Below are 57,671 nucleotides of genomic sequence, written 5' to 3' on the forward strand. Positions count from 1 at the left end.
CAATTTTCAACACCGCAAAGGCAAGGTTTGTTTCCATAAATAGAATTTGGCCTCGAGGGGTGGTCGATCTGAATACAATCGCTTTCCGATTGCCCATAACCTAAAAAGCCGGCGTAAGGATGTGTTGGCCCCCAAATGGATACAACAGGTACGCCTGCAAGTGATGCCATGTGCATGCCTGATGAATCCATGCTCAACATTACATCTAAGTTAGAGATAATGGCAAGCTCTTCTGTTAAGTTAAAATTGCCGATTAAATTATGGGTGTTTTTATGCTTTTCAGCCCATTTTTCAGCTATTTCCTGTTCTTCTTTACCACCTCCAAAAACCAGTATTTTGTAGCCAAGATCACTTAACGCAGCAATTACTTCTTCCATTTTTTCTAAAGCATATACTTTATAAATATGCTGTGCGAAAGGAGAGATGCCGATTTTTTTTGTGGTTTTATCACTAAATAAAGCCTCGGCTTTTTTAGGTAGCGTCTGTGCTGATTTATTAATTTGGTGACTGAGTTTAATATTAAAACCTAATTCGCGGAAAACATCAGCATAACGTTCTACTGTCTGACGCAGAGGCTTAAAAACTTTATTGTGCAGGCGAGTCAACGCTTTTTTCTCCGCCCTTCCTTTATTTATCCGCTTAATTTTTGTTCCGGTTAAACGAAAAAAGGTAGAAATTGCCCTGCTTCTTAAATTGTCATGTAAATCGGCTATAGCAGTTGGTTTATAGCTCCGAAGCTCCTGATAGAGTTTATACAGGCCGTCAATTCCCTTGTGAATGGTTTTAGGCTGGATAGGGTGGAAGATTAGCTTTGGGATGCCCTCAAAAAATGGTTTAAAAGCAGGTCTGCTTACCATGATGATTTCTGCAGATGGGTTTTGCTCTGAAAATTCTCGTAAAACGGTGGCTACCATGGCCACATCGCCCATTGCTGAAAAACGTAAAATGATAATTTTTATGGTTGATGACATGCTTTCCGCTTTCAGCTTTGGTCTTTCTGCTTTTTTATGCCTTATTATACAATACCGGGTTTAAACTCGGATCGTTATACATTTTCATTTGTTTGTACACTTTCATGTATTTTTTGCCTGCCTCAATATCTGCCAATAATTCATCAATACTGGTTGAAAGATCCTCGCGTTGTGATAACAATACATTTAATTTAGTCTGGCATTGTGCACGGTGCTCAGCCGATGCACTTTCGCGTTCAGCCTCTTCACGCATGTGGTAAATTTTCAAGGCCAGGATTGAAAGCCTGTCAATTGCCCATGCCGGACTTTCTGTATTGATTTTTGCTTCTGGTAAAGCTGGAATTCCCTGATAAAGATTTAAGAAGTAACCATCAATAAACTCCACCATATCGGTACGCACCTGGTTTTGTGCATCAATGCGTCTTTTCCAGCTCAAGCCTTCAACGGGATCAATCTGTGGATTACGTACCACATCTTCCATGTGCCATTGTGCCGTATCGATCCAGTTTTTAACGTAAAAGAGATGCTCTAAACTTTCGGCATCATACGGGTTTTCAACCGGATGGTCAATATCATCAAACTTGTGGTAGTCTGTAATTACCTGATTAAATATGCGGTTGGCAATTTCACTTATCATGGGGCAAAGATATTAAAAGATTGAATAGATTGATTTTTTTCCTGACGGGATGATTACACAGATTATAAGATTACACAGATTTATCTTGTAAAATTTAAACAGGTTAATTTATAGTATGTTTTCCGCTAACCGCTAACCCTTCTTGCCATCAAAATACGCCATTATCTCTTCCAAAGAAAAAGCATTTAAACACTTATCGGCACTTAGGCCACCTTTGCGGGCCACTAAAATACCGTAATGCATATCATGGAAACCTTCGGTGCGGTGGGCATCGGGATTAACAGAAAGTAACACGCCTTTTTCTAAAGCATAACGGTGCCAGCGCCAGTCTAAATCTAAACGTAAAGGGTTGGCATTGATTTCGATCACCACTTTGTTTGCGGCACAGGCGTCAATAATCTTTTTATAATCTATCGGGTATCCGGCCCTGCTCAACAATAAACGGCCAGTTGGATGTCCTAAAATGGTGGTGTATGGATTTTCAATAGCTTTTAATAAACGTGCCGTTGCTTTTGCTTCGTCCATGCGGAGGTTACTGTGTACCGAGGCGACAACAAAATCGAAGGTTTTTAGAATATCATCTGAATAATCTAGCGAACCATCACTCAAAATATCACTCTCAATACCTTTGAAAATTTTGAAAGGGGCGAGTTTTTTATTCAGTTCATCAATTTCCTGGTGCTGGCCGAAAACACGCTGTTCATTCAATCCTTTGGCATAAACAGCGGTTTTAGAGTGATCGCAAATCCCTAAATATTGAAGATTTAAGTGCTCTTTGCAATATACGGCCATCTGCTCTAAAGTGTGTACGCCATCGCTCCAGGTAGAGTGGTTGTGTAAACTACCTTTTAAATCTTCGTATTGGATTAAGGTAGGGAGTTTATTTGCTTTAGCCAGTTCAATTTCATCAAAATCTTCGCGTAGTTCAGGTTCGATAAAAGCTAATCCGGACTTGCTGTAAATTTCTTCTTCATTTGCGAAAGGTCCATCGCCGGCTAAAGCCAACACTTTTTCAACATGTTCGGTATTTCCTGTGAGTTTGAACCATTGCAAATAAAAATCAGCTTTTTCTACTTGGTAAATCTTGATTCTAAAACCTGCTTCGGTAGTGCAGATGAAAGCATTTTCAGCTTCGATAAGCGAAAGTGGAGCGAAAGCAGGTAAGTTTTGTTTAAGGGTATCAATTTGCACTGTACCAACTACGATTTCTAATTCATCGATAATCTCACATGCGCGGCGGTATTGACCAGCAAACCCCAAAAGTGCACCGTTGTCAATTTTTCCAGTCCAGTCAGCAAGCTGTGTAAATAAAGTTTTGGCAAAACCTTCTACCTGCGCATATAAGAACCTGCCATTGGCAGCCAGTTTAAATTCGATCGCATTCTTAATTTCTTCCTGCGTTTTTAAACCGAAACCTTTGGCTTCAATTAAGCGGTTTTCGTTGCAGGCATAATACAGTTCACCTATACTTTCTATACCTAAGGTACGCCAGATAATGAATATCTTTTTCGGTCCGATGCCCTTTATGGCCAGCATTTCCACTACACCTTCGGGTGTTTTCTCCAGAATTTCGTTAAGTTCTTTTAATTCTCCTGTTTGGAGAAGTTCTATGATTTTGGAAGCCAGCCCTTTGCCTATACCATCAATTTTATCCAGTTCATCTAAAGGTTTGTCTTTTAATGCAAAAGGCAGTTTATCTACTTTAAAATAGGCATTTGCAACTGATTTAATCTTGAAAGGATTTTCTTCATGCAGTTCCATAAGCTGCGATAAGAGGCGTAAGGTGCGGGCGATGGTCTTATTTTCCATAAGGGGTAAAATTAGGAAATAATGCCTCAAATCCTTAAGGGCTCACAAATTAAAACACAATTTTTATTAATTGTTGTTTTACACTCATGAAAAATATAAAATTTGCCTTTTTAGGATTAACTATAAGTTTGGCAGCATGCCAATCTGCCAATAAAAATGATCAGCACGAAACGGATTCGGTAAGTAACCTAAAATCGGCCACAACACAAGCTATGGATGAACGGTTCCTAATTGTAGCCGGTAAATCCATTGGCGAAATTTCTTTAGGAGAAAATATGGAAGAGGTAGGAGAAAAACTTGGAAGACCTGATGCTGGCGATGCCGCAATGGGAAAAGCCTGGGGGATTTGGTACAGTAACGATTCGACTGGAAAGCATCCTAACGAAATTGCGGTATATTCTTCTTATCGTGATACCAGTATGCTTGTAAAAGATGTAAAACAGATCAGGATTACCGCTAATAAGTTTAAAACAAAAGATGGTTTGGCAACAGGTACTACCCTTGAAGACACAAAACAGAAATTTCCTGCTATTGAAAAACTATCTTCTTATTTAAATGAAGATAAAGATACGGTTACGGTTTATGATGCCAAAAAAGAGGGGATTGGCTTTGAATTTTTAAAAGGGAAAAGTATTTCCATAACGGTTCATCCTGTAAATACTTCGGTTAACGCTACTTACCTTACTTTGCACCCCGAGTGGAAGTTGATTAATTAGGGGGAGATGTAAGAGGTAAGATGTAAAATGGATAATGGGCTTTTTAGCTCATGGTTTGATGGTTCATGGTTAATTGTTTGGTATGTTATACCTACTTGGCTATTAACTATTTAACTATGAACCATCAACCCTTTTATACGAATTCTAGCCTTCCATCATCCATTTTCCATTATTTCCTATTTAATAACTGCTTCGAACGGCATGCGGGCCTGAATTCCAGAGCTTGCAATTACCTTTTTCATTTGTTGGTAAAGCATATAATTATCTCCAAGTTCCTGTTTGGTATAATAAGTTTTAATCCTGTCTGTACCTTCATCCATTAGCGATTTCCATGGGTCAATTACATCCGGATATTCTACAACCTTATAATTCTTTATTTTAGCTTTTTTAGCGGCTGCTTTAATGGCATCATTAAAACTTCCAATTCTATCAGCCAGGCCAATTTGAACGGCATCAGTTCCAATCCAAACATGGCCACCGCCAATGCTATCAATATAGGCTTTACTTTTCTTTCTGCCATCGGCCACACGGCTTACAAAACCGCTATAAATTCTGTTTAATTCATTCTGGATGATGAATCTTTCACCTGCAGTCATAGGGCGGTTGGTAGCCATGATATCGGCATATTTACCGGTTTTAACACCGTCAAATGTAATTCCGAGTTTGTTGGTCATTAAATTTTGGAAGTTCGGAATGATACCAAATACACCAATAGAACCGGTAATGGTATTCGGTTGTACAAAAATACTGTCGGCAGCACAACCAATATAATAACCGCCTGATGCGGCCACATCACCAAAGGATGCGATAACAGGTTTTTCCTTTCTGGTAAGCACAACCTCTCTCCAGATCACATCGGAAGCTAAAGCGCTACCTCCGGGAGAGTTTACACGGAGTACAACCGCTTTAATATCGTCATCTAAACGGGCCTTTCTGATCGCTCTGGAAATGCGCTCTGAACCGATCTGGTTATCAGAACCTTCTCCTCCGTTAATTTCTCCATTGGCATAAATTACGGCAACTTTATCTTTTCCTTCGCCTGTATCGCTATTGTTTTTGGCATAATCGTTAATCGAAACTGCACGAATATTCTCTCCTCTGGTTCTGCCAGACAATCCTTTTAATTCCTCTAAAATCTGATCTTTGTACTTTAAAGCATCAATCATTTTAAAGTTTACTGCATCTTGTGGCTGCTGCACTTTGTAATTATCGGCAATGTTATACAGACTATCTTTTTGGATATTTCTGCTTTGCGCAATATCGGTTAAGAAAGTATTGTATAAACCACCAACATAAGCGGTAACCTGTTTACGGTTATAATCGCTCATTTTATCCAGGATAAATGGCTCGACTGCACTTTTGTAATTTCCTACACGGATAACCTGCATTTCTACACCAACTTTTTCTAATGTTCCTTTAAAGAAAGTTAATTCAGAGCTGAATCCTTTGAATTCTAATGCTCCTTCAGGATTTAAATATACTTTATCAGCAACAGAAGCCAAATAATAAGCACCCTGGGTATATACTTCGCTATAGGCGATAATTTTTTTATGCGATTTTTTAAAATCAATCAGTGCATTTCTCACCTCACGCAAAGTTGCATATCCAGCATTCGGACTGCTCACATTCAGGTAAATACATTTAATGTTATCATCTGTTTTGGCTTTTTGCAATGCTTTTAAGAAGTCATTTAAGCCTATGGCTTCTTTTTCTTCACCTCCAACAATTGGCAAGTTTCCGAATGGATTTTTAGGTGTACGCTCGGTAATGGCTTGATCTAAATTTAGAAATAGTACCGAATTGTTAGATACCACAACTGTTTTGTCGCTATCAATTGAAGATATTAAACCCACTACAACTACGAAGCAGATAATAAATACAATTACTATCGATAAGAAAAAGCCCAACATAGAGGCAAATAAATACTTAAAGAATTCTCTCATTTAAATGTTTTAATTTTGTGCTGTAAAGATATAAAAATACATGATGCTTAATCAAGCTTTAGAGTACAGTACGGCTTATTTGTTACTGGGTGGAAATTTAGGTAACAGGGAGGCAAATTTGAAAAAGGCCATCGAACTATTGAACGATAAAATTGGTAAGGTAATAACTAGCTCTTCTCTTTACGAAACCGCAGCATGGGGCAAAACTGACCAGCCCGCATTTTTAAACCAGGCAATAGCTTTACAAACTAATTTAAGTGCTTTGGAAGTTTTAGATCTTGCATTAGGTATTGAGCAGGAACTGGGCAGGGTGAGGAAAGATAAATGGGGGGAGCGCTTAATTGATATCGATCTGATTCTGTTTGGAGATCAAATCATCAATATTCCGGATAAACTTCAGGTACCTCATCCGCATATGCAGGATAGAAAATTTGTAATGGAGCCATTGGCTGAGATTGCACCAGAAGTGATACATCCTGTGCTGGGAGAAACGATTTTATCAATCAGTCGCAATATTGACGATCCGCTTGAGGTTAAAAAACTGTAGCGCATTAACTTTTAATTCTTGCAGAGAAGGAACACAGTTTTTAAAGGATTAATCTAGTGCGCAGTGATCTGCGATTTTAATCTTCTTAATCTGCGGGAAAAACTTAGTTATATTTTGTGATTAGCCGTAGAATCCTTAAAATGCAGAAAAGACAAAGCAATATACAATACCAATACAAAAGGAATAGCTGCAAATTTTAGAAAGGCAATTAATACTGCCGATAGGATGAGGAAAATAAATTTAATTTTGTTTTTCTTCCAGCTTAAATCGCTGAATTTTAAAGAGAATATTTTTATTTCGCTCACCAATAAAAAGCTTGTTATTGCCGTAACAGCAATCAGCAACATACTGGAAGCAATAATCTGTGGATAATCGTTGGCAATAAAAGGTAAAGAGCAGATAAACAAAGTATTCATCGGGGTGTTTAAACCAATAAAATCTTCTGTTTGCCTTGTATCGTTATTGAATTTTGCCAGCCGAAGTGCCGAGAAAACAGTAATAATAAAACCAAGATAGGGCAGGTATTCAGATGAATAGTCGCTTGCCTTTAAAAGGTGAAACATAATTACCCCGGGTAAAAACCCGAAACTTACCATATCAGCTAAAGAATCCAGATCTTTTCCGATTGCCGATTTTACATTTAATAAACGGGCAACCATGCCGTCAAAAAAATCGAATATTCCAGATAAAATAACGAAATAAGCTGCGGTTTCTAAATTGCCTTTAAATGCAAAAACGATTCCGATACAACCAGACAAAAGGTTTGCACAGGTAATCGCATTAGGGATATTTTTTTTTAGCATGGGGTTAGGTGTTAAGCGCATGGGGTTTGAACGCAATACGCCAAACCCCAAACGCCAAACTTATTCTAGCTGTTCATCGAAATTAAGAACTCTTCGTTACTTTTTGTTCCTTTTATTTGAGATTGAACAAATTCCATTGCTTCCTGGCTATTCATATCAGCAAGGTGGTTACGTAAAATCCATACACGCTGCAAAATATCCCTGTCTAACAATAAATCGTCGCGACGGGTACTTGAAGCCGTAATATCAATTGCAGGGAAGATCCGTTTGTTAGATAATTTACGGTCTAACTGAAGCTCCATATTACCTGTTCCTTTAAATTCTTCGAAGATTACCTCGTCCATTTTAGAACCTGTATCGGTTAGTGCAGTAGCTAGAATAGTTAGTGAACCACCATTTTCGATGTTACGTGCCGCACCGAAGAAACGTTTTGGTTTGTGTAAAGCGTTGGCGTCAACACCACCCGATAATATTTTACCAGATGCCGGTGCTGTAGTATTATACGCCCTGGCTAAACGGGTAATCGAATCTAAAAGGATTACTACATCATGTCCGCTTTCTACCAAACGTTTTGCTTTCTCTAAAACAATGTTAGCAATTTTAACGTGGCGCTCAGCCGGTTCATCAAAAGTTGAGGCAATAACCTCAGCCCTTACACTACGTGCCATATCGGTAACCTCTTCAGGGCGCTCATCAATTAATAAGATAATTAAATAAACTTCAGGGTGGTTTTTAGCAATTGCATTGGCAACCTCCTTCAATAAATTGGTTTTACCCGTTTTAGGTTGTGCTACAATTAAACCACGCTGACCTTTACCAATTGGCGTAAATAAATCCATAATACGGGTAGAGTAATTACTGTTATCCGTAAATAAATTTAATTTTTCTGTTGGGAAAAGCGGTGTTAAATAATCGAAAGGAACACGGTCGCGAACCTCGGCAGGGATTCTGCCGTTAATGGTTTCTACACGAACCAAAGGGAAATATTTTTCGCCTTCTTTTGGTGGACGGATGCTACCTTTTACCGTATCACCAGTTTTTAATCCGAAAAGTTTTATTTGAGATTGAGATACGTAAATATCATCAGGAGAAGTTAAGTAGTTATAATCTGCCGAACGCAAGAAACCATAACCATCAGGCATAATTTCCAAAACACCTTCATTTGTAATTACATTATCGAAATCTAAGTTAGAGTAACTGTTTTCGTTTTTGTGGTGATTGCCACCGCTTGGTTGTTTTTGCTGGCGGTTTTCGTCACGCTGCGGTTTTTCTTGCTTTTCTTTAGGCTCTTGTTTTTGTTTTGGAGCCACCGGAAGCACTTCTGCACTTTCTTCTATTAAAGCTGAGATTGGCTTTACACTTTCTTCACCTTCAACAATCCTGTCAGGCTGTCTTTCCGGCTGTTGTTGGTGTTGAGGCTCGTCAAATAATGTTACCGCATCTCTTCTTCTTTCAACTGGTGCTGCAGGCTCATCTTTCGTTAACCTAGCTCTTTTTTTAACAGGCTTGTCAGCTGTAGTAGCTGCAGGCTTATCAGCTACCACCGTAGAAGCGGCGGCTGCCGCCGCAGCAGCAACTTTTGGTGCTTTTGCAGCTTTGGTTTTAGGCGCAGGAGTAGCTGCAACAGGTTCGGTTTCGCTATACGGGTCTGCACCAGCTTTAGCGGCATTTATAATTTCTTGCTGGTGTAAAAGTACCTCAACAAGGTCGATTTTTCTTAGGGAGTCGGCACCTTCAATGCCATAGCTTTTTGCTAGCTCACGTAATTCTGTTGTGAGCTTATCATTTAATTCTGTTTTACTAAACATTCTAAATATATATGTTTCAAGAAATTTTTCATTTGTTTATAACGGATGTTTTCTGTTATAAATTTGCACAGGCTTAAAAAATATTTGTATTAACGTAAGCCCGGCTTTTCATTGTGCATAAGTTCTTAAGGCTATAAAACTAAATGAGTTGGTTATTGGATGTACTCAAATGTTTCATATATTGTTTATAAGCTGAATACAAAGCGACAATCGCTTTCAAAAAATGGTACAAAAAAACAAGTCTTGATAAATTTTTCTGGGATATTCAGATAAACGGTTGAGAAATTATGGTGCAATTGTATGTATTTGAAACGTAATCTGCAAGCAAAAGTTTAAAATGTTTATAAAAATAATTATTGTGCACATTATTTTGTCGCTCAGAAAACTTAAAAATCTTCATATTTGCAGCAAATAAGCCAATATATGACTAAGCAACAACTTTTCGAGCAGATACAAAAAAAACGTTCATTTTTATGTGTCGGATTAGATTCTTCGTTAGATAAGATACCACAACACCTGTTGAAATACGAAAATCCGATTCTGGAATTCAATAAACAGATTATTGATGCCACAAAAGATTTGTGTGTAGCTTATAAACCCAATACTGCTTTTTATGAATGTTATGGCAAAAAAGGTTGGGAAACCTTAATTGAAACCTGGAAGTATATTCCACAGGATATTTTTTCTATTGCTGATGCTAAACGCGGCGACATTGGAAATACTTCTGCCATGTATGCCGAAACATTTTTTAACGCTGCATCGTCTGAGATGAGTTTCGATTCGGTTACCGTTGCACCTTATATGGGTAGCGATTCGGTAACACCGTTTTTAACTTTTAAAGATAAATGGGTAATTCTGTTGGCTTTAACCTCGAATGCGGGGCATGCCGATTTTCAATTGCAGGAAATTGGAGCAGACAGGCTGTTCGAAAAAGTGATTAAAACCTCGCAAACCTGGGCAACAGCTGAGCAGATGATGTATGTAGTTGGGGCTACACGCGGTGCGGCATTTGGCGATGTACGTAAACTGGCGCCAGATCACTTTCTTTTAGTACCAGGGGTTGGTGCGCAGGGTGGAGATTTAAGTGAAGTATGTAAATATGGGTTAAACTCACAATGCGGATTATTGATCAATTCATCAAGGGGGATTATCTATGCCAGCCAGGGAGAAGACTTTGCCGAAAAGGCCAGGGAAGAAGCTTTAAAACTACAACAGGAAATGGAGCAGATTTTGATTAAAGCAGAACTAATTTAATAAAACCAAACTTCGTTTCAAAACGTCATGATGAACTTGTTTTATTGACAGTTAAGAAGCGGGTCGAAGTGCTCAAGATATGTATATCTCCGATTTTAGAAAATTGTCCTTCGTACAGTCAATGCTTTTGTAAAAATGCTTCTTTCCATTCCATGGTCTCTATCTTTTCAGTTAATTGGCAGGTGAGCGACTGGTTTCCCTTTCATATTTTCCGCAACGAGGAAGGCAATAAATTTTGAGAAAATACTGATATCACCAGTGACGCTGGCAGTTTCCAGGGATTTCATATACTCATCCCTTTTTTCAACCGGTATCACCGTCCATGGATATCCTCCTGAGGCAAGCATGGTATTCATTAAAAACCTGCCTATTCTTCCGTTGCCGTCCATATAAGGATGGATAAAAACAAAGATATAATGACCCAGAACAGCCCTCACTGCGGCATGTTGTTCTTTCTGTAAGAGTTCAAATAATTCAGGCATGGCATCGCGCATGGCGTCAACACTTAGTGGTACATGCTTTGATGAACTGATATAGACTTGGTGACTCCGGTAGCCGGCCAGATCCGAAGCTTTTAATATTCCAGCCTGAGCACTCGGATCAAAAAGTTCCCGGTACCATTTCTGATGGTCTTTATCTGCCTGCAATCCGGCATTCTCTCCCTGCAGGATTTTTTCCAATGTTTTTTTTACTTCCTGAAAGGCCTGGAAATAACCCCTTGCAGCCATGGCATCTTTTTGTTGGCGGTACTGTTCGGAGCTATCTTTGTCCCATTCGCCACTGCTAACTTTAGCAATAAGTTCAGGGGTAACTTTATAACGTTCGATGGAAAGCGAATGGTAAGCATCTGTTAGATACACTTCATCTACTATTTTAATGTATGCTTCCTGGTCAGCTGGTACACCGGGAGCTTTTGGGAAATCTTTCATAATGACTTCACTCATCTGCTGCCACATCAATCGTATGCGATTGACAAAGGGGGATCGGTCACGTGGGCTGATCGCTATTTGTAATTTTTCCTGAAAGGGGTCATCTTCCCTGATATCATACCCCGCTTTCTTCATCGTATCAATGATTTGGTCAGCAATCCTTTCCCTTCCAATGTTCCGGAACGCACCGGCCAATCTCCCGCCAATCGTAGAATGGCCATTGTCCAGTAAAATAGGTAAAATTTCTGAGGCATCACTGATACTGGCGAGGGCGATGCGGCAATCCAGTGGGTTTGCCCGGTACATCCCTTCTGTGCTATAGACCAATGCCGCCCGTAGGTTGTATACCTGGATATTCTTGATGGTATCCATCAGTTCCTTTGCAGGAAGTTCCGCCCTGTAGTTGAACAGAGAGGTTTGATGGGGTAAGGAAATGGGGCTGTTGTTTGCTTTTGGTGAGCGCAGATGCAGTTGTGTCGGTACTGTCCAATTGCCTGCATGTAACATGAGCGACTGATCTGCAGAAAGGCACCAGTTTTCTTTATACTTGTGCCGAATGAATTTGGCACAGAAATCCCAATAACAACTGTACCAGGATGTTGTATCCCCAGGAGCTTCTGAAGGGTTGGATGAGATATACCAGCCTTTAGAGACTTCTTTTATAAAGCCATTATTTAACAGAATCTCCCGTTGGGAACGGCTTGGGATTTCATCTGTATGGATTCCTTCAGCGCCTTCTTCTTGAAGTTTTTTTAGTGTTAGTAATGCTTCTGCAAATTTTTCCTTTGGTGTCGCCATTGCCTTTTAATTTGTCCTGTTAGTGTTCTGATCAGTTTATTAATGCCTGATGCATTAACATCTCCTGCTTTAGAATCCTTTTTTTGCTTCGTTTCTAATAGATGTAATAACAGCTATTAGATTTTGCTATTGTTGCGCTATTTCTATTGTTTGTTGTTGTGCTATTTATATTGTTTGTTGTTGTGTTATTTCTATTGTTTGTTGTTGTGTTGTTTCTATTGTTTGTTGCAAATGTATGGTTATTATCTGTTTATCTCTCTTTTAATAAACTTGTAATTGAAATTAACCAACTAATTCAGGGCGACATCTTGCCTAATTAAAAGTTAAAAATTTTAAACTACAACTCTTAGGAATAAATTCATTATCTTCAAGGATGAATTTTCCGGAAGATTTTCTTCATTACGTTTGGCAGTTCAGGTCGTTCGATTTTAACGATCTGCAAACCACACGTGGCGAAAATCTGAAAATCATAAACCCGGGCTTGCTTAATAAAAACTCTGGTCCCGATTTTTTCCATGCAAAAATCGAAATTGGTAATACCACCTGGGCGGGGAATGTAGAAATTCATTTAAAATCTTCTGATTGGCTAAAACATAATCACCAGGTTAATCCTGCATATGAAAATGTAATCCTGCATGTTGTTTACCAGCATGATGCCGAAATAACCAGGATGGATGGAACTATTTTGCCGGTTTTAGAACTGAAAAGTCGGATTTCAAAGGATCTGATCAGCAAGTACGAAAACCTGTTTCTCACCCTAACTGATTTCCCTTGCATTGCCCAGATAGGAAGGGTAGATGAGTTAATCGTAGATTCTTTTTTATCAAGAACGTTGGTTGAGCGTTTTGAGCAGAAAACAAATGCTGTTACAGAAACCTTAAACGAATTAAACGGGAATTGGGATGAAACTTTCTATCGTTTTATGGCACGTAATTTCGGATTCAAAATAAACGCTCTGCCTTTTGAGTTATTTGCCAAGGCAGTTCCACAGCATATTTATGCCAGGCATAAAAACAATCAACACCAGATAGAAGCACTGGTTTTTGGTGCTGCAGGCTTTTTAAACGATCATTTTGAAGAAGAATACCCCCGAAAGTTAAAAGCAGAATTTCAGTTTCTCCAAAAGAAATATAACCTTACACCCATTGATGTTTCTCTGTGGAAATTTATGCGCATGCGTCCACAAAATTTCCCAACCATTCGTTTGGCACAATTTGCAGCATTAATAACCAAAGCCAATCATCTTTTTTCTAAAATTATGGAAATAACGGATGTGGCTGAACTGCGAACCTTATTTGAAGATTTGCCTGTAAACGATTACTGGAAAACACATTATCATTTTAAAAAGGTAGCTTCTTCCGTAAATATCCAGATCGGAAAAACATCAGTAGACAATATCCTTTTAAATACCGTGGCGCTGTTTTTATTTGCTTATGGAAAACATACGGCAACACAATATTTTATCAGTAGGGCAATAAAACTGTTAGAAAGTTTGCCTGCTGAGCAAAATGCAATTACCGATAAATTTACTGAAGCGGGAGTGAAGATGACGAACGCATTTGCCTCTCAAGGAATTTTGCAGCTAAAAAAGCAATATTGCGATGAGAAAAAATGCTTATCTTGTGGTATTGGAATTAAAATTTTAAAACAGGCCTAAGCTTTTCTGCTTTCCGGTAAAACTTTATACCCTATAATCTGTTTCCATATTATGGAATTTCCACACGAGCTAAAAGAACTATACCCTGGTCAAATTATTGAGGTTAGGGGTAATGCCGATGCCTTAACTGTTATTTTAAACAGAGATGTCGATATCCATCAATTTAAGGCAGAATTGATCGAAAAGTTTTCGGGATTGGAAGAACAACAAACGCTTTTTATAAAACATGAAGATAAACAGGATTTCGAAAAATTAATTTTGGAATAAATGCGTTTTGGTTTGCCATTAAAATTTAACCAATTAATTTTCCTAAATTAGATTCTGAAATCAAATGATGGTTTCGGTTTTGGATAGTTTTTATTTTGTGCAGTGCGATTAAGATTTTTAAAATAAGCTTAAAATGTTCCAGAGAATTATCACTTATTTTGAACAGCAGAGTTTTGGTGTTTCTACTTATTTGGCCAATAAGCTGAATATGAGTACTGCTAAAGTGCGACTGTTTTTTATTTATTCGTCATTTTTGGCGGTAGGTTTTCCTATACTATTCTATTTTTTAGCTGCTGTCGTGCTCGATATCAGGACGTATATGAAAAGGATGCGACTGCGGATCTGGGAATGATTTCAGTTGGCAGTTTTCAATTGGCAGTTTTCAGTTAAATCAACTGAAAATTGTAAACTACAAACAGTGAACTGAACTAATCATCATCTCTTAAAATCGCTGCAATTTCATTAAAGCCCTTTTCTGCGGCTAAATCTGCAGGGAGTTTTCCGCCTTCCATGCGTAAAGAAACTTCTGCGCCGTGTTCTAACAATAAAATAATCAATTCAATATTTCCGAGTTGCGCGGCAGTGTGTAAAGGGGCTAAACCTGCTTTCTGACAAACATTCGGGTATGCACCCGCATCTAACAGCATTTTAGTAATATTAAAATTATTGGCTGCAACTGCCGAGTGGATTGGGAATACATTGAAGCCATTTTTTGATGCCAGGTTAACTTCAGCACCTTTTAAGACTAGAAAGCGGGCCAATTCTTCATGTCCGAAATAGCAGGCTAAACCAAGTGGTGTAAAACCATCTTCAGAAAATTCATTGATACTGGCAGGGTTTTGAAAAATCAGTAGCGTAGCCGCATCGAATTTACCAACGGCACAGGCCTCAAACAGGGTTAATTGATCTAAAAACTCAGCAATCAGATCAGCTATTTCTTGTTTTTTGTAATAACAAGCCAATAATAGCGGCGAAATGTGATGGGAAGTATCAACATTTGCCAATTTTGGATTTTCAATTAAAATTTCTTTTACTGCTTGTAAATTTCCAGCCTCAATTTGTTGTTCGAGTTGCGTTATACCCATCATATTGTTTTAAAAATCGCTTTAAATTAACGAAAATTAAGGAATTGTAAACTTTAATGTCTAAATATATATAGTGTGCAGCAAATTAGCAAAGGTTAGACCTCGCAGGTTTTAAAAAAGGCCATCTGCCAAAAAATCAATAACTAACTGATTTGGGCGTTAACTTTCTATAGACCTCGCAGGTTTTAAAAACCTGCGAGGTCTTGATCATGAGTCTAAAGCCCTAAGAACAACAGACTCAGGTTAAATAAACCTGATAGAACGAAAAGCCCGGAACGAGGTACGAGTGAGGACTTGAAGTGATAGCAGGACAGTCACAACCGAAGTGCACAGAACCCTGCATTTCAAAATAATATAATTATCTAAGTCAGCTAATATCCGAGACCTTCCAGGTTTTTAAAAGGCTTCAGCCCTCAACGAAACCTTTAAAATTAAATTAAACGACGAGTTAAACCTGTAAGATCTGTAAATAAAAAAATCCCGTTTAACCTCTCCAGGTAAAACGGGATAAAACCTAAAACAAAATCCGCTTCATTTGATAAAAACGTCACAACTTTTGTGTTGTTAAAATAATAGACAATAATTTCTGTTTAAGGTTTAATGCCTGATGAATATTTTTATTTAATTTAAGGCAGATTAAACATAAGATATAAGGATATATTTACTTTGGTTTAATTGCGTTGTTTTAAAAAGAAGAGCATGGCAGAAAGCTTGTAGCCATAATGGTTGCAATTTGTGATTATTTTTTTTGTCAGGCTTTCGTTAATGCTGCGCAGTTTTATCTAAGTTTGTTCAATATTAAATTATTTAGGATAGAAAATGTCGGTAAGGGGTAACCAGTTTAAAACCAATACATTCAGAGATAAAGGTGCAGAAAGTGCACCCGGTAGATCATCATCAGGCAGGCAACCGAAAGAAAAAAGAGAATTTTTGCCAAGCTTCGATTTGGCAGATGGCCGTGCAGTTAAAATTGTAGGACTGTTTTTTGTGATATTGTCGTTATATTTTCTAATTGCTTTTACCTCGTATCTGTTTACCTGGCAAGATGATCAGAGTTATGTAATTGATGCAAATGGCGGTTGGAGTAACCTTTTTAAAACCGCGGAAGAACTAAAGGAAGCTGGCGTTTCGATACCTGTAGTCCAGAATTGGTTAGGTAAGTTTGGTGCTTTATTATCGCACCAGTTTATTTACGAATGGTTCGGTATTGCCTCTTTCCTGTTCGTTTTGGCCTTTTTTATCATTGGCTACCGTTTATTATTTAAAGTTAAAATCCTTTCCATCTCTAAAACATTAGGATACAGCTTTTTCTTTTTACTGTTTATTTCATTAACCTTAGGTTTTGCACATAGTTTCTGGTCAGAATCGCCACATTATTTAGAAGGTGAGTTTGGCTACTGGAGCAATAAATTACTAGGGGCCCAAATTGGCGCTGCCGGTGTTGCCGGATTAATTGCTTTTGCCGGGTTAACCATATTAATCATTGCGTATAACATCGATTTTAAATTTCCTGAGCGTAAAGCGAAAGAAGTTTACCTCGATAACGATACACCAGATTATGTAAACGACATTAGAACGCAAGCTGTAAAAAACAAAACTTTCGAAGAACCTTCAGCACCTATTGAATTTCCGGTACGCGATAAAACAGTAGGTAACGAACGTAAACAACAAAACGTGGTATTACAGCCAAGCCGTTTCGAGGAAAAAGAAGAGGAAGAAACTGTAAAACCTGTGGTATTATCTCCATTGGCTGCTAATTTGCCATTGGCTACTACAGCAGCTTCATCACTGCCTTTAGTGGTAGAGCCGCCCATTGAAGTAGAAAAGGAACCCGCTTTTACAATCGAAAAAACCGAAGAAGAAAAAAAATCGGATGACCTGGTTGAGCAGTTTGGCAATTATGATGAAAAACTGGATTTATCTGGTTATAAATATCCAACAATTGATTTGTTAGAAAATTATGGCACCAATAAAATTTCGGTAAATGCTGAAGAACTGGAAGCCAACAAAAATAAAATTGTAGAAACACTTAATCATTACAATATTGAAATTGATAAGATTAAGGCAACCATTGGCCCAACGGTTACCCTTTACGAAATTATTCCAGCCCCAGGCGTTAGGATTTCGAAAATTAAAAACCTGGAGGATGACATTGCACTTTCGTTAGCTGCCCTGGGGATCCGTATTATAGCGCCAATGCCTGGTAAAGGTACCATCGGTATTGAAGTGCCGAATCAACACCCGGAAATGGTGCCCATGCGGAGTATATTAAATACCGAAAAATGGAGTCAAACCACTATGGATTTGCCTATTGCCTTAGGTAAAACCATTAGCAATGAGGTATATATTGCCGACCTGGCTAAAATGCCTCACTTGTTGGTAGCAGGGGCAACTGGTCAGGGTAAATCAGTAGGTATTAACGCCATCCTGGTTTCGCTGCTCTTTAAAAAACACCCTGCACAACTTAAATTTGTACTGGTCGATCCTAAAAAAGTAGAGTTAACCTTATTCAATAGAATTGAAAGACACTTTTTGGCAAAACTACCTGGAGAGGCTGATGCCATTATTACCGATACCAAAAAAGTAGTGAATACGTTAAACTCACTTTGTATCGAAATGGATCAGCGTTATGATTTATTGAAAGATGCACAGGTTAGGAATTTAAAAGAGTACAACGATAAGTTTGTTAAACGTAAACTTAATCCAAATAACGGTCACCGCTTTTTACCTTTCATTGTTTTAGTGGTAGATGAGTTTGCCGATTTAATGATGACGGCAGGTAAAGAGGTGGAAGCACCAATTGCACGTTTGGCACAATTGGCGAGGGCAATCGGAATCCATTTGGTTCTGGCTACTCAGCGGCCATCGGTAAATATTATAACCGGTACCATTAAAGCCAACTTCCCGGCCAGGCTGGCTTTTAGGGTATTGTCGAAAATCGATTCGAGAACCATTTTAGATAGTGGTGGTGCCGATCAGTTAATTGGGCGTGGTGATATGCTTTTATCTACCGGGAGCGACTTAATCAGGCTACAGTGTGCTTTCGTTGATACACCTGAGGTAGACCGCATTTCCGAATATATCGGTAACCAACGCGGTTATGCTGATGCTTACCAGCTGCCAGAATATATAGATGAAGCAGGAGAGGGGAGTAAAGCCGATTTTGATCCTAACGAGCGCGATAAATTCTTTGAAGATGCAGCAAGGCTGATTGTAATGCATCAGCAGGGCTCAACTTCATTAATTCAGCGTAAACTTAAATTGGGTTATAACAGGGCCGGCCGGATTATCGACCAGTTAGAGGCTGCAGGTATTGTTGGCCCATTTGAAGGAAGTAAAGCAAGAGAAGTTTTATATCCTGATGAGTATTCTTTGGAACAATTCTTGAATGGTATGGATAACAAGGATTAGATTAAACCATTTAACAATAATCTACTCTAACGTTTCAAAGAAAAACTTAAAAAAGATAAAGATGAAGAAATTAATTTCGGCATTAATGGTTGTAGTTGCTTTTACAACTTCAACTTATGCTCAAACTGATGCGAAAGCTAAAGCCATTTTAGCTGAAGTGAGTAAAAAATACAAATCGTACAACGTAGTTAAAACAGATTTTACCTTTACTTTAGATAATCCAAAAGCTAAAGTAAAAGAAACCCAGCAAGGTACTTTATATGTTAAAGCCAATTCTAACAAGTATAAAGTAGCCATGACTAACCAGGAATTGTTTAGCGATGGTAAAAGCCAGTGGACTTATTTGAAAAAAGACAAAGAAGTGCAGGTAAGCAATGTAGATAATAGTGGGGATGCTATTAATCCGGCTAAGATTTTCACCGTTTACGAAAAAGGATTTAAATACGTTTATACAGGCGAACAAAAAGCTGGTGCTAAAACCTATCAAATGATCGATTTAACACCGGTTGATGCTAAAAAATCGATTTTTAAAGTGCGTTTAAGTATCGATAAAGCTGCTAAACAAATTGCAAACGTGGTGTTGTTTGATAAAAACGGAAACAAATACACCTACAATGTGAAAACTTTTTCGCCTAACGTAAACATACCAGAAACTACTTTTGCTTTCGATGCCAAAAAATATCCTGGTGTTGAAGTGGTAGATTTGAGGTAACAGATTTAGCAGGCAGCGCAAGATTTTAGCGCTATCGATAAAAAAGCGATTTAATCAGGAGATATCCTGGTTAAGTCGCTTTTTCTTTTATATGCCCCTTTGTTTACTTTTTTGTGATTTACAAACTTGAGTTCGATAAATAACGTGGCTTTTAGAGCTATTCTTTAGGTATTTTAGTATTAGTGTCGTCACCCTGATCTGATAGCTATCGGATTCATTTCAGGGTCTTAAAAGCATGAAAGATGCTGACCACGAAGTAGCTATTAGGCCTTTAAAACAATAAAAACTGCTAATAAAATAAATTCAGCATGACGATCGCGTGAGGTAAAGCTGCTGTAACACTAACTATGATTCAAATATTAATCGAACTCAGGTTACAAGTAATGCGTACAAGCAAGAGATGGATGTTTGTAATTTTATTTCGTTTTTAGTTACGGGAACGATTGCATAGATATATATGATTTATGATACGTTTTTGTAGTTATATTACTAATTTCATGCTAATTAATAACCAAATATAAATCTACAATCATGAAAAAAAATTCAGGTATTCTCGTACTCGGGATGGCTATTGCATTGTTCGGATGCAAGAAAGACAACACTACAATGGCTGATGCTGCAGGTGGTCAATCCATCGTTCAGCCAAACAAACTAGGACTGGTAGCTGCGGCCCTAAGTGCTACTGTAACTACTGAAGCTGCTTTAAAAGCTGCTATATCAAACGCGCAACCAGGCGATGTGATCACCGTGAGCGGTACCATTTACCTCACCAGCACCCTTCAGTTACTTAAAAGCGGTACATCCGGTTCTAAAATTAATTTTACAGGCGGTATATTGGATTGTTCAGGTATTTCTGGTGCCAACTGGGGTGTAAAAGTAAATGGAAGTTACTGGAATATTACCAATATGACCATCAGAAATGCACCCGACTGCGGGATTGTTTTCCAGACAGGTGGCTATAATTATGTCAATAATGTAACTACTCATGGAAATAAGGATTCCGGACTTCAGATTTATAACGGCGGTCACCACAACAGCATCAATAATTCTACTTCTTATGATAATTATGACGTGGCCAACGGTGGTGAAAATGCAGATGGTTATGCCTGTAAATTATCAGCCGGTGCAGGTAATAGTTTTAACTCGTGTAATGCTTACCACAATTCTGATGATGGCTGGGATTTATATGGACAACCTTATACCGTGGTGATTAACAATTGCACCGCCACCAATAATGGTTATGGTACAAATGGTGATGGAAATGGTTTTAAGCTGGGTAGTGCCGGACAAAATGTGCCGCATACCGTTACCAATTGCAAATCCAATAACAACAAAGGAAGCGGTTATGACGGAAATGGGAACATGGGCCATATCACTACCACTGGCAGCGGTGGCTCTGGTAATGTAAAAGGGCTTTTTAACCGAATTTATTAAGAATTGCTCTCCCCGTAAAAAGGTTCAGCTGGAAACAGCTGAACCTTTTTTGTTCTATTGCAGTCAGGGTTTTGGATGTATCGTAGATTATGTACTGCTTTTCGAAAAGCATATGCAGTAATTCTTAGGTTACACCAGTCCCGCCATTCGCTATAGGCCCGATGAAGAATCGGGCGCTGTCGCTGCTGTCGGGTTTAAGTGGCTTGGGGCCTTCCAAGAGACAGTGGGTTTCGAGGATCTGGATGACAGGCTTACAATGAATCGTCATCTCCGTAGCGGAGAGATCTTTTAATCCAGTTCAAAGATCTCTCCACTGCGCGTTGCTCCGGTCGAGATGACGCCGATTTTGGAATATTTCATTTATAGGAATGAGTCGGCGAGGGCTTTCGTGATCGATTGCGAATAGCATGCTAATTTTCTAGATGTTTTAGAAATGAACATTACGCTACATTTTTTTTACCGCTGTCTTTATGAATGCTGCGCAGATTTATCTAAGTTTGTTTCCAATGTCATTGCCACTAACAAACCATACTTTAGAGAAATTAGAAGCCCTGCTTTTTGCAATGGGGTATAAGGTACGTTATGAGAAAGGGAACTTTAAAACGGGTTCTTGCCTGCTCGAACACAATAAGGTTGTTGTAGTCAATAAGTTTTCAAATCTGGAAGGAAAAATTGCCGCATTGGTTACATTGGTAAAACAGACCAATGCGGAGGAAAACCTATTGGATGAGAAACAAAGACAATTTTATCAATCTTTACAACAAACCGAATTATTTTAATGGAGATAAAAAACTACAATTACATCAACAGAAAGGAAATTTTAAGCAGATGAAAGTTACTTTTTTAGGCACAGGTACATCACAAGGCGTTCCTGTAATTGCTTGTAATTGCGAAGTTTGCAGGTCTTCAGATCAGCGAGACAACCGCTTAAGAACATCTATTTTAATAGAAACTGCTGATAAAACCATTGTAGTAGATAGCGGCCCTGATTTCCGTTACCAGCTTTTGCGCGAAAAGGTAAAAGACCTGGATGCCGTTCTGTTTACGCACGAACACAAAGATCATATTGCAGGTTTAGACGATATCAGGCCGTTTAATTACCTGCTCCATAAGGTAATCGATGTTTATGCTACCGAAAGGGTACAAACAGCATTAAAAAGAGAGTTTTATTACATCTTTGCCGAAACCAAATACCATGGTTTACCGCAGATTAATTTACATACCGTAACCAATGGCGAAGATTTTAAAATTGGCGAAAGCACCATCATTCCATTTGAGGTAATGCACCATTTATTGCCGATTACCGGCTACCGGATTGGCGACTTTACCTACATTACTGATGCTAAAACCATATCGGAGCAAAGTTTTGAAAAAATAAAGGGAACAAAAATATTGGTCATTAATGCTTTGCAGAAAGAACCACATATTTCGCATTTTACCTTGGCCGAAGCCATTGCCTTTGCAGAAAGGGTAGGTGCCCAAACCACCTATCTTACGCACATCAGCCATAGTTTGGGTAAACATGCCGATGTTGAAAAAGACTTGCCAGAGAACATCAGGTTGGCTTGCGATGGGCTTAGTTTCGAATGTTAGCGTTATTTAATGTAAAAGCTTCATTCATTTGTGATTAAAAAACGAAACTGCCGCAATACGTACTCTCAGATATCCCCATTCTGTCGTCTGCAATGAAAGCCATCCAGGTGTGAAATGTATTTCCTTTATAAAAGGAAGGAATTTCCAGGCTTTCCCTTTCTTTTAACCGCCTGGCACCACCTGTTTCAAAGATGGCCGTTTTGTTGTCCACATCATAAACCATTAACATCACCTGGTCATGTTTCCTGGTGTAATCGCCGTTAGCATTATCCGTCCAGCTGAAATTTACACCCATATCGTCGTGTTCCAGCTTAACCCCCTCCGCGCCGGTGAGGTTTCCAAAGCTCAAACGCACAGCGGCATAGTCGATTTCGCCGGCGGCATTCTGGGCATTCAGCATGTTATAGGATTTTGCAACATTATGGGCGGTCATCATGCGATTTTTCGACTCCAGGTTAAAACCAATCCTGATAAAACCAACAATAGGACTTAAGAAGGTCTGCATCATGGTAAAACGGGATCTGCAGGCCTTTTGATCAGCACTACCGGTTTTGTTTTTTATGGATTTTCTGCGTTTGCTCCTGATAACCCATTTCCCATTCAGGTAATAACCCGTCACGGCGCCCACCGGCCCGGTGAAGCCGCCGTTAATTCCGTTTTCTATTTTTCCCATGATTGCATTAATTTAGCTTATACAATATAGTAAATAGCTCATTAATAAACAAATAAGTCGTATTTGCTTCTGATTTATTTTGGCTTTTATTCGGGTACAATTGTCATAAGTCCGACGAAACTCCGTCCTAAGTGCGTCGAAAGTCCCTCGTAACAGTTAAGCTTTTATGTCTGGCCTGTAGGAATAAGTTTAACAATAGAATTCGTGTTACTGCTATTTGTTTATAATTGATTTTGATGTTACTGTATCTGGTTTACCATGTTCAGATTTGCTTCCCGGAATTTAAGTTCAAAAAATATTTTATGAATGTTGCAGCGCACTACGGTTAATTTATATATTTGCAATTCTTCAAACCCAGGTGGCGAAATTGGTAGACGCACCAGCTTGAGGGGCTGGCGCCTGTATGGGTGTGGGAGTTCGAATCTCCTCTTGGGTACTAACCAGATTAAGTTCTGATTTTTTAAAGGGTTGCTCATTAAAAGCAACCCTTTATTGTTAATTTTCAGTGGGTTATCATGAAAGGTTCTGTCCGGATATTTTGTTCTAAATGAACCGTGACCCCATAGCAGACTATCTTTGAACAAACCTCTGATTAAAGTGTGCTTTTGAGTAACGTTTCCCTTGTCATACAATAGAAAAAGATTCTCCAGACGTGGCAATAAACGTTCAACTATATCCTTGTCCGATTTTATTCTTGGTTTGTCATCTCCAGTCAATACCGCCTCTACCAGACGTTTCTCATGCTGTAGCTTTTGAACCACGTCTGATATGTGGAATTTTCAATTTCATCATTTAGGAAACGCTCTTCCAGCTTATAGATTTTTTTCGTTGATTTGGTTTAGCTCCTTAAGCTTTTGGGCATGTCTCTCATTTTTCATCTTAATGGGTTCTTTGAGCATCACCTTTGAAGCTTCAATGATATATCTATTTGGTGTTTACGCAGACTAAGCCCTTTTAATACTTCTGCAAAAGCATCATGAAGAACACCTCCTGGTATATTCACATTGGTATGAACCATGCAAACCTGTAATTTTGCAGAGATTTACTTTAGTGTTGAAATATTAGGTTCTTTAATGTTATTCTCTATCTGTGACAAATAAGTTTGGGATATGTTGCATAAATCCGCAAAGGCATTTTGTCTAATACCCTTTGCTTTCTTATCTCTTTAATTGTATTGCCTAAATCCATAATTACCTCGAAATCACCTATATTCGAAATTCAGGAATTTTGAAAAATAATTCTTGAAAAATAAAAATTTTTTTATCTTGTGGTAAATTCACGCTCATGAAAATTTTCGACTCTTTTCTCCTGAAATATCTTTTGGTTGGTTACCAGCTTCATCAGCTAAGCCCCCCCATCACATTCACGGGCAGGCTAGATCTGTCCTTCTTAGCCTAGGCTGGCCTTAATCAGGCTCGGCGTGGTGTTGTTCTTCATTTACGTAACAATTTCATCAACAGACTCCTGCCTTTTATAGTAGGCAGGAAATCGCTTTTAAAAAGCAGAGGGGCTGTAGATGATCTAATATCACGTTTATTTTGCTGAGTTGATTATTGATGCTTGGTTTACATCTTGACTTCGAAGATTTTTGGAAGAATCCGGGCCTCGTAACCAGTAGCCTGCAACAATTTAAAAGCGATTGCTGCATAGTAGACCCATTCTTATACGACTATAAATACTTTTTTTGTAAATTTTATGAAATACACGCTCCGAAATGGCATCCGTCAGCTAATGACGTTTGTGTTTTTACTGCCCTGTTTAATCACGGTTGCCCAGACCGAACTCCCCAAAATTATTCCGGCCTCGCCGGTAGCCCAGACCTTTATGCGCTATGGTGAAATTCCCGTTGATTACAGCACGGGCGTACCCAGTATCGAGATCCCCATCTATACCATTGCGGGCAAACAGCTCAATGTTCCCATTTCAATTTCATACCATGCCTCTGGCATCAAGGTGTTAGATATTGCTTCTGAGGTTGGCCTGGGATGGGCATTGAATTGTGGCGGACTGGTTTCGCGCACTGTGGAGGGGATTAGGGATGAGGCACAGGCCAGCACCCGTACCTATAACAGTGCGCAGGGTATTCTCAACGCATTTAACGATCCCTATTACTATTTATATAATTCTGGCACCTTCGAGGGGATCACCGATATGGAATACTTTCTCCAGCAACGTTTTGATAACGAGCAGGATTACATGAGTGATCGGTATTTCTATAAGTTGCCGAACGGTTCTTCTGGGATATTCAGGTATAATTTTAATAACATCATCAACGATGAAAATAGTATCGTGACCCTTCCCTATAAACCCTATAAGATCAAAAAATTTGTAAGTGGTGCCAATCCCGACAAGAAGATAGACCGTTTTGAGATTACCGACGATAACGGGACATTGTACGTTTTCAAGGCGTATATATCTAACATGCCGGTTACCTGTTCGGAGTGGTTCCTGGCCGAGATCATCTCCGCAGATGGCGCCGAGAAGATCACGTTCAACTATTTCCTGCAAGCTCAAAATGCAACAATCCACAGTTATTCCGGTGTTTACATGAGTTCCTCATCTCCAACGAATCCTGGAGACTGCAATAATGGTAATCCGTACCCCTCCACGTATTCGGAGCCCATTTCCCAAAATCCGGTGTTCAAAACACCGATGCTCGAATCAATTGTCAGCAAGGATGCGATCGTTAAGTTCTACTATAGCACCAGGGAGGATTTTTCGGATCTGAAACGCCTAACAAAAGTCACGGTCTCGCCACTTGCCACTCCTGAGAACGTGATCCGAAACATCGATTTTGTTGCCAGGTATTTCGGAACAACTGCCGAGGACAAAAGGCTTGGACTGGAGAAGGTAGTTTTTGGAACAAGCGATAATGAACTGCAGCAAACCTACTCATTTGCCTACGAAAGCCAGGTGCTGCCGGGATATCCCGAAAAAATGTCGGCCAGGAGGTATAACGAGGATTTCTGGGGCTACTACAATGGAAGCAATGCCACCAGTCTGGTAGAGCAAGATTTTATATCAAATGTTTACGATAAACAGGCGTATGGGGGCGATCGGGATCCCGATGCTTCCGGTTATTTTGCGAAGGCATGTATGCTAAGAGAGATTAGATATCCAACTGGTGGACATACCAAGTTCGAATTTGAAAGGCACTCTCCAGGGCTTAACATCTATACCTATAAATCCGTTCAGAATGCGGTTATAGGTGGCTTTAGGGTAAAGAGGATCACCAATTACCTGAACGATAACAACGACATTGCAAACGTGAAAACCTATCTGTATGAAGAGCCGGTGGCCGAACCGATCACCGAGGTGCACTTTAAGGTCAATCAACATTATTTCGACCGGCAAAATGGTTGCAGGATCACTTACTTCAGGGACGTTGTCTATTCCTCGCCTTTCGTTCCTCTCGAGGTGGCACCTGGCATGCCCATCATGTACAAAAAGGTCACGGAATTTAACGGTACTGAGAGCCAGCATGCGGGGAAAACCGTATTCACCTATGAAGACCCCTACACACCGGCAGGTTTCCATACCAACAATCCTGAAGACCATGAGTTTCCTTTCCCAAGATACTGCCACCCGTTCCATTACGACAAGGGCAATTACACCCCGAAATTGATGTCCAAAACGATCTATTCGTTTGACGGAAGTGCATACCATCCGATTGAAAAGGAATTGAATGCCTATTCTACACTTTTTAGTACAAACTATAATACCGGAATCAAATTGACCAGGACAGGCATTTACAATACGCCCGATTATTATAATGGTATATGGTGTGGTGGTGGCGGCCTCCTGGATTGTAGCGTCATATTCAACGAACACAAATTGACAATTGATGTTAGGGATACCAAGGCCTATCAGGAAGTTTCCTTACTGACCAATTCGAAGAAATATACCTTCGATCCCCAGAATGAAAATAATTATACATATACCTCTACGGATCTTGCCTATAACCAGAGCAACCTTGCCCTCAGCCAGCAAACGGTTTTAGATAGTCATGGTGATCAACAGATCAGCGTTTATAGGTACCCTGCCGATTTTTCTGGCCAACAACCCTATGCGAACATGGTGAATGTAAACCACCTGCTCAGTCCAGTAGTGGAAAAATTGGATTACAAGAACAGTACTTCAGATTTTTTGCAATCAACCAAGACAGATTTTAGTTTTTGGGATGGCGGATCGCCAACCAGTAATGCCACCAACAAGATCTATCCCGTCCTTGTCTCAACCAGGAAGGCCGGAGGCAATTATGATCCGCGGCTGCAATACCAGCATTATGACGAAGAGGGCAACCTCACCGCCGTTTCGAAGTCAAATGGATCTCCCACCGTCTATATATGGAGCTATAATAAAAGCCTGCCTGTTGCACGTGTTGATGGAGCAAAGGTTAACGAAGTCTACAGCAATAATTTTGAGGAAGGAACAGGTTTCCCGACCGGGGTCTCCCTGGCCGCCAATTTTGCGAATACAGGCCGTTATTCTGGAAAAATCGTGAATGGAAATTCCGGCGAGCTTGTCTACCACAGTAACAGTTGGCTATCCGTAGACCTGAACAACCAGCCCAAACGTTTCCATTACTCTGGTTGGGTATACAGTGACGGCCCCAGTGCAGAGTTGTTTCTGTTCATGAAACGCGCCAATGAAACCGGCTATTTTAGCTATATAGATAGTAAGGTCACTTACCAGGTTGGCAGTTGGGTGCTGCTGGAGGGCGACGTAATGGTTCCGGCAGACGTGGCCTTTCTTAACCTGAGGCTGGACAACAACAGTACGGGTACAGTTTGGTTCGATGACCTGCGTATCTTTCCCTCCGAAGCAGACATGACCACTTTTACCTATGATCCATTAGTCGGCATCACAAGCCAGCTGGATGGCAAAAACATGGCCCAACATTATGAATACGATAAGCTGAACAGGTTGCAGTACATCAGGGACGGAAAACGCAACCTGCTCAAGGCCTTCTGCTATAATTATCTCGGCCAACAGGTCAACTGTTTTACGGTGAACACGCCAGAAACACACGTATATGCCAGAATAGAGATCAGCAATTACCAGAATATGAGTTCCATTACGCCCAATGGCGACATTAACTGGACTACCGGAGATGTAATTGTTAAATTCTACAGCGATCCAAGTTGTACCGCGCCATATACACTTCCTGCCGCAACAGCCATTGCCGTATCTGCTACGAATGACAACAACTACGATGGCTCGTCAACTACGAGTACGTCCAATTCACAATATACCGTGCCAGCTGGATCCTCGTCCTATTCCATCGGAAACCTGTACCAGTCCTATAGCGAGTCATGGAATGATGGAGGCACATACCACTACGGCTACATCACCTACACCTATACGCTACTGGCGCAAACTGGCAGCAACTACACCCCTAAACCGACCCTGCAATGACATCCATAAACACCCCATTCGGCAAATCTCTTGTCTTAATGATGCTGATGTGTGCGAGCATTACATTCTGCCGTGCACAAAGTACGCCATCAACCACAGCTCAGTCAGATAAAGGCACAAGGATGCTATTTAACAAGCTTGGGATCGACATTGACCTTGCCAAAAGGCTCTCGGCAGCCTATAACTATAAGAACGAGGAAATTCGGACCCTGATGCGAGATACCGTTACGAAACCTTTCCTAAGGCAGCAGAAACTAAAAGAGTTGCTTGAACAACGGAATGGGCAATTGGACGCTGTGCTTACGTCGAGCCTGCAAAGTAAATTAAAAAAACAGGGGCTAGGCGAGGTAGAGGTCTTGAAAAGAATAAATGTTCAACAGAAACTGGCCCTTCAGCGAATGAACAAAGTGCCGCACACAACCCGTCAGACAAAATCTGCCGATACCGTAAAGGCGGCAACCATTAGGCCAAGAACCACCTTAAACAATCCCTGATCATGAAAAGAACATTTCTGAACCTAATTGCTCTATTTCTGGCATCGGCACCGATCATGGTATGCGCACAATCCAAATACAGTCCGGTACAGGTAGGAGGGCTGAGCTGCAACAGCAGCTACATGGATCTCAGGAGCAATGCTTCGAGCATGGGCTACGGCAATAACCTCAACAGCGGCAATTCCAACACTGGCCAGCTTAGCGATGATGTCTGGTACATGTTTACAGTTCCCTATAGCCTGCAGCTTACGGTGTCCACCTGTGGATCTGGCTTTGACACCTATCTTCATCTTTTGAACGGCTCTTATGGCGAAATCGCCTACAATGACGACGATTACGCGGTACACTGCGGTGGCAACAGTGTCGAATCCTATCTTTCGGCGACCCTTTCTCCAGGAACCTACTATATTGTTGCCGAAGGGTACAGTAGCAACAGTGGCACAATCCACTTGAATATTACTGGCTCGGCATCGAGCGGTGGCAGTCCGTGCTCTCCCGGTAACCTCAATTTCGTAAGGGCGTTTACCCCAAGGCAGGCAATTGCCGATGTGGCTACGCTGCAAAGCCTGAGCGGAGATGTGAACATGGTATCAACAGCGACCACCTATTTCGATGGGCTGGGCCGTCCGATGCAGAGCGTGCAACGCCAGGCGTCGCCGGGTGGCAAAGATCTCGTAGTTCCGATCACCTATGATCAATATGGGCGCGAAAATAAAAAGTACCTATCGTACGCTGATGTGGGAGCGGCGAATGGCGAATATAAGGTAAATGCCACAGCGGCTGTTGATGCGTTCTATGCAACTGGCAACAACGGCATTCCCATTATACCAAATCCATACGCAGAAACTGCATTTGAGCCTTCGCCTCTTGGACGTGCTACCGAACAGGGAGCACCCGGCACAGCCTGGCAACTGGGGAATGGGCATACGGTAACCAGTAGCTATAATGTGAACAGCGTCGGCGAGGTGAAGCGCTGGTTATGGAACGGCAATAGCGCCGGCGCTACCTGGAATAGTGCCTATTACACGGCCGGCACACTTTACAAGACCCAGATCAAGGATGAGAACGGCAATTATACGGTGGCATACAAGGACAGGTTGGACCGGATGATCTGCAAAAGGGCAATCGGCGAATCGGATCTGCTGCTGGATACCTATTACATCTATGATGACTATGGCAACCTGGCCTACGTGGTGCCTCCTATCCCCAGCGCAAGTTATCCCACCAGTTTTACCGAGCTGGGCAGCGACGCAGCTTTCAGCGGCTATATCTATGCGTATCATTATGATGGACGTAACCGTATGATCGAGAAAAAGCTCCCGGGTAAGGGTTGGGAGGAAGTGATCTACAATCCGCTGGATCAGGTTGTTTTTACCCAGGATGCCGTACAGCGGGGTGGGGCGATCAGGAGCTTCATCAAGTATGATGCACTGGGCCGAACAGTGATGACGGGTGTAGAGATCGGCCATCATGGAACTCGTGCCGAAGTGCAGGGCACGGTGAACACCCTTGTCCCATATTGGGAGACCCGGGACAATACAGCGGCAAATTACCATGGGTATAATAATCTGAGCTGTCCATCATTCGTTCCCAATCTTCAGCCCGATGTGGTAAATTATTACGACGACTACAACATCCCCGGCATCCCCGAGAATTTGAGCGCCAGTTACAGCGGCATGACCCGGGGGCTGTTGACGGCATCGAAGGTGAAGGTGCTGGGCAGTTCGAACCAGTGGCTGTGGACGGTTAACTACTATGATAACGATGGCCGTCTGTTGCGGATCAGGAGCGACAACCACCTGAACGGCGGAACCGATGTTGTGGTGAACAGCTACAGCTTTGTGGGCGAGCTAACGGCAAGCACCAGGACGCATACGGCAAACGGCACTGCCACCGTCATTGCCGAGCGTTTCGGTTACGACCATGCGGGCAGGCAAACGACCATCCATCATAAGATAGGGAATGCAGGCAGTACGGAGGTGCTAATGTCCCAAAAATACTATAACGAGGTGGGGCAGCTGAGGGAGAAAAGCTACCACAACGGGCTGCGGACAACGGGCTACTTTTACAACGAGCGGGGCTGGCTCAAAAAGACCAGTACGCCCGGGTTCGAAATGGAGCTGAAGTACAACGATGGCACGGTGCCGCAGTTCAACGGCAACATCTCCGGGCAGTACTGGGGCGTTCCGGGCAACCTGGACAAGAACTATGCGTACAGTTATGATGCCCTGAACAGGCTCCGGTCGGGAATCTCCAGTACGGGCCACCATGAGAAGGACATCACGTATGATGAGATGGGCAACCTGCTCACCCTTACGCGGAACTCTGGCACGCCCCAAGTCTACGACTATGCCAATACCGGCAACCGGCTGAACACGGTGACGGGCGGGGCCAGCAGGAGCTACACCTACGATGCGAACGGCAATGCGGTGGGCGATGGCACGAACACCTTCGCTTACAACCACCTCAACCTGATAGCTTCGGTGGGCGGTCCTAATGCGGCCACCTACACCTACGATGCCAATGGCAGAAAGCTGGGGCGCGTTGCGGGTGGGGTCACGACCGACTATGTGGACGGGATCCAGTATGTGGGCGGCACCATAGATTTTGTGCAGACCGAAGAGGGCATTGCTAGGCGCAGTACTGCAACATCCTACGTTTACGAGTACGCACTGAAGGACCACCTGGGCAACAGCCGCTACAGCTTTGACCAGAACGGAACCAAGGTGCAGTCCGATGATTATTATCCATTCGGCAAAACCTACAACAGTTTTGTAAATGGTGCAAGGAACAACTATCTTTACAACGGCAAGGAGCTGCAGGACGGGCTTGGACAGTATGATTATGGTGCTAGATTCTATGATCCGGTTATTGGGCGCTGGAATGGGGTGGATCCCTTAGCGGAAGACTTTAATTCCGTTTCGCCATATAATTATGGGATGAATAATCCTATCTCAATGATAGATCCTGATGGAATGTCCACAGAAGATTGGAAGAAAGAACATGGAATTAATGATAGTGATTTAGTAAATGTTTATAAAGCCCCTAGTGAGAATGAAGAGGAGCAGGATCCAGAAAAGCAAGAAATTCAAAATGGCCGTATAATTTCCAATACTCCAGGACAAGGACTGAGAAGGAATGGAGACGGGTCATTTGATAGTTATTCTACACCAAATAATCACAAATGCGGCGGATTCTGTACTTTGGACCATAAAGGAGGAGAACAATTCGTCGATAATGTGATGGATGTTGCTACTTTATTTTTCCCCATAAAGATAAAAGGATTTAAGTATAGTAAATATGGATTTTCTTTGTTTAAGTTTGGTATTGCAGGTAAATATGGTTTCAAAAGTTACAAAGTTTTAAAGGCTTTAACGAAGGGATTGAGTGTCGAGGTTCATCATCTTATTGAAAAAAGGTTTGCGGGAATATTAGGCGAAAAGGCTGCTGAGATGACATCTATAGTATTAACTAAAACTGAGCATCAAGCTTTGACCAACGCATGGAGAAAAGAGATCGGATATATTACAGATAACACAATTTTAAGAACGAATAATGTTACAAAGGTCCAGATAGAAAATGCTGCAAGAAAAATTTATGCAAATTATCCAGAGATTTTACAAAGATTAGGCTTATAAGTTATGAAGATTATTAGAAGAATATCAGGGAAAATTGAAGATTCATTAATGAAGAAGAATCTTGAAATACTTTTAAATGAAGATATTGGAACAGCTTATTTTTCGAAAGATATGGAAGAGGACTCACACGAATATGAAATGATTGCGAAAATTGTAGATAGTCACAATTTACACGATAGTATTATTGGCACAAAATTTTCTTCCCAAGAAATATTGGATTCAGAAATATTAGTTTTTACAGGAGGACGAGCTTTTGCTTATCCACAACCGGAATCACCCGATTATCTGACTAATACGTATAACGATAGTTGTCTTTATTGTGGCGTGTTTGGTGAACAAGAGAATGATTTTGTTATCAAGAAAGAACCAGATCTAAAAAAACAAAAAGTCATGACATTGAATTGGGTTTTTGGGGAATTATTCGCAGAAATAAATTCTTATGACCTGTATTTTAAACCAATGGGATTGGATAGTAGAACACTCAGTTTATCCAAAGGTGGTAAAATAGCAGAACATGTAGTCCAAGTAATTATTCCGTCTTTAGAAAAAGAAATAAAGATGGACGAGTTGGAATTTTCAAAATGCCCCGTTTGTAGCCGAATTAAATATATTCCAAGTACCATTGGTTTTTCCCCGAAACCTGAGATCGTAGACTTTAATATTGTTAAAACCGTGGAGTTTTTTGGAACAGGCCACTCAGCCAATCACAAAATTCTTGTAAATCATAATGTCATGAGATCCATGATCGAACAAAAAATGGCAAAATTACACCAGTTTGTGCCCTGTAGATAATTTTTACTAATTAACTCAAGTTGCTGTTTATAGTATTATTAAAACGATAAGTAAATTCTGTACTACACAGACCTAAAAAATCTCTGGTACAGGATATGTTTTTTCCAGAAGAGACGGAACAGTCTATATTTATAATCAATCTGGTGTAACGGCAACGATACCCCAAAAGCGTTTTGTAACCCCTAAAAAATAAAGACCTATGAAAAATTTTATGGCTGTTGCCATTTGCTTTCTTAATTCTGTTTTTATTTGCTCGGCACAACATAAAAATGATTTGGATAGCTTGATTAATGTGAGTATTGAAAAGCATATAATCTCTCAAGGAACAAAGGAAAGGCCTGCCGTCTTTGCAAGAGATAATACTTCTTCTGATTTTCAATTTTCAAAATCAATTACCGATAAAGTTAATTTTCTAAGCTATTCTTTATATACCAAGAAAGAGCTAAGTAAAGGAATAAGGGTTTTAAGGCTACTTCCTGTAATTTTGAGAGGTGATTTATTGACAATTACAATCTCAGATGACCTTGTTACAAAAAAAGGGAATAACATAAGTATTTCTGTAGGTAGCGGTTCTACCTATCAGTACCAGTATTCTTGTTCTAAGCAATACTGGGAGCTACTGGCCGTCAAAGCTTTTGGTATATAACTTATTGTTATAAAAGCTACCCCAAGCTTATGCGAACTTTTAGTCTGTGCCAAAATAACATTCCAAAGCCTAACGATGTAAAATTGTTGGGCTTTGTTTCCCCCCATCTAGTCTTAGCGTCTCGCTAAGAAAAATGTAACTTACTTAGCAAAGCCCGGCGGTTTAAAACTGTTGGGCTTTGTTATTTCTGTAAGAGTTCGACGAGCCTGACTTTAATGTCTCCGTAAGTCCGTGAATGAAGTTTAGCGAGCTGGGTAATCTTGATGCCTTCACTAAAACGTTCTGCCAACAATGCATCTTCATCATCATTCCATGGTAGTTTGTATATTTCGGAGAAACTAACCATGTGATTCCATGGCAAACTGACCACCTAATTTGCTGGCGAACAAACGTTGCAAATGCTATAGAAGCGTTAACAAATGACTTGTCCTGAATTACTTGTCGTTTTTGAGTTATGATACTAGAATTAGTTTACATCTTCTGAGTGGTACTTCACCGGAGTTCAGTTTTTTTAATCTTGGCTCCGGTTTTTTATTTCGTATTGATTTGCGCGTTATTAAAAATGATTAATTTTTTAAGTTTTGAAAGCACAAGTTAGCCACAACAGCTTCCCAACCACTAATACTTGAGCCAGAAAAGCAATCTGGTGATTTGATTAATAGTGCTTTCCAGAGGAAACAGGATAGTCAACATTTTTTTCATGTCTGTCTTTTTATAATAAGTTAAAGGGAAAATAGGATAATGTATTTAACTGGTATTTTTCCGGCTATCTGCATGTTTTACAGGGAAATCGCTTTTAACTTTTCTCTGATCATTCTTCTTCTTTCTGCATATGCCTAAGCGTTATGTTTGCCACGGAAAAACGAAAAACACGAAAAGACTTTAATTTCCTCCGTGATTTCTGTTTCCGTGGCTAATTAATTTTTGCACATGTTTTAAAAGCAATTTCACCGACATGTTTTAGCCTTATTTTCTAATCATTTCTAAAGTAATTGAGCCTTTTGGCAGATGTAATATTGCACCCCAGCTGGTTACTCTTCCTTTGGGCGTTTTACTCATCAAAGCACTCCAGTTTTTGTACTTGCCACTGGAGATTACCAGGGTAACCAACTTGCCATTTCCATAGATTTTCATTTCATAATTGTTCAATGCCTGCATATTTCCAGGACATATTTTCAACAGCCTTTCTTTATTGTTTTGATCATCAATTTTAGAATCTTCTGGCGTGGTATAGGTAACTACATCAATTTCCTGGTCTCTCTTTTTACACAGCTTACGGAAATCATCAATTTTCCCGTTATTGAGCAAATCTTTTAGATGAGAAAAATATCTAACGACCTCTTTTTGCAGCATATCTTGATCTTTTTTTCTCACATCCTCACTTTCGCTCCAGCCCTTTACTTGATAGGGTAAGTCTTTTACATCAAGCGCCCAGGTTTGTTCCCAAAACGGAACTTTGGTGCTTGGGGCTTTGATTTTTAACTCACCTTTGGTATAGTCTAACTCATTTGAATAGCCTAATGGATCATTTTTGTCAGCAACAGTTTTTAAAAAGTAGAGGTGCCATCTCGCAGTTTCATTAAAAATGAGGTCTGCTGGTGATAGCATTTTGTCAGATGCCTCTTCCTTAGGCAGAAATCTGATTTTCAAGGTATGCTTGCCATTACCTAGTAGATACGGGTTCAATTCAGTGGTATTACTGATGGTATTTCCATAATAAAAATCAATGAGGATATCGTCCAAATAGAGTTCATAGGGAGTAAGTGAATTCACATGAACTACATAGCTTACTTTATTTTTTACGGAATTGGAGCTTTCTAGCCGGTTCCCTTTTGCTGGGCTGCGCTTCTCATTTGGTGAATTTTGTTGGGAGATACCAAATATCATTAGTATGGAGCATAGGACTAAAGTAATTTTCATAAGATCGTTATTTGTCGTCTTTAGAGGCTGTTACTGGTCAACTGTTTTAGGTTCTTCTACCATTTCCCGGCGGAGAAGTTCCCTCTATACTTACACCAGCATCAACTTCTTCATGGATAAAATTAGTAGCATACGCATTGAATCCCGCCACCGTCACAACTAAGTATGCTAACATTTAAATGTACAAATTAAGATCAAATTTGTTTCTGATAGCTGGTCAATCTTTTTGGTTTTAAAAAAGATAAATTCCCGATTTCCCTTTTAATTTGATGAAACTTTTTGGTTGCCATGATCATCGATTTTAATCCCCCATCTGTCCGTAGTCTTGCGCCTTAGGTTGAGCTTAAGGAGACACGTATATAGGAGAGAGAAACCAAGTTGAGTTTAGAAACTCAAAACTATACCATAATCCGTAGAGTCGCTATGCTTAACTCTAAATCTAAAAGAAAAATCTTCATTATTATATTAATTCCCGGTTGCTGCAAACTGCCAGTAGATTATTGAAAATTAATTGGTGCGTCATCCTAAATTACCACAAAAGTACATCGCCGGTTATATAGGCGTAACACCCGGACTCTTAAGCAAGATGAAAAGCAATGGCTTACGGAAGCCGTAATCATCTAAAATCACCTCGATTCTAACACATTCTTAAATGAATTTTTTTTCTCCAAATCCTCAATTATAGGCTCAATAGGCAATAAAAGGCGATTTAAATGTTCAAAGTACTCCTGCTGATCGGTACTTGAAAGGCTTCGGTACCACCGAAGCTTTTTTGTTTGTTTATGGCATCAGTTTATATCCTTTTTTCTGCAAAATTAAATCGTTTTTACACCGGTTTTGTCTGGATTTACTACAGCGATTACAATTGTATAGATATTAGTTTTTGAATTTTGAAAGCCTGTTCTTCTAAAATATATCTTCGGTATCTTATTGGATACTTAAATTAAGTGATGGAAGCGTGCTATTGAATTGAGGGGCATTTATTGACAATATTCATTAATCTGAAAGAATTGAATCTGTCATATTTGAAAAATATAGAATTAATTGCCAGAAGCTTTTTTAATGAGGGTAAGGTAGCCTGATAGACAAACATTTTCATGGAAAGGAGATCAAACAAAATGTGCCCGGCATTTTACGAATAATACGCAGGTTAATACTTCAAAATGTTTATGCCTCTGTAAAACATTTTTTATTTTTTATATCCCGATTTTTCAACTGTTGCGTCTTTATGAAATATAAACCTGAGCTTGCTTTCAACGAAATTAATGGTTTAGCAGACAATCCGTAATCGATATAACCAGGCGAACGGCGATTTAAACTGCCATTCGCCTGGAAAATAAATACAAAATAAAATACAATGAGACAATATAGCATACTAGCCATTTTAGCCCTCACTTTAAATCTAGCATCCGCTCAGGATAAATCCTATCTGGTTCACGGCACAGTTCATGGTGCGATTAAGGATGGAAAAAAAATATATTCTTACTATGTCAACGGTCAGGATGTGGTAATGGATTCCACAACGGTAGTAAACGGGGCTTACACCTTGAAAGGTACAGTACCCGGCCAGGTCCTTCTTCATCTTGGAGGCCGCAGACTTGGAGGCGATGCTAAGATATTCGTTGCTCCGTCATCAAAAATTGAAGTAATCCATAACAAAACCTTAAAAGATGTGACCGCTTCAGGGTCATTATCTAATACAGAATACAATAAAGTGCGAACGGCATTGAATGTCTATTATAAGCAGATGGAGGAGTTTGATGTGTTGAATGCCGCCGCCAGAAAAGCTAAAGATACCGCCAGGGTTAAGTCGATACGGGCTGACAGTAAAAAGGTTTATGACAGTATGATCGAGCAGGTTTATCCAAATTACATCAAAAGCAATACAAATTCCCCTATTGCGCTTGCTATGCTTGATGAATATCTGGGCGGTAGTGTAGATGCAGGCAAACTGGAACCATTATTTCTTCCGCTTTCCAAGCAAATCAAGAGCACTCCGGAAGGAAAGCGATGGGCAGAAATATTGCGCAGATCAAACACGACCGCGCTGGGAAAAAAAGCACCGGATTTCGTACAAACTGATACGGCCGCTAATCCTGTAAAGCTTTCATCATTTAGAGGCAAGTATGTATTGGTTGATTTCTGGGCAAGCTGGTGCGGGCCATGTAGAGCTGAAAATCCGAATGTTTTACGAGCCTACCAAAAACTTAAGGATAAAAAATTTACTGTTATTGGCGTATCGATCGACGATAATAAAAGTGCCTGGCTGAAGGCCATAAAGCAAGACAGAATGCCTTGGACGCAAGTTAGCGACCTCAAGGGAAAAAAGAATGGGGCAGCAATCTTGTATGGTGTAGATGCCATTCCTCAAAATTGGTTACTAGATCCAGACGGTGTTGTTTTGGGAATTAATCTTCGGGGGGAGCATCTGACTGAGCAGATCGAAAAACTAATTGAAACAGCCAGGACCAGATAAGAGCAATAGAATATCATAAGAAAAAATGTGAACAAGAAAATTTTTGGATAATGCGATCTCCCCTTAAGCCATTTAGTGCACATTCTTTTTCAATTTGTATATTTGGCTAAAGTATACGTCGAAAATGGCAATCAAGCCCCTTCATAATGAAAAAGAATTGCTGCAAAGAATTGCGGAAGGGGATGACCGGGCCTTTGTTGAACTATTCCATGCCTATCATGAGCCCCTGGCAAAGTATGTGTACACACTTTTAGAGTCAGTGCAAATGTGTGAGGAGATTGTGCAAGATGTCTTCGTAAAGATTTGGGAAAACAGGGAAGCGCTCCCGAAGTTGGATAAGTTCACATCTTATTTATTTATCCTGACAAGAAATTACACTATAAATTGCCTCAGGAAGATTATAAAGGACAGAAAGCACGGACAGTTATATATAGATGATATTCTTCATTCGGGTGATGATACAGGCATGTTCAAGTTGGACGACGAATATCAGGATGTCCTCAATCGTGCAGTTGCACAGCTTCCCCAATCTCAACAAAAAGTACTTATGCTGAGACAAAAAGGATTAAAGACCAGAGAAATTGCTGAACAGATGGGTATATCTACCGACTCGGTCAAAAAATACCAACAATGGGCAGCCAGTTCGGTTACTAAGTTCATCAAATCACATACCGCCTTAGGGGTTTTATTGGCTATCATCAAATATCAGCAATAATTGTCCACTCATTTTGTGCTGAATTTCGATGATATATAAATTTCTTTAATTTTTTTCAAATTCTATATCCCGATTTTGAAATCTATGTGTCTTTAAAGGAGAGTGGGCTTGGGTTACTTAGGTCTTCAATTAGAATAGAAAAAAAGTGGACGAAAGACTAAATTATTTATTCAAGAAGCAGTTAGCTGACGAATGCTCTACGCAAGAGCGGCAGGAATTAATCCTGTTGCTTGCCGACCAAGGCAATGATCTTCAGGCCAAGGATCTGTTAAAGGATTATTGGGAAACATTTGATGAGGCAATTCACCCAAGCGTGTTCGAAAGCGGTCAAGGAGAGCGCATGATAAATAATCTACTAACAGATTACGTTTATACCACATCGAAACCAGTGAAAACCTTTAGCCTTTGGCCACGCATTGCAATTGCTGCCGCAGTTATGATTGTGGTTTCTATTGCAGGACTTTATTTCTATAATAATAACAAGTCTGAACAGGTTGTTTCTAATTTAGGGCAGAACATTTTTCCTGCTAATAATGGAGCTACCCTTACTTTGGCTAACGGAAAAAAAATTAACCTTTCGGATGTAGGCAGTGGGGAACTTGCAAAAGAGGGCAGTGTTATCATAACTAAAACTGCAAATGGGAAATTGATTTACCAGGTTAGTGGGGAAACAAATCAAGCTAATTCAATAAATACGATATCTACCCCTAAAGGAGAAACTTATCAGGTAGGTTTGCCCGACGGTTCTATGGTTTGGCTTAACGCTGCTTCTTCATTAACCTATTCAGCTAAACTGGTAGTTGATGGTAAACGGAGCGTGAAACTTGATGGCGAAGCTTATTTTGAGGTAGCAAAAGATAGGCGTCATCCATTTGTGGTACAAAGTAAAGGTCAGGAAGTGGAGGTTTTGGGTACACATTTCAATATTAACTCTTATGCTGATGAGCCTAATGTGGCAACGACATTATTAGAAGGTTCCGTTCAGGTGAGCAGTAGGAAAGACCAAAAGAAAATCAAACCTGGAGAACAAGCAACTTCTAATGGTGCAGCGATTGCAGTCGCGCTAGCGAATGTAGAGCAAGTTGTAAGTTGGACAAAAGGAGATTTTCATTTAAATCATGTGAATTTCAAAACAGCAATGCGGGAAATTGCCAGATGGTATAATGTGGAGGTTATTTATGACGCATCTGTGCCAAATGACATGGTATCTGGCGGATGGATATCAAGAGATCAACCACTTTCGGCAGTTCTAAGATCTATCGAATCCTCAGGTCTTGTTAAGTTTAAAGTGAAGGACCGGAAAATTTACGTCACGCAATAATATAGAACCAAATCAATCAACCATATCAATAACCTAACAACCAAACCAACATGAAGAAAAATCTACAAAACCAGACTTAGAAACAAAAAAACCAGCCCTAACATTGTTAGCACTGGTTCAGCTTGGAATTAACTTATCGTTTACCACAGCATCCTTCTCCGTCGAAAGTTGGGGATGTCTGTAAAACCAACCTAAACAAATGTATAGAATTTATACTATATGTACAGCTGTTTCTAAACCTCTGTATTCAAAAATTATGCTAATTATGCGATTAACTACCGTTATACTTCTAGCATCTCTCTTGCAGGTCAGTGCAGCAACATTTGGCCAGAAAGTTACGCTAAACAAAAAAAATGCCCCGTTAGAATCTGTATTAAGAGAGATCAGAACTCAAACTGGTTATGATTTCTTTTACGATGTTAAAATCCTTCCCAAGGACAAAAAAATTGATGTTGCCGTAAAAGATGCGACTATCGATGAAGTACTAAGATCTATTTTAACAGGTATCCCGCTTAGTTATACGATTGATGGTACAATTATCTCCATAAAAAAGCCTGAAGAGCCTTCATTTATAGAAAGGCTTCTTTCCAAATTTGCAGAGATTGATGTGCGCGGGCGAGTTGTTGACGAAAATGGAAATCCAATGCAAGGGGCTTCAATCTCCCTCAAAATCAACCCTAGAAAAGCAGTCACCAATGAAAAAGGAGAATTCTATCTACAGGGCATTGATGAAAAAGAGATTATCATTATTGTTTTTGTAGGTTACGAACCAATTGAAGTAGCTGCTAAACGGGATATTGGAACCATCCGACTAGTTCCGTCAAATAAAGAACTTTCTGGAGTAGAAGTTAAATATAATACTGGATATCAGCAGGTGTCCAGAGATCGAAGCGCCGGATCATTTGCTAAGCCCGATTTAAAAGTGATGCTAAATAGAACAAGTACACCCAATATCATTACGCGACTTGAAGGTTTAGTTCCCGGTTTAACTACCCGGGGGCCTGCGGGCGTATTAGTCCGTGGACAAAGTTCACTTAATGCAGGAACAGCCCCTTTGATAGTAATTGATGGGATTGAGTTCGATGGAACTATTGATCAGTTAACCAGGTTGAATGCCCAGGATGTAGAAGATATTAACATTCTTAAGGACGCTACTTCTGCTTCGATTTGGGGAGCAAAAGCAGCCAATGGGGTTATCGTAATTACCACAAAAAAAGGTAAGGCAGGTGATAAACTAAAAATCGACTATGATGGTTATTTAGCCTTTCAGGGTCGGCCAGACCTTGATTATGTTCAAAGACTAAATTCTCAGCAGTTTATCTCCGTAGCTCGCGAACTGTTTCCACAATATTATCCAACTAATAGTAGATACACTGGAGTTACTTCAGTTTTTAATAGCCTTCCGCATCTGCAGATCCAATATGATCTTGTTAGAAAAAAAATTACGCAGGGACAGGCTGATTTCAAATTGGACAGTTTAGCTAACCTGTCAAATACGAATCAGATTGCCGATCTGTTTGTTCGTGACGCGTCTTCGCTAAACCAAACAATTTCAGTTTCCGGTGGCGGAAAAGCACACACTTTTTATGGATCTTTAAATCATATTGGAACCCAAAATAATACTCCAGGAACACAGAACAATCAATATAAAATAAATTTAAACAATAATTTTGTCTTTGGTAAACGGATTACAGCTTCTGTTAATGCCGATTTAACAAATATTGTAGTAAGAACTGGAAATACGTATAATCCAAGCCGTACAATTGTTCCCTATCAAATGTTTCAGGATGCATATGGTGATCCTTTAAACGTTAATTATTTAGGTAGTTTACCGAACGGTAACGCATTTCCAGATTCGCTTAGGTCTATTTATCAATCAAGAAGCAGGCTTGATTTAAATTACAACCCTGTTCTTGAGCAAGATAGGGCATATAGTACAATTAATGGCTTATATGCCAGGTTGGTAGGTAGCGTCAACGTAAATATTCTAAAAGGACTTGATTTTCAGGGCACATATGGTTACAACGTTAGTAATGTAAACACAAGAGATGTGCTCAATGAGAATAGTTATGCTATGAGGATGCAGGTAATGCAATTCACAGTGGCCCCTAACCCTACAGTAACACCAGTCTATAATATACCTGCCAGTGGCGGAAGATTAAATACGTCAACAAATACCTCAAATGCATGGACATTAAGGAATCAATTGCTTTATAACCGGGATTGGAATAAACACCAGTTATCAATAATGGCCGGTCAACAGGCAACAAGTAGTACGCCAGTAAGTACTACAGCTGTGTATTATGGATGGGATGACCAACTTCAAACTTCAAGGCCGGTAGATTTGGCTAGATTGGCTGCAGGAGTTACTGGTGCTATAGCGGGGACCGCTACACTTGCTGGGAATAATGTCGGCGGCGGAGAGGGACGGGTTGCCAGAACCACTTCTTACTTCGCTAACCTCGGTTATACTTTTGATAGAAAATATACGCTAAACGCAAGTTGGAGAATTGATGAAAGTAATTTGTTCGGAAGGGATAAATCCGCACAAAACAGACCTGTATATAGTATCGGTGGTAAATGGGCTCTGGGTAGAGAAAATTTTATGAAGCCGGTGAATTGGTTAGATCAACTTGATTTCCGTTTAACCTATGGTATTACCGGAAATGCACCAACAGTTGGGGCTGCGGCATCTTATGATATTTTAACAGCATCAAATGATGTTAATTATGTTACCGGGGCAGGATTTTTATTGTCATCGCCAGCTAATTCCAAGCTAACCTGGGAAGGAACCAAAGTGTTCAATGCGGGGATAGATTTTGCTATATTTAAAAATAGATTGAGCGGATCTATAGAAGGCTACATTAAAAAGACGCAAGATCTGATCGGCGACCTATCTACCTCACCATTTACGGGGTACGAATTTGTTATTGGCAACTATGGCAATCTTGAGAATAAAGGGATTGATATCGGCCTGAATTCCAATAATATCAGGACCAGGGATTTCACGTGGAGCAGTGGCTTTACCTTTAGCTATAATAAAAATAAGCTAACACAATTGCGTGGAAACGCGCCTGCAACTGGTGCTGCTTTGGTGAGTACCAACAGACTTGTTGGCTATCCGTTAAATACCCGTTTTGCTTATAATTACGGGGGCTTGAATTCGGTTGGTGATCCGCAGTTTATACGAGCTGATGGAAGTATGTCTGCAGCAATTAATGTTGCCACACCAGATGATATCCTTTATATGGGAACTTCGCAACCAGTTTGGTCTGGCGGCTTACAAAATAGTTTTAGATACAAATCTATTGAATTAAGCGCAAGTATTATCTACAATGGGGGTTACGTAGTACGTAGCAACGTCAATCCGACTACCAACGAACAGGTAATTGCAACCAATAACTTGCAATTAGGATTCTTAAACCGTTGGAAAGTTCCTGGCGATGAGCTCAGAACAGATATTCCTAGATTTGCACCGTCTGCAGCGATTGCCAATGCCCGTAATTTAAGTTACTATATCAGCTCTCAGCAGTTTTTTTTAGATGGGGCTTACGCTAAGCTTCGAGATGTGACGCTAGCTTACAGCCTTCCTCAAACGGTGGCGAAACACATCAATGCTCAGGCCATTTCCTTTAGGATTCAAGTAAATAACATATTGCTGTGGACCGCAAATGGTCAAGGTATGGATCCAGAATTTACAGGAACCATTCGCGACGCTCAAGGTACGGTAAGTTTAGGTGCTCATATTACCTTTTAATTATTAATAAATTGATAGATATGAAAATTTTCAAAAAATATATAATAGGGTCATTATTGCTTTTTTCGATGTTATCGCAGGTTTCCTGTAAAAAGGAATTTTTAGAAATTATACCCAAAGGGCAAACGATTGCCATCACTACCGGAGATTATGAAAAGATCTTAAATGCTAATTACATTGCAACCAGCTTCGAGCCCAGTGTATATAGGGGAGACGAGATGGCTGGGTTAAATCCCTTTTTTAACAATTTGAGTGGAGCCGTTTTACTCCGTCAACAGCGTTTGTTTAGATATGAAGACCGGGTCTATGATAATGATCAACTACCAAATGAAATTACAAACGTAAACGGCTATATCCGCAAACTTTATCTCTTCAATAAAGTAATCAATGAAGTAATGGATTCGAAAGAGGGTATGGAAGGACAAAAGCTGGCATTATTGGCCGAAGCGAAAGTAGGCAGGGCAATTTGTAATTTCATGTTCCTTTCTGATTTTACGAAACCCTATAACGCTACAACGGCCGGTACTGATCTGGGAATTCCAAGCCTTACAACAGCAGATGTTAACCAAAAGGATTTTGTGCGTGGCACTTTACAGGAAGGCTATAATCTGGTGATTAAGGATTTAATGGATGCCCTGCCTAATTTGGGAGCAATTACGCATCGTCGTAAAATTTCCAAACTAGCGGCCGAATTTTATCTTTCCAGGGTTTATATGGCCATGAACAATTACACTGCAGCCAGGCCGCATATAGATGCTGCTTTCACAGAACTTGCAAAAGCAACAATTCCATTAGGGTTTTACGACTATACAATAGTATTAAATCCTGATAACCAGACCGCAGCCGGTTCATGGTTTCCTGATAGTGGATTTGGCCTTGACAATGAGCCACTAGCAGCTAACAATATGGAAGTAATTTATAATATAACGGCTGGATGGCGCCAGCTTTCAGCTATTGATGCATTCGTTTTTAGCCCGCAAACGGCCAGCTTGTATACTTCAACCGACCGACGGCTAAGTTTATTTACGCCTTTTCAAATATCCACTACTTCTCCTAAGCCGCTCGGAATGAGGCGAAGAGCGTCCTTTTTTGATGGAGTTAACGTGGGTCCTTCACTTCCTGATATGTATTTAATGCGTGCTGAAATAAAAGCGAGGGCGAATGATTTAGTAGGTGCTGTGGCAGATTTGGAAGTCCTTCGGGCAAAAAGAATTGCAGGAACTGCATTCAAAGTCCCTGCGGATGTGGGTTCTGATCAGCAGGCGTTGGTGCGGTTCATTTTGGATGAACGTATCCGGGAATTTGCCATTACTGGCCTTCGTTGGTTAGATATGCGTCGCTTGTCCCAAGATCCGATTTACAACAACCATGTTGATTATACGCACGAAATCTATAATGCCAATGGAACTGTGGCATCCACGTATCAGCTTAAGCCAGAAAGATTTGTGTTGAAGTTTGGCGAGCGGATGCTTAATGAAAGTAATGGCCTGGTAGATAATCCATAATAGTGTGCTGACGAACTGCAATCCTAATCGCGGTTCGTCTAAATTGATTAAATTTTAACTGATTAACATATATAAATGAAATACTTGATATTAAATGTGCTACTCCTTTCTACACTTTTTGTCAGTGCACAAGAACTAGAGTTTACGGGGAATCTTATTGGTTTGCAAAACAATACAAAAGTAATTTTGAGCGACCTGCGGTCTAGGCTCTCTGGGAAAAGATTTCATGATACAGCATCGGTGAGCAATGGTGTATTTAAGTTTAAAACAGTACTTCCTGGTGCCGGGACATACGCACTTCGGGTAGCACTTATAGGGCAAAACCCTGAGCATCGCAAACTATATCTCGATGGAGGGAAAGTGCAGTTACAGGGAAAGCGTGGTGAGCTAAAAAAAGCAAAAGTATCAAGTGATGCGCCTTACATGATGGATTATATCCTATTTACTGAGTTGTTGGAAAGCCAGGATGTTTTTTCGAGAAAAAAATTACTTATTGATACTTCTATGATGCGTATGGCCGAAACAGGATCTTACGATGGACTTCTCAAAGCACCGGGTCTTTTAGATCGAATGATGAAGGTAGAAAAAGAAGCTAAGGCTAAAGAGACCGAGCTCGCAAAGAAATGGTTGGTAGAAAACCCAAACTCCGATATTAATGCCTATATCATACAAACTTATTTGCGGAGTAAAATCAATGAAAGCCCGGTTAAGGAAGCTATTATCAAACTCAGTCCTGCTGCCCGCAGATCTTTTCCCGGAATAATTTTAACAAGTACATCAAAATAAAGACAATACTATGAAAGCAAAATTAGCAATTACATTAATCGTGGTTTCGTTCGCAAGTCATGTGTATGGGCAATCAAAAACAAATGCCACTGTCAAGGAAAAGTCGGATCTTTCAATGGGAGGATTAGCAATAGGAACAAAAGCGCCAGCTATTAACGCAGTAGAATGGCTATCTGAAGTGCCAAATCTCACTGGAAAATTTGTTGTACTCGACTTCTGGGGCACAAGTTGCAAGCCTTGTATTTCTGGCTTTGCCCACGTTAATGAACTTCATCGAAAGTATAAAGACAAAGCAGTCTTTATAGCGGCCACAACAGATGAATCTCCAGAAGAAATTTATGCATTTGATGGTCCACCAGTTGAGTTTTATAGCATGATGCAAAAGCCTAGTACCTGGAAAGATTTTAATATTCAGGGCATTCCCCACATGATTGTAATTGATCCCAAAGGAATCGTTCGATTTTCTGGAAATGGAATTGATGTGAATGACAAGATGCTTCTAGATCTTTTTGCGAAATACGGCAAGTAATAACACAATTAGGAAAATGAGCCGAACGAAGCTTACAATATACAAGCAACTTCCAGTAAAATTTTTTTAGATCCAATGGGCAATATCAGGTTTTATGGTGTGGGTTACACAGGTTCTACAAATAGAGATTACTGTAAGTTGAAAGCTAGGGTAGAATTCCCAAAACTAAAGCAACTAGAGGTAATACAACACAAACCGGAAAATAAAAACGATTAATTTAAGGTAAAAACAAATACATGAGAAAGATATTATTCTTATGGTGTATATCGATAGTATACATTTCAAATGCCCATAGCCAGATATTAGAACCTGTAAAGTGGAGCTATTCAGTTAAAAAGACGAGTGGTACAACAGCTATTATCTACATAAAGGCAACAATTGACAAGGGGTGGCATTTATATTCACAAACGCCTAGTGATGGCGGCCCCACTGCAACACAGTTTACATTTTTTACATCAAAGAGCTTTAGTAAAATTGGTAAAACAATAGAGCCAAAACCAATTACGAAGTTTGAGCCTGCATTTTTTATGGAGATAAGCTATTTTGAAAATTCCGTTATATTTCAGCAAAAGGTGATGCTATTGGCTAAAGATGTTGTAATCAAATGTAATGTAGAATTTATGGCATGTAATGACAAAAAGTGTCTTCCACCCTCGGTAAAAGAATTTAGCGTCCCCATACGCCGCTGACGAGTCGAAAGCAAGTCCATCACCTTCAATTTGCTCTAATAAGTGCCTATTACCGCAGTAAAGGTATTGTTGGCTTAGATCAATCTTTAGTAAACAACAACATGAATAAGCTAAAACTTGGCCTACCCGGTGTTTTTTATCTTATCTTCTTTAATGGATATAGTTAAGGTAACCCAGAAGCTAAAAAAATTGAGGAACTAATCACCAATTGTATAAACAAAGCGATAGAAAAGATATTTGTGCTCAAGCGTTACTTATTTGATCGGTACAGCTATCCTTTTCGATTGGCTTGAAAACAATCACATGTGCCAGTTCTTTTTCTTCAGCATAAGCGAACTTTACTTTCATATTGTAATATATCTTTTCATCAAGGAACTTTACCGCGTACTGCTCTCTAAGTTGTGGTCTATTGATAATACCCATCGAAAGTCCCATATATTGCTCGGCAGTCTGATCAAACTTATTATTTACTGCAATAATTTTCATTTTGCACATTAGTCGACAGGCAAAATCCTCAGAAGGAATGGCCCTGAAATATTGGTCTGTATGATAGTATAATAATCTTTCCCGTTTATATGCTGTTGGAGAAAGATAGATGGCAACCAGATGGGCGTAACTTAAAATTTCACGCTGAAATTCTGCTGTTAAGATAAAATCCTTTTTAAGCTGCGGTATGGGGCTGGAAAAAATTGAGAAGGGCAACGTTGACTTATTGTTTAATGCTTTGTTAAAGATCTGGCTCAACCAGCCTGAACTAATAGTGTCGGCATCCTGTTTAAAATTGTTGTTCATGGTTGGTTAATGATTTAAAATTGGCAATGATACAGTTGGAAATGAGTGTTTTAATCAAAAAAAATACCGAACTGTCAAAAATGGGGTCTTAACCATATTTATAGAAAGCTGAAGTGTAGTGTTTTTACATCTGGACAGACCAAAGGTCTTATTTGCCTATAACTTTACATTTTGCAACTAAACCTAGAAGCACTGCATAAGAATGCGATATCATTGATTTGGCGAGCTATCTGTTTTGACAGCTCGCTAAAAGTATATATATGTGCTGACGAATATTGGTTTTATTGCGTACTGAAAAGCTGATTTTAAGGCATAGAGATATAGGCTATGGATCGGTTTTCCATTCCTCAATAAAAAGCATTTATATCTATATCTATTGAAGGGAACTCCCCCGAAAGGAACCCGGAGATTGTCCGGATGTCTTATTGAAGACACGATGAAAATAGCTATAGTCGTTGAATCCCAATCGGTCTGCGACTTCTTTCAAGGGTAGGTTAGAATAGACCATTAGCCGCTGGGCTTCCTTGATCACTTCCCCATGTATTAAATCTGTTACGGAAAACCCTGTCACTCTTTTTACCACATCATTGAGATAACCAGTAGTGATGTTCATTTCAGAGGCAAATTCGGATGGCTTTTTCATGACAGTATCCCGTCGTAACAGTTGCCAAAATGTTTTGGCAATTTCTTTATGCCGTGGTGAATACTCAATGAGTTCCTTGTTTTCCTTTAATTCATATACCGAGGAAATCTGATAAACATAAGCCATAAGCAACGCCTGTATGGTTTGTTTTCTAAAAATATCTGTTCTTCCTTCATGATAGACCGTATTCATAGTATCAAGCATATTTCTTATTAGTGCCGCCTGACTGGTGGACAGATCCATTGGTATCGTTTCGGACAGGAATTGGTCGAGCAATGTTCTGGCTTTTTCACTGATAAGCGCATGCTCAAAAAAGAGCACCCATCCCAGGCAATCTTTTTTTGACAATAACTGAAGTACCTGTCCAGGATAGGATAGGAACAAAGTATTTTCCTTGAGGGTCACTTTGTTGAAATCGATCAGAAATTCCATCTCTCCGCTTTCGAGCAGGATACAGAAATAATGGCCATGTCTATGCGGAAGCGAAATATCGTGTGGCGTCACTAAAGATTCTTCAGGTTCAATTTTCACGATGTTCATTCCTGAAACAGATTCGGTGACCGAATGGGTCGGAATCTTCTTGTTTTTAGCCATTTCTATTGATCTTAATTGTCTGTGACAAATGCTGATTTTGTGAATATGCAAATATACTTTATGGTACGTATCTTTCCGTCAGTAATAACCCGGTCAAAGTTAGATGTTTCCATTGGGAACCAGACGCCGAACAGTAGTGATGTCCAATGCTATAAACAGCTGCCTAAGCTCCTATTCTGTCATGCCGCCAGGCAATGTAAATGCCTGGCGGTTCGTTCCATGGAACCATTAATATAATGATATCCATTTTGTGATATTTTCATTCTTAATAACTTATGGTTTCCTGTTAATGCTTTGCCTGGTATAAACCGTTCTTTTGGTTTTTAATTGGCATCCGTATTATTTATACAACATTGATGTTAACGATCTATTGAACCAGTTGCTTTCTGGTATGCGGCCGCATCAATTTTATATTGAACCTTTGCTTCCAGCAGGTTACTCTTTGCCTGCTGCCAGATTGTTAGTGCTTCCAATACATCCTTGCCTACGATTGTTCCGGCCTTGAAACGGTCATTACTTAGTTTAAGGTTTTCCTCTGCCTGGCTTAGTGATAAATCAGAAAGTCCTATCCGTTTTACACTCTGGCCAAGTTGCAGAAATGCTTGCTGTACTTCAAGAGTAACCTGTTCTTCCCGTTCCTTTAACTGATAGCGTTGTGCGGAAACTTTGAACTGCTGTTCCTGTATTTTTTTTCTTTTTCTACCCCAGTCGAAAACAGGTATGTTTATGCTAAGCATACTGTAATATGAAGCCATGAAATTATCTTTATTAGTGGGATTGATCCCGCTTTTTCCAAATGCTGTTATCCCGTTCAATGCCAGGCTCACACCAGGCCTAAGATCAGCCGCTAACATTTTTTGTTGCAGCTCTGCTGTTGATACCGACGTTTGAAGGATCTTTATTTCCGAACGATTGCTTGGCGCCTGTTGCATCGGGGAATTATCTATTACAGTATTTATTGGCGCGTCCAGGAAATCCGCCACTGTAAAATCCGTGCTGTCTGTCAATCCCGTAACCTGTGCCAGGTATAGCTTTGCCATGGTCAGGTTGTCCTCTGCATGTGAAATGTCAAGCTCGTTTGCATTTTGTTGTACCTGAGCCTGCAGTACATCATTTTTATAGGTAGTCCCGGCAGTGAAATGGTTATTGAGGTCGGTATAAAGGGCAGCCAATTGTTTTTTAGTTTGCAGGGCGAGTTTGATCCGTTCCATGGCAGATACCACCAGCCAATAGGCCCTTTCGGTGGTGAAGAGTACCTCAGTTGTAACAAGAACTTTCTGCTCCTGCCGTATCTCTACACCATTTGCTGCGATCTCCTTGCCAAGCCTAACCTTGCCACCTGTATAGATGGGCTGCGTGATACCCAGGCCAGAGCTTAGCCCATATTCGGGAATAATAGTATTTAATGGTTTCCCGAAATAAAAACCGGTTATAGAGCCATCCAAGGAGGGCCTTCCTCCAACATCCTGTTGTGCTTTCTGCGCCCTGGCAGCATTGATGTCTTCCATTGCGGCCTTGATGTTATTGTTCCTTTCCAGGGCCATCTGCCTGCAGCGTTCCAGCGTCAAAACCTGCTGCGCCCTTGTTATTTGCGGGATTATACAGCCTATAAACAACAGGGGCATACAGGCTAATATTTTCTTTATCTTGAATTTCATTTTATTATTTTTAGTGATGTGCTGGTTTATACTGTATGTGCTCATCTGCATCAGGTTGTCCATCTTCTTCGTGTGCCTTTACCGGTTTGATGAATTTATAATAAAGCACCGGGACAATGAAAAGCGTCATGACCATAGAAACGATCACACCGACAGCCAGCACACTGCCAAGTGGTGCCCACATGGGTGATTGGCTTGCGATCATCGGTATAAGGCCAATGGCAGCAGCAGAGGAGGTAAGGAAGATTGGGCGCATTCTTCTTTTTGCGGCGGATAAGGCAGCAGCCTTTATCGTATAACCATGTTCAAGTATGAGCTCATCCGTATAATCCACCAGAATAATACCGTTGCGGACCACGATGCCCATCAGGCTGATGATTCCCATGAATGCAAAGAAGCCCATAGAGTTGCCCGTTAGATACAGTCCCAGCATGGCACCCAAAAGACTCAGCGGAAAGGTAGAAAGTACGATCAGTACTTTTCCCATGCTCTTGAACTGGAACAGAAGCACAAGAAAGATGAGTATCAGACTGATCATAAGAGAGGTACCCATGTCTGGCCCGCTCTCCTGAGAAGCTTCGTCTTCACCACCATAACTGATCCTGATGCCTTCGGGCAGCTTCAATTTGTCTATTTGAGGACGTATTGACGCGATAATGGCACTGGCCTTTACACCCATCTGTGATTCTGATGAAACAGTAAGGGTACGCAGCCCATTACGGTGAGCAATAGCACCAGTGTGCCAAGATGGCTGAAGGTCAACTACCTCTTTCAGTGGTATCTTGGTATTGTATCTGGACGTGAGGCTAAGCTGTTCCAGGGAGCCAAAATCCGATCTGTTGCTGGTATCCAGTCGCAATAGTATATCGACCGGTTTGTCTCCCTCCCATAATCTGGATACCGGGTAACCGTTTATTTCGGCACCCAGGGTTTGGGTAATCAGCGCCTTACTGATACCGAGCCTGCTAGCCTGGTCTTCCTTGATGCGCGCATTGATACCGAAATAATCACGTTGGTAATCTGTCCTGATCCAGTTTGTACCCTTAGCGTTGGATAGGATAGCCTTAACCTGAAGTGCAACTTTTTTCTGGTCGGCCAAATCCTCACCGATGATACGTATCTCGACCGGTGCCGGCTGTTCTTTGATCGATAACTGGCGTACGCGTACATAACCATTCGGCAGGAAGTTCTCGAATTTCCTGAGATATTCTTTGATCATCTCTTCAGTTGCATCTTCACTTACCGTATTGATGAAGATCTGCGCATAGTTTTCTCTGGCTGGCTCCGGTGCATAGGTCGAATAGAAACGCGGCGAGGATGTGCCGATAAAACTTGCGGTCGTCACGATACGTTTATCCCCCTTTATGGCAGCCTCAACCTTTTGGACCGCTTTCTCCGTTTCAAGGACACTGGTTCCATTCTGCATCCATAGTTCGAGGTTGAACTGGTTCCTTTCTACGATGGGAAAGAACTCGGTTTGTACATGTCCACCGATAAAGAAAGCAAGGAAGACTGAAAGAACCCCTGCTGTCAGCGTACTCTTTGGCCAGTACATACAGAATTCCACGGCCTTGTTATATCCGTCTTGTAAACGATCCAGTATATTCTTTTTTAAAGGACGTTCACTCATCTTTTGTTTGAGGCCCTTTTTCAAAAAGATATAACAGAGATAAGGTGTCAGGAAAATTGCCACCAAAAATGACGCGGTTAGTGCTACACCAATGGCAACAGGCAGTGCCTGGATGAATTCCTTCGACATGCCATGCAGGCAGATCGCTAGTGGGGCAAAGGCAAAGATAATGGCCGCCGTGGCTGTAAATACGGGTACCATTAACTGGGTAGCACTTTGCCAGGCGGCCGTCCATGAAGCTACACCCTCATCAAGCTTTTCGATATAATTATCTACAATAACGATGGCATCGTCTACGACCATACCCAGTACAATAATTAATGCTGCAAGCGTTACCTGGTGGAGTTCGATGCCGATTATGTTAAGCACAGCAAATGTAATCGCTATAGAAACAGGTGCCGCAATGGCGGAGATCGCGGCAACACGTAATGGCAGCAGCAGCATTACAACCAATATCACGGATAGGATGGCGATGCCAAACTCCAACATGAAATGGCCAAGGCGCTCTTTGACCACCGTAGGCTGGTCCACAATTGTCTTTACACTGACATCACCAGGAAGGTTGCTTCTTACTTCAGCGACCTTTTGCTCCAGTTGCTTCCCCAGTTCCACGATGTTGCTTCCAGGCTGCATTTCTACAGTCAGCATCATCACATCGTTGTTACCAACTTTGATCTTGTTTTTGAGTTCCTCATAACGGCGTTCGATCCTGGCCACATCTTTTAGCCTTACCACGATTCCCGCAGGTGTACTGTATATGATCTGGTCGCCGATGGCAGTTTCGTTTTTGAAACGACTGCCTGCAAAAATAGGTATCTTGCTCGCTTCCAGGGTAAGGTCGCCGGTAACCTGGGTTACATTTTGCGCCTGTAAAACCGTTGCTATAGTATGTAGGTCAAAACCATATTGCCGTAACTTTTCATCCTGTACTGTGATGTATATCTGTTGCCGCTGTCCGCCATAACGTTTGATCTTGGAGACTGCCGGGATCGTTTTGATACCATCCTCCAGCCGGTCAAGATATTTTTCAATATCGGCATAAGAGCGCCCTGGGGCAGTGACGGTTATCATCTGGGCTACCACATCCCCAAAATCACTGTTGACTACGGGACCAAGTACCCCCTCGGGTAGTACGCCCCTCATATTCATGTTGAGGCCATGCTGCAGGGTGCTCCAGAACTTCTTAGTGTCTTTTACATTGTCGTTCAACTCCGCGGTAATGATCACCTGACCTTCCTTCGTTTCCGACTTGGTTTTACTTTTTCGGATTTCCTCGAAACTAAAAAGATATTGCTCTATTTTGTTGGTGACTTCTTTCTCCATCTGGATCTCATCTGCTCCAGGGTAGGCGGCTATGACAAGCGCTTGCCGGACAGTAATCCTGGGATCTTCGCTACGGGGCATGGTAAATAGGGCAATGACGCCTGCCATAACCAGTATTGCTGTTATTGCTAACGTTATCTGAGGATAACGCATAGCCGCCTCGATAACATTTATTCTTCTTTTCTTCATTTTAATGAGCTACAATTGATGTGCACTGGTGAATATGTACTTGTTGTATCCGATAATTTTTACAGGTCAACTTTCTGGCCGTCTTTGATATTGTCCTGACCTGACACGATGATACGGTCGCCGGCCTGAAGTCCGTTGGTCACCAGAATGGAACGGTCCGACAATCCCCCTGTGCCGATACGTTTACGGATCGCCCTGTTCTGGCCGTTCACTGTAAAAACATAGGCCAGGTTGTCGGCGTCGTGTACAACTGATTCGATTGGAATGGTAATAGCGTTGGACTTGCGGGAAGTGCCGATACTGATATCAGCAATCATTCCCGGCAACAATGTGCCCTTTGGATTATCAAGCCTTATTTTGACGGAGAAGGTTTTTGATGCTGGATCTGCAAGCGGATTGATGATGGTGATACGACCGTTGAGCTGCTGGTTCAGTGTCGGGATAGTAATCTTTGCGGTCATCCCGTTTTTCATTGCACCCACTTCACTTTCCGGTACGGAAATCCTCGCATAGACCTGATCCGTCCTGACAATAGTAAACGCTGCGACACCCGGCGCGGCAGCGCTCCCTTTTTCGATCATTTTTGCTGCGATGATACCGGTCATAGGTGAATAGAGCTTGCTGTCGGCAATATGCTTTTCGTTTATCCCTTTGTTGGCCTTAGCCTGGGCTAGTCTGGTCTTGATATCCATATAGTCCCTTTCCGGAAGGCTACCTTTCTTATATAGCTCATCGAACCTTTTGTATAGATCTTCGGCCTGTTCAAGGCCAGCTTTAGCTATGGATAACGCGTAGGTATACTCCGTGGCGTCAATACCGGCCAGCAGCTGGCCTTTAACTACGTGCTGTCCTTCGTTAACCATGATCCGGTTTACGGTTCCGGCTACAGAAAAACCGACCTGAGCGGTATTGTCTGGTTCGATTGTTCCCGAATAGCTCAGCGTTTGCTGGCTGTCGATTGAAGCTACAGTCTTGACGGTTACTTTTGCCGGGAGGGTCGTTTGCTTTAACTCGTTTTTTTGTGTACAACCAAATAGAGTAATCAGTCCGGCAGACAACATCCCCAGGCAGGCATGGTTTGTAATTTTCATTTTGTAATTTGATTAATTAAAATTTTATAGCAGATTTTCATCCCGGCAATCAAGTATGTTAAGCTTTGCAGGGGAAGCGGGTTTAAAAAAAATGCTGTTTTGACCCGGGCAAAGGTCATGTTTGATTTTGTAAGATTTGGTGATAATCACGGGCATTCTATGGACGAATCACGTTTTTTTTATACCTAGTGGAGATAAGGATTACACATCAGCGAGTATAAATCATAGGTATGACAGGGTTTCAGTCGACTGGGAAGGGAGGGAGAATTAGGTTGGGTGCGGTAAAGAAGTATATGGACGACCGACAGATTTTGGATCGTCTGGTATAATGAATAAATAACAAAACCGAAAAAACTATCTTTGTGTAGTGATTAGAAAAATGAGTAAAAAGACAACATCCATCCCTGTACATTCTTTGCCCAAAGAATATCAGGAAGATTTTGTTTTTAAACAAGTAACGCCTGACGATTTAAATGCCCTGAATGAAACAGAACATGCACACAGGCACGATTATCATATCTTTTCGTTAGTACGAACAGGAACTTTCCATATTGAAATCGATTTTGAGCGTTATGAAATAAAAGCGCCTGCAGTACTTTACATTCATCCCAGCCAGATTCATCGCATCATAAAGATTGAAAAAGCGGACGTTTTTCTTCTTGGAATGAATAGTGAGAACCTGAATCCCGATTATTTAAGAATATCGGAACAAGTTATTGAACCTGCAAAGTCATTTCCGGTAAAATCCGCTATTTATACAATTTTAGACCAAACCGTCATCTTATGTGCAAGCCTTTTTGAACGGAAAACAGACAAATTATATGCTTCCGTACTAAAAGATTGCTTTAATGCTTTTGTAGGTTTGATAGTTTCACAGTATCTGGAGCAAATAGAGGGTACAGACAACCTTTCACGCTATGACATCCTTACCAAAAAATTTAAACTATTACTGGAACGGGATTTTATCCTGATTAAACAACCCTCGGATTATGCTGACGCCCTGAATATCTCTACATCTTATCTTAATGAATGCGTCCGCAATGCCACAGGATTACCTGTTTCCCATCATATCCATCAACGCATCGTTTTAGAAGCCAAACGATTGCTGTTTTATTCCGATAAATCGGTTAAAGAAATCGCGACCGAATTGGGTTACGACGATTACCCCTACTTTTGCCGGATTTTTGCTAAGATAACCGGAACAACGGCTTTGGCCTTTCGAAATAAAATAACTCATTAGGGCATAGATAGCGTTCTCCACGATATACATTTTGTGCAAAACCGCTATTCGTCCAATACAAACACCGTTTCGTCTACCTTTCACTATTTATATTCATTCTAAATTTGTAATCAGTTAGAGATTATAAAATTATGATTATAGACGATTCAAAATTCCCGGTTGTTTTTGTGGACTTTCAGCACAGCCATTCAGTAGATGAAGCCCACGGCCACGAGGATGGCATTGAGGCATTTACCCGCCTGTTCGAGCGGAAAAAACCTTTTGTGATGATCAGCACCGGTGAGACACCCGAAGAAAAGCACAAACCTTCACGGGAGGAAACCAAACAGGTAAATGCCTGGAGGAAAATCCATAAGGAAGACCTCAAATATACAAAGGCGACCATACAGGTTGAGCCGAGCATAGTAAAGCGTATGGGTATGAGGCTTTTTTCAAATGTATATGAGAAATTTTGGAGAAATCCACTTCTTTTTGCCGAAACAAAAGCAAAAGCAATTGAAAAGGCCGAACAAATATTAAGGGAAGTTTCTACTGGCAAATCGGAAGCAATATAACTTTTGTTAAATGGAAAGAGCAGCAAAATGGGCATCCAATGCGACGAAGACTTTTATGATTTCCTAAATGCCAGCGAGGACGATAACGAAGGAATTGAAGATGAAAAATTCACCAACTATACCGAAACACGACCATGACGGCAGTGGAATCCGAATAGAACCGATAGACGACGGTATCATTAATACGCCCTCAGATTTTCATGAACCGCACCGGCATGAACATT

The 57,671-nt window shown here is 40.5% G+C and carries 45 protein-coding genes and 1 tRNA gene (2 of these 46 cut by a window edge); 28 read left to right on the top strand and 18 right to left on the bottom strand.

Annotated features, from left to right (window positions below; all coding sequences use genetic code 11):
* The 3 genes from ACUN24_RS12895 to ACUN24_RS12905 all read right to left on the bottom strand — a co-directional run.
* Window positions 1–971, bottom strand: the 5' portion of a protein-coding gene (locus ACUN24_RS12895; RefSeq protein ID WP_445562840.1) for a glycosyltransferase family 9 protein. It extends 61 nt beyond the left edge of the window; 971 of the gene's 1,032 nt are visible here — the first part of the coding sequence; its start codon is at window positions 969–971; its stop codon lies off the left edge, out of view.
* A gap of 34 nt (window positions 972–1,005) precedes the next feature.
* Window positions 1,006–1,608: a DUF4254 domain-containing protein gene (locus ACUN24_RS12900; protein ID WP_445562841.1), complete on the bottom strand. Its 603-nt coding sequence runs from the start codon at window positions 1,606–1,608 to the stop codon at window positions 1,006–1,008.
* Window positions 1,609–1,740: 132 nt separating this feature from the next.
* The gene (locus tag ACUN24_RS12905) at window positions 1,741–3,417 is read right to left on the bottom strand and encodes a helix-hairpin-helix domain-containing protein (RefSeq protein ID WP_445562842.1); all 1,677 of its coding nucleotides are present in this window, start codon (window positions 3,415–3,417) and stop codon (window positions 1,741–1,743) included.
* 86 nt (window positions 3,418–3,503) lie between these two features.
* Here ACUN24_RS12905 and ACUN24_RS12910 point away from each other — a divergent pair, with 86 nt between their 5' ends.
* Complete coding sequence (locus tag ACUN24_RS12910) at window positions 3,504–4,133, top strand: hypothetical protein (RefSeq protein WP_445562843.1); 630 nt, start codon at window positions 3,504–3,506, stop codon at window positions 4,131–4,133.
* 176 nt (window positions 4,134–4,309) lie between these two features.
* On the opposite strand, the gene sppA is transcribed toward ACUN24_RS12910, so the two are convergent.
* A complete protein-coding gene (sppA, locus tag ACUN24_RS12915; protein WP_315423860.1) occupies window positions 4,310–6,076 on the bottom strand; it encodes a signal peptide peptidase SppA in 1,767 nt (588 codons plus the stop codon).
* Between the two features lie 40 nt (window positions 6,077–6,116).
* Here sppA and folK point away from each other — a divergent pair, with 40 nt between their 5' ends.
* A complete protein-coding gene (gene folK / locus ACUN24_RS12920) occupies window positions 6,117–6,623 on the top strand; it encodes a 2-amino-4-hydroxy-6-hydroxymethyldihydropteridine diphosphokinase (RefSeq protein ID WP_445562844.1) in 507 nt (168 codons plus the stop codon).
* A 107-nt stretch (window positions 6,624–6,730) separates the two neighbouring features.
* Here the strand turns inward: folK and pssA are convergent, their stop codons facing one another.
* The gene (pssA, locus tag ACUN24_RS12925; protein ID WP_445562845.1) at window positions 6,731–7,426 is read right to left on the bottom strand and encodes a CDP-diacylglycerol--serine O-phosphatidyltransferase; all 696 of its coding nucleotides are present in this window, start codon (window positions 7,424–7,426) and stop codon (window positions 6,731–6,733) included.
* 65 nt (window positions 7,427–7,491) lie between these two features.
* Window positions 7,492–9,234, bottom strand: a complete 1,743-nt coding sequence (gene rho / locus ACUN24_RS12930) for a transcription termination factor Rho (RefSeq protein WP_132401051.1) — start codon at window positions 9,232–9,234, stop codon at window positions 7,492–7,494.
* A gap of 423 nt (window positions 9,235–9,657) precedes the next feature.
* On the opposite strand from rho, the gene pyrF reads away from it, so the two are divergent.
* Window positions 9,658–10,488 carry an orotidine-5'-phosphate decarboxylase gene (pyrF, locus tag ACUN24_RS12935; protein WP_445562846.1) on the top strand — a complete coding sequence of 277 codons (831 nt, stop codon included), beginning with the start codon at window positions 9,658–9,660 and terminating at the stop codon, window positions 10,486–10,488.
* 167 nt (window positions 10,489–10,655) lie between these two features.
* Here pyrF and ACUN24_RS12940 read toward each other — a convergent pair whose 3' ends face one another.
* Window positions 10,656–12,215 carry a Fic family protein gene (locus ACUN24_RS12940; RefSeq protein ID WP_445562847.1) on the bottom strand — a complete coding sequence of 520 codons (1,560 nt, stop codon included), beginning with the start codon at window positions 12,213–12,215 and terminating at the stop codon, window positions 10,656–10,658.
* 373 nt (window positions 12,216–12,588) lie between these two features.
* Between ACUN24_RS12940 and ACUN24_RS12945 the strand changes: the two genes are divergently transcribed.
* From ACUN24_RS12945 to ACUN24_RS12955, 3 genes are all read left to right on the top strand, one after another.
* The gene (locus ACUN24_RS12945) at window positions 12,589–13,872 is read left to right on the top strand and encodes a DUF2851 family protein (RefSeq protein ID WP_445562848.1); all 1,284 of its coding nucleotides are present in this window, start codon (window positions 12,589–12,591) and stop codon (window positions 13,870–13,872) included.
* A gap of 51 nt (window positions 13,873–13,923) precedes the next feature.
* Window positions 13,924–14,139, top strand: coding sequence for a hypothetical protein (locus tag ACUN24_RS12950; RefSeq protein WP_445562849.1), 216 nt, complete (start codon window positions 13,924–13,926; stop codon window positions 14,137–14,139).
* A gap of 133 nt (window positions 14,140–14,272) precedes the next feature.
* A complete protein-coding gene (locus tag ACUN24_RS12955) occupies window positions 14,273–14,491 on the top strand; it encodes a PspC domain-containing protein (protein ID WP_029277136.1) in 219 nt (72 codons plus the stop codon).
* Between the two features lie 76 nt (window positions 14,492–14,567).
* Here the strand turns inward: ACUN24_RS12955 and ACUN24_RS12960 are convergent, their stop codons facing one another.
* Window positions 14,568–15,227: an ankyrin repeat domain-containing protein gene (locus ACUN24_RS12960; protein ID WP_445562850.1), complete on the bottom strand. Its 660-nt coding sequence runs from the start codon at window positions 15,225–15,227 to the stop codon at window positions 14,568–14,570.
* A gap of 816 nt (window positions 15,228–16,043) precedes the next feature.
* Between ACUN24_RS12960 and ACUN24_RS12965 the strand changes: the two genes are divergently transcribed.
* The 5 genes from ACUN24_RS12965 to ACUN24_RS12985 all read left to right on the top strand — a co-directional run bounded on the left by ACUN24_RS12965 (window position 16,044) and on the right by ACUN24_RS12985 (window position 22,374).
* Window positions 16,044–18,635 (top strand): DNA translocase FtsK 4TM domain-containing protein, encoded by a 2,592-nt coding sequence (locus ACUN24_RS12965; protein ID WP_445562851.1) that lies wholly within the window; start codon window positions 16,044–16,046, stop codon window positions 18,633–18,635.
* Window positions 18,636–18,696: 61 nt separating this feature from the next.
* Window positions 18,697–19,347: a LolA family protein gene (locus ACUN24_RS12970; protein ID WP_193425615.1), complete on the top strand. Its 651-nt coding sequence runs from the start codon at window positions 18,697–18,699 to the stop codon at window positions 19,345–19,347.
* Between the two features lie 531 nt (window positions 19,348–19,878).
* Window positions 19,879–20,781, top strand: a complete 903-nt coding sequence (locus ACUN24_RS12975) for a right-handed parallel beta-helix repeat-containing protein (protein ID WP_445562852.1) — start codon at window positions 19,879–19,881, stop codon at window positions 20,779–20,781.
* A 506-nt stretch (window positions 20,782–21,287) separates the two neighbouring features.
* Complete coding sequence (locus ACUN24_RS12980; protein WP_445562853.1) at window positions 21,288–21,560, top strand: hypothetical protein; 273 nt, start codon at window positions 21,288–21,290, stop codon at window positions 21,558–21,560.
* Window positions 21,561–21,609: 49 nt separating this feature from the next.
* Window positions 21,610–22,374 carry an MBL fold metallo-hydrolase gene (locus tag ACUN24_RS12985; protein ID WP_445565137.1) on the top strand — a complete coding sequence of 255 codons (765 nt, stop codon included), beginning with the start codon at window positions 21,610–21,612 and terminating at the stop codon, window positions 22,372–22,374.
* A 34-nt stretch (window positions 22,375–22,408) separates the two neighbouring features.
* Here ACUN24_RS12985 and ACUN24_RS12990 read toward each other — a convergent pair whose 3' ends face one another.
* Window positions 22,409–23,047 carry a DUF6266 family protein gene (locus ACUN24_RS12990; protein ID WP_445562854.1) on the bottom strand — a complete coding sequence of 213 codons (639 nt, stop codon included), beginning with the start codon at window positions 23,045–23,047 and terminating at the stop codon, window positions 22,409–22,411.
* A 352-nt stretch (window positions 23,048–23,399) separates the two neighbouring features.
* Between ACUN24_RS12990 and ACUN24_RS12995 the strand changes: the two genes are divergently transcribed.
* Window positions 23,400–23,483 (top strand) — tRNA-Leu (locus tag ACUN24_RS12995).
* A gap of 606 nt (window positions 23,484–24,089) precedes the next feature.
* Here ACUN24_RS12995 and ACUN24_RS13000 read toward each other — a convergent pair.
* Window positions 24,090–24,191 carry a helix-turn-helix domain-containing protein gene (locus tag ACUN24_RS13000; RefSeq protein WP_445565138.1) on the bottom strand — a complete coding sequence of 34 codons (102 nt, stop codon included), beginning with the start codon at window positions 24,189–24,191 and terminating at the stop codon, window positions 24,090–24,092.
* Window positions 24,192–24,742: 551 nt separating this feature from the next.
* Between ACUN24_RS13000 and ACUN24_RS13005 the strand changes: the two genes are divergently transcribed.
* From ACUN24_RS13005 to ACUN24_RS13025, 5 genes are all read left to right on the top strand, one after another.
* The gene (locus ACUN24_RS13005; RefSeq protein WP_445562855.1) at window positions 24,743–28,465 is read left to right on the top strand and encodes a hypothetical protein; all 3,723 of its coding nucleotides are present in this window, start codon (window positions 24,743–24,745) and stop codon (window positions 28,463–28,465) included.
* The gene (locus ACUN24_RS13010; protein WP_445562856.1) at window positions 28,462–28,959 is read left to right on the top strand and encodes a hypothetical protein; all 498 of its coding nucleotides are present in this window, start codon (window positions 28,462–28,464) and stop codon (window positions 28,957–28,959) included. Before ACUN24_RS13005 ends, ACUN24_RS13010 begins: the two co-directional genes overlap by 4 nt.
* 2 nt (window positions 28,960–28,961) lie before the next feature.
* A complete protein-coding gene (locus ACUN24_RS13015; protein WP_445562857.1) occupies window positions 28,962–32,597 on the top strand; it encodes a DUF6443 domain-containing protein in 3,636 nt (1,211 codons plus the stop codon).
* A gap of 3 nt (window positions 32,598–32,600) precedes the next feature.
* Complete coding sequence (locus ACUN24_RS13020) at window positions 32,601–33,389, top strand: hypothetical protein (RefSeq protein WP_445562858.1); 789 nt, start codon at window positions 32,601–32,603, stop codon at window positions 33,387–33,389.
* A gap of 199 nt (window positions 33,390–33,588) precedes the next feature.
* A complete protein-coding gene (locus ACUN24_RS13025; RefSeq protein ID WP_445562859.1) occupies window positions 33,589–34,035 on the top strand; it encodes a hypothetical protein in 447 nt (148 codons plus the stop codon).
* Between the two features lie 181 nt (window positions 34,036–34,216).
* Here the strand turns inward: ACUN24_RS13025 and ACUN24_RS13030 are convergent, their stop codons facing one another.
* The 3 genes from ACUN24_RS13030 to ACUN24_RS13040 all read right to left on the bottom strand — a co-directional run bounded on the left by ACUN24_RS13030 (window position 34,217) and on the right by ACUN24_RS13040 (window position 36,130).
* Window positions 34,217–34,381: a hypothetical protein gene (locus tag ACUN24_RS13030; protein WP_445562860.1), complete on the bottom strand. Its 165-nt coding sequence runs from the start codon at window positions 34,379–34,381 to the stop codon at window positions 34,217–34,219.
* Window positions 34,382–35,001: 620 nt separating this feature from the next.
* The gene (locus tag ACUN24_RS13035) at window positions 35,002–35,955 is read right to left on the bottom strand and encodes a hypothetical protein (RefSeq protein WP_445562861.1); all 954 of its coding nucleotides are present in this window, start codon (window positions 35,953–35,955) and stop codon (window positions 35,002–35,004) included.
* Between the two features lie 46 nt (window positions 35,956–36,001).
* Window positions 36,002–36,130, bottom strand: a complete 129-nt coding sequence (locus ACUN24_RS13040; protein WP_445562862.1) for a hypothetical protein — start codon at window positions 36,128–36,130, stop codon at window positions 36,002–36,004.
* A gap of 1,182 nt (window positions 36,131–37,312) precedes the next feature.
* Between ACUN24_RS13040 and ACUN24_RS13045 the strand changes: the two genes are divergently transcribed.
* From ACUN24_RS13045 to ACUN24_RS13080, 8 genes are all read left to right on the top strand, one after another.
* A complete protein-coding gene (locus ACUN24_RS13045) occupies window positions 37,313–38,431 on the top strand; it encodes a redoxin domain-containing protein (protein WP_445562863.1) in 1,119 nt (372 codons plus the stop codon).
* 124 nt (window positions 38,432–38,555) lie between these two features.
* Window positions 38,556–39,146: an RNA polymerase sigma factor gene (locus ACUN24_RS13050; protein ID WP_445562864.1), complete on the top strand. Its 591-nt coding sequence runs from the start codon at window positions 38,556–38,558 to the stop codon at window positions 39,144–39,146.
* A gap of 145 nt (window positions 39,147–39,291) precedes the next feature.
* On the top strand, window positions 39,292–40,467 hold the full coding sequence (locus ACUN24_RS13055) for a FecR family protein (RefSeq protein ID WP_445562865.1): 1,176 nt from the start codon (window positions 39,292–39,294) through the stop codon (window positions 40,465–40,467).
* A 265-nt stretch (window positions 40,468–40,732) separates the two neighbouring features.
* Window positions 40,733–44,224, top strand: coding sequence for a SusC/RagA family TonB-linked outer membrane protein (locus ACUN24_RS13060; RefSeq protein WP_445562866.1), 3,492 nt, complete (start codon window positions 40,733–40,735; stop codon window positions 44,222–44,224).
* Between the two features lie 20 nt (window positions 44,225–44,244).
* The gene (locus ACUN24_RS13065; RefSeq protein WP_445562867.1) at window positions 44,245–45,729 is read left to right on the top strand and encodes a RagB/SusD family nutrient uptake outer membrane protein; all 1,485 of its coding nucleotides are present in this window, start codon (window positions 44,245–44,247) and stop codon (window positions 45,727–45,729) included.
* A gap of 75 nt (window positions 45,730–45,804) precedes the next feature.
* Window positions 45,805–46,515, top strand: a complete 711-nt coding sequence (locus ACUN24_RS13070) for a DUF4369 domain-containing protein (protein WP_445562868.1) — start codon at window positions 45,805–45,807, stop codon at window positions 46,513–46,515.
* A 10-nt stretch (window positions 46,516–46,525) separates the two neighbouring features.
* The gene (locus ACUN24_RS13075) at window positions 46,526–47,044 is read left to right on the top strand and encodes a TlpA family protein disulfide reductase (protein ID WP_445562869.1); all 519 of its coding nucleotides are present in this window, start codon (window positions 46,526–46,528) and stop codon (window positions 47,042–47,044) included.
* A 236-nt stretch (window positions 47,045–47,280) separates the two neighbouring features.
* Window positions 47,281–47,733 (top strand): protein-disulfide reductase DsbD domain-containing protein, encoded by a 453-nt coding sequence (locus ACUN24_RS13080; protein ID WP_445562870.1) that lies wholly within the window; start codon window positions 47,281–47,283, stop codon window positions 47,731–47,733.
* 243 nt (window positions 47,734–47,976) lie between these two features.
* On the opposite strand, the gene ACUN24_RS13085 is transcribed toward ACUN24_RS13080, so the two are convergent.
* From ACUN24_RS13085 to ACUN24_RS13105, 5 genes are all read right to left on the bottom strand, one after another.
* The gene (locus ACUN24_RS13085) at window positions 47,977–48,525 is read right to left on the bottom strand and encodes a hypothetical protein (protein WP_445562871.1); all 549 of its coding nucleotides are present in this window, start codon (window positions 48,523–48,525) and stop codon (window positions 47,977–47,979) included.
* 373 nt (window positions 48,526–48,898) lie between these two features.
* A complete protein-coding gene (locus ACUN24_RS13090) occupies window positions 48,899–49,762 on the bottom strand; it encodes a helix-turn-helix domain-containing protein (protein ID WP_445562872.1) in 864 nt (287 codons plus the stop codon).
* 359 nt (window positions 49,763–50,121) lie between these two features.
* Window positions 50,122–51,420: a TolC family protein gene (locus ACUN24_RS13095; RefSeq protein WP_445562873.1), complete on the bottom strand. Its 1,299-nt coding sequence runs from the start codon at window positions 51,418–51,420 to the stop codon at window positions 50,122–50,124.
* Between the two features lie 10 nt (window positions 51,421–51,430).
* The gene (locus ACUN24_RS13100) at window positions 51,431–54,562 is read right to left on the bottom strand and encodes an efflux RND transporter permease subunit (RefSeq protein WP_445562874.1); all 3,132 of its coding nucleotides are present in this window, start codon (window positions 54,560–54,562) and stop codon (window positions 51,431–51,433) included.
* 59 nt (window positions 54,563–54,621) lie between these two features.
* On the bottom strand, window positions 54,622–55,653 hold the full coding sequence (locus ACUN24_RS13105; protein ID WP_445562875.1) for an efflux RND transporter periplasmic adaptor subunit: 1,032 nt from the start codon (window positions 55,651–55,653) through the stop codon (window positions 54,622–54,624).
* A 379-nt stretch (window positions 55,654–56,032) separates the two neighbouring features.
* Here ACUN24_RS13105 and ACUN24_RS13110 point away from each other — a divergent pair, with 379 nt between their 5' ends.
* From ACUN24_RS13110 to ACUN24_RS13120, 3 genes are all read left to right on the top strand, one after another.
* Entirely contained in the window at window positions 56,033–56,893 is an 861-nt protein-coding gene (locus ACUN24_RS13110; protein ID WP_445562876.1) for a helix-turn-helix domain-containing protein, read from the top strand.
* Between the two features lie 131 nt (window positions 56,894–57,024).
* The gene (locus tag ACUN24_RS13115) at window positions 57,025–57,447 is read left to right on the top strand and encodes a hypothetical protein (protein ID WP_445562877.1); all 423 of its coding nucleotides are present in this window, start codon (window positions 57,025–57,027) and stop codon (window positions 57,445–57,447) included.
* 100 nt (window positions 57,448–57,547) lie between these two features.
* On the top strand, window positions 57,548–57,671 hold the 5' end (the start) of the coding sequence (locus ACUN24_RS13120) for an AraC family transcriptional regulator (RefSeq protein ID WP_445562878.1). The gene runs 743 nt beyond the window's last position; the window shows 124 of its 867 coding nt (coding positions 1–124); the start codon lies at window positions 57,548–57,550; its stop codon lies beyond the right edge, outside the window.

Source organism: Pedobacter sp. WC2501 (assembly GCF_052682415.1).

Coding starts and splice junctions, on each gene's coding strand:
- ACUN24_RS13060 (WP_445562866.1), top strand. CDS start 40,733: ATGCGATTAACTACCGTTATACTTCTAGCATCTCTCTTGCAGGTCAGT.
- pssA (WP_445562845.1), bottom strand. CDS start 7,426: ATGCTAAAAAAAAATATCCCTAATGCGATTACCTGTGCAAACCTTTTG.
- folK (WP_445562844.1), top strand. CDS start 6,117: ATGATGCTTAATCAAGCTTTAGAGTACAGTACGGCTTATTTGTTACTG.
- ACUN24_RS13025 (WP_445562859.1), top strand. CDS start 33,589: ATGAAAAATTTTATGGCTGTTGCCATTTGCTTTCTTAATTCTGTTTTT.
- ACUN24_RS13100 (WP_445562874.1), bottom strand. CDS start 54,562: ATGAAGAAAAGAAGAATAAATGTTATCGAGGCGGCTATGCGTTATCCT.
- sppA (WP_315423860.1), bottom strand. CDS start 6,076: ATGAGAGAATTCTTTAAGTATTTATTTGCCTCTATGTTGGGCTTTTTC.
- ACUN24_RS13040 (WP_445562862.1), bottom strand. CDS start 36,130: ATGTTAGCATACTTAGTTGTGACGGTGGCGGGATTCAATGCGTATGCT.
- ACUN24_RS13010 (WP_445562856.1), top strand. CDS start 28,462: ATGACATCCATAAACACCCCATTCGGCAAATCTCTTGTCTTAATGATG.
- ACUN24_RS12980 (WP_445562853.1), top strand. CDS start 21,288: ATGTCATTGCCACTAACAAACCATACTTTAGAGAAATTAGAAGCCCTG.
- ACUN24_RS13015 (WP_445562857.1), top strand. CDS start 28,962: ATGAAAAGAACATTTCTGAACCTAATTGCTCTATTTCTGGCATCGGCA.
- rho (WP_132401051.1), bottom strand. CDS start 9,234: ATGTTTAGTAAAACAGAATTAAATGATAAGCTCACAACAGAATTACGT.
- ACUN24_RS13035 (WP_445562861.1), bottom strand. CDS start 35,955: ATGAAAATTACTTTAGTCCTATGCTCCATACTAATGATATTTGGTATC.
- ACUN24_RS12945 (WP_445562848.1), top strand. CDS start 12,589: ATGAATTTTCCGGAAGATTTTCTTCATTACGTTTGGCAGTTCAGGTCG.
- ACUN24_RS13070 (WP_445562868.1), top strand. CDS start 45,805: ATGAAATACTTGATATTAAATGTGCTACTCCTTTCTACACTTTTTGTC.
- ACUN24_RS12960 (WP_445562850.1), bottom strand. CDS start 15,227: ATGATGGGTATAACGCAACTCGAACAACAAATTGAGGCTGGAAATTTA.
- ACUN24_RS13115 (WP_445562877.1), top strand. CDS start 57,025: ATGATTATAGACGATTCAAAATTCCCGGTTGTTTTTGTGGACTTTCAG.
- pyrF (WP_445562846.1), top strand. CDS start 9,658: ATGACTAAGCAACAACTTTTCGAGCAGATACAAAAAAAACGTTCATTT.
- ACUN24_RS13110 (WP_445562876.1), top strand. CDS start 56,033: ATGAGTAAAAAGACAACATCCATCCCTGTACATTCTTTGCCCAAAGAA.
- ACUN24_RS12975 (WP_445562852.1), top strand. CDS start 19,879: ATGAAAAAAAATTCAGGTATTCTCGTACTCGGGATGGCTATTGCATTG.
- ACUN24_RS12965 (WP_445562851.1), top strand. CDS start 16,044: ATGTCGGTAAGGGGTAACCAGTTTAAAACCAATACATTCAGAGATAAA.
- ACUN24_RS13095 (WP_445562873.1), bottom strand. CDS start 51,420: ATGAAATTCAAGATAAAGAAAATATTAGCCTGTATGCCCCTGTTGTTT.
- ACUN24_RS12905 (WP_445562842.1), bottom strand. CDS start 3,417: ATGGAAAATAAGACCATCGCCCGCACCTTACGCCTCTTATCGCAGCTT.
- ACUN24_RS12955 (WP_029277136.1), top strand. CDS start 14,273: ATGTTCCAGAGAATTATCACTTATTTTGAACAGCAGAGTTTTGGTGTT.
- ACUN24_RS12900 (WP_445562841.1), bottom strand. CDS start 1,608: ATGATAAGTGAAATTGCCAACCGCATATTTAATCAGGTAATTACAGAC.
- ACUN24_RS12970 (WP_193425615.1), top strand. CDS start 18,697: ATGAAGAAATTAATTTCGGCATTAATGGTTGTAGTTGCTTTTACAACT.
- ACUN24_RS13105 (WP_445562875.1), bottom strand. CDS start 55,653: ATGAAAATTACAAACCATGCCTGCCTGGGGATGTTGTCTGCCGGACTG.
- ACUN24_RS13065 (WP_445562867.1), top strand. CDS start 44,245: ATGAAAATTTTCAAAAAATATATAATAGGGTCATTATTGCTTTTTTCG.
- ACUN24_RS13050 (WP_445562864.1), top strand. CDS start 38,556: ATGGCAATCAAGCCCCTTCATAATGAAAAAGAATTGCTGCAAAGAATT.
- ACUN24_RS13005 (WP_445562855.1), top strand. CDS start 24,743: ATGAAATACACGCTCCGAAATGGCATCCGTCAGCTAATGACGTTTGTG.
- ACUN24_RS13045 (WP_445562863.1), top strand. CDS start 37,313: ATGAGACAATATAGCATACTAGCCATTTTAGCCCTCACTTTAAATCTA.
- ACUN24_RS13020 (WP_445562858.1), top strand. CDS start 32,601: ATGAAGATTATTAGAAGAATATCAGGGAAAATTGAAGATTCATTAATG.
- ACUN24_RS12950 (WP_445562849.1), top strand. CDS start 13,924: ATGGAATTTCCACACGAGCTAAAAGAACTATACCCTGGTCAAATTATT.
- ACUN24_RS13090 (WP_445562872.1), bottom strand. CDS start 49,762: ATGGCTAAAAACAAGAAGATTCCGACCCATTCGGTCACCGAATCTGTT.
- ACUN24_RS13085 (WP_445562871.1), bottom strand. CDS start 48,525: ATGAACAACAATTTTAAACAGGATGCCGACACTATTAGTTCAGGCTGG.
- ACUN24_RS12910 (WP_445562843.1), top strand. CDS start 3,504: ATGAAAAATATAAAATTTGCCTTTTTAGGATTAACTATAAGTTTGGCA.
- ACUN24_RS12990 (WP_445562854.1), bottom strand. CDS start 23,047: ATGGGAAAAATAGAAAACGGAATTAACGGCGGCTTCACCGGGCCGGTG.
- ACUN24_RS12985 (WP_445565137.1), top strand. CDS start 21,610: ATGAAAGTTACTTTTTTAGGCACAGGTACATCACAAGGCGTTCCTGTA.
- ACUN24_RS13030 (WP_445562860.1), bottom strand. CDS start 34,381: ATGGTTAGTTTCTCCGAAATATACAAACTACCATGGAATGATGATGAA.
- ACUN24_RS13075 (WP_445562869.1), top strand. CDS start 46,526: ATGAAAGCAAAATTAGCAATTACATTAATCGTGGTTTCGTTCGCAAGT.
- ACUN24_RS12940 (WP_445562847.1), bottom strand. CDS start 12,215: ATGGCGACACCAAAGGAAAAATTTGCAGAAGCATTACTAACACTAAAA.
- ACUN24_RS13080 (WP_445562870.1), top strand. CDS start 47,281: ATGAGAAAGATATTATTCTTATGGTGTATATCGATAGTATACATTTCA.